Below are 57671 nucleotides of genomic sequence, written 5' to 3'. Positions count from 1 at the left end.
AATATCGTCAGCATCTGTTTGCTCCTGCTCCTCCAAAGCTTTGGATAGCTCAGAATATTGCTACCGATTCTCTGTTGGCTGAGCCGGAAATGCTTGCCGATGCGCATCTCAGGGAGATGGAGGCACAGCAGAACGAAATGTTCTTCAAACTCTATCTCATCAATGCTCTTCAGACCCAGTCGCTCAATGCCGAAATTGCCAGTGCCTCGTTCGAAAGCGAGGAGAATGTGCATGATGAGGACTATGTGAGTGGTGACCAAGAGGTTTATTAACAAGAAACAATTAAAAAGAAGAAGAATATGAAAACAACTTTTAAATTAGCATTTGTGGCTTGCCTGATGATGCTCTCTTCGGCTTGCCATGCCCAGAAGCCTATACCGGATATCGACCAGGCTTTTGATAAATTCGTACAGGATTTGGTGCAAGACGACCTCGTTACTTCTTCCACGATGAATACCTACAATATAGGTATGATGAAGGGATTTGAGTTCGCCGTTCCCGGAAAGAAGCAGAAAATGGTGGATACCTTTCATAAGGCTTTGTTGAGCAATAGTCGTCTCGCTTATATCAGTTTTACCAAGAAAGCGGGTTCTGCCAGCATTGAGACGAATCGGGTGGGATATGGCAATAACAATTCCACGACCTACTTGTTTGGTGCTCACAAGGACCGCAACTATAACCTGCAGTATATCCGTGACCGCAAGGATTCTACCATGCGATATGTTTATGCCTTGGTATGGTATCCAGGAAAGAATGATGTGGTATTGGGCAGTGTGTATAAGTTCTACTCCAAGGATCCGCAAGCCTATAAAGAGTCATCAACTTATAAGATGAAAGCAGATCAGGGTTTGGATTCTCTTGTTTTTCTGGGCAACATCAGGTATAACAAAAATCTGGTTCGCAGTTATGACTTGGATATGACTCCTCCAAAGGATGCGGCAGAGTTTATCATGCAACTCAACACGCTCCGTGCTGCCTTTAAGAATGCCAGAGACCAATACCCTTATTTGGGAAATCAGGTAACTCGACGTACCCTCCAGACGGGTGTAGCCAACAAGATAATCAAGCTCTGTAAGGGCTATGGCAAGTTGCTGAATGCCGACGAGAAGAAATTCTGCGCCACTTCGCTGAATGGGATGAAGAAGGATACAGACGATGAATATCTGCAGAGCCTTCTGGAACTGACAGCCAATTCTTTGAGGAAGTAGTAAGTTCTGGAGGTATAAACTGAGAAAAAAGTGAAACTCTCTCTCTTAAAATACCGGTTCGTGGAAACGAGGTAAGAATAAAGCCTTCTATCGTCAGATTGCCGTTGCAATCGATGATAGAAGGCTTCTTATTTAATAACTAAAAATTAATCCCATCCAGGATTCTGCTTCAAGGCACCTTGTGACAAGTCGATTTCCTTCAGAGGAATAGCCCACAGGTAATCGCGGTTAGGATTGAACTTGCGAGTCTCTATCAGAATCTTCTTTCCGTCAGGATCGATGCCATAAACAGGCTTGGTAACATCCTTCTCTGTTGTCCTGTAGCTGCGGGTGTCGAAGAGATGGATTCCCTCGAATGCCAATTCCAGACGGCGCTCCAGGCGGATGGCATCGCGCATCTGATCCTTGCTGAGACCCTCTTCCAAACCAGGAAGGTTCACACGCTTGCGAATCTGGTTCACTGCATCATAAACCTTGGCATCTGGAGCAGAAAGGTTCTCATTGCGAGCCTCGGCATAAGTGAGCAGCACCTCAGCATAGCGGATGTAGATGAAGTTGGTCCAGTCGTAATTTTGGATTCCATAGTTGTCTGGATTGATGTACTTGCGCATGCAGTATCCGGTACGGGTATGGCTGCCGTCACCCATATACTTATTGTTAAAGGTCATCGGACCGCAGGTGGTTCCTGGCCAGAAGATAGAGTAGGCCAATCGTGGATCGCGGTTCTCGAATGGCTTGGCCGGGTTGTAGAGTGGAGACTCTGCGATAGACTTGCCATCGGTACATGGATAAGCATCCACCATATCCTGGGTAGGAGACAAAGCCTCCCAACCACCGAAGTCGCATGGCGAGAAGAACAGACCAATCACGCTACCCTCATTGCCATTCTTAGGATTCTCGACATACTCGCGGTCGAAGAGAATCTCGTTGCAGGTTTCTGCTACAGGCTGGAACAGGTCGCCGTAGTTAGGGTACAGACCAAACTTGCCGGTCTGCATCACCTGTTCGGCTGCAGCTTCAGCCACATCATACTTGTGGTTGTAGAAAGCCATACGGGCTTTCAGGGCGTAGCAAGCACCGGCACTAGCCTTACCATGGTCGGCAGCAGTACGGATTTCCGGCAGGTTAGGAGCCGCCTTATCCAGGAGCTTCACAACATATTCGTAGGTCTCTTCAGCAGAACTGCGGGCTGGAAGTGGCTCGTTCAACTGCAGCGGATGATCCAGGATAGGCACGCCGCCCATATACTTCCACAGGTTGTGGTAAGCGAAAGCCTCGAGGAACTGCACCTCTGCTGTAAGCTGTGCCTTTGCCTTCTCGTTCATGGAAACTTCTCCGATGTGCTCGTAGAATATCTGGCAGCGGCGGATGGTCTCGTAAGCTGCCTGCCAGAGCTGCAGGAAGTGAGGGTTGCTCGATACGGCTGTACCGGCTGACAAGACTCCCTGCTCAGCACCTACGTGAACCGGGATGGCATTGTCTGTATAGCAGTCGGTCATGATAGTATGGTTCTCCGGCTCTATCAGATAGAGGTAGATACCTGTAGCATATTTGTTTGCATCATCCGCAGTCTTCCAGAAAGATATGTCAGACAGCTGGTCTTTTGGGTTTCTCTCCAGGAAGCTATCGTTGCAAGAACTCAATCCCAGACCGCAGGCAAGGATCAGTCCACTCAAAAAATGATATTTCAATTTCATAATCTACTCGTTTTTAAAAGGTTACATTAACTCCGAATGAATAATTTCTTGTAAGAGGATAGTAGTTGCCTGATACTGCCTCTGGATCTACGCCGTCGAAGCTGGTGATGGTAAACAGGTTGTCGATACTACTGTATATTCTCAATCGGCTAATGCCATATTTGGATGTCAGCTGCTTAGGAAGGGTATAACCCACCTGCAGGTTTCTCAACTTGGCATAAGATGCATCCTGAACCCAGAAGCTGGAAGTTACTCGGTTCTGAGAATCCTTCATTGACAAGCGTGGGTAAGCGGCATTCGGATTAGGATTGCTCTCGGTCCAGCGGTTCATGTGAATATCGGTCACCTTACCGCCATTGTAGAATGCATATCTGATTTCTGGCACTGGCATTCCCTTTACATCGGCTGCACCCTGGAGCAAGGCACTCATATCGAAGTCCTTGTACTGAACAGAGAAGTTCAGACCGAAGTTGATCTTTGGGAAGTAAGAACCCAATACCTTACGGTCGCGGCTATCTACTGAGCCGGAATTGTCCAGGTCACGATACTTCAAATCACCAGGCTTTGGAGCTCCGGTAGCCTGAGAAACATGATTCTTCACGTCGGCTTCATCCTTGAAGATGCCATCGCATACGTAGCCATAGTAAGCCCACAATGGGTCACCTACCGACTGTCCTGGAGTGTCACCACCCTTCAGGTCGAGGATCTTGGTAGATACACGGCTGAAGTTGGCGCCTACATTGTAGGTCCAGTCACCGATGCGGTTGTTATGACCCACCTGCACCTCGAAACCGGAGTTGCGAACCTTTCCGGCATTCTGCATAGGAGCACCTACACCCAGTGTATAAGGGATAGGCAACTTCAGGAGAATGTCGCGGGTTTCCTTATGGAAATAGTCGAAGCCGAAGGTCAGCTTGTTGCCAAGGAAGGTGGCATCGATACCGAAGTCGTACTGGCTGGTCTTCTCCCAGGTCAAGTCGCTGTTAGCCAGTGTGCTGGAGATGGAAATACCTGGATACAGGGTGTTGCCGAAGCTGTAGTCGTAACCATACTCGTAGGTAGTCTGGTAAGGATAGTTAGAGCTTACGGTGTCCTGGTTACCCAGGAGACCCCATGAACCGCGGAGTTTCAGGTTATCTACCCAAGAAACATTAAACCAGGATTCCTCTGAGATTCTCCATCCTACAGAGAATGATGGGAAGGCACCGAAGCGCTTGTTCTTTGGGAAACGGGAAGTTCCGTCATAGCGAAGGTTTGCCTCGAACAGGTAACGGTCATCGTATGAATAGTTCAGACGGCCGAATACGGAACGCAGAGAGTATTCTGTCTCTGTACCGTAAGTGGTCTGAGTAGTCACTTCACCGGCATTGATCTGGTCGAGTGTATTTGAGTTAGGCAGGTTCTTTCGTGAAGCCTGCAGGTAGCGCATCTGGTTGTAAATCTGAGAGTAACCCAGCAATGCGCCTACGGTATGCTTACCGAAGGTCTTGTTGTAGTCCAGGTATGCCTGGAGGTTCAGTTCCACCTTCTTGGCGTCATACTCGGTCAGCTGGTTCTGGGTTGTCTTGACAGGAGTATCAGAATCTGCTGTGTAGAAACTCTGGGTATATAAATGGGTAGGATTATCCAGCAGGTTGAATGTGGTGGCAGCAATACCACGCAACTTCAAGCCGTCGATGATGTCGAGATCCATTCCCAGGCTACCCTGGAAGTTGTTGTTGATCTGCTTGCTGGTTCCGCCGTTTCGGGCAGAAGCTACAGAGTTATGCTCGTTCTTGAACAGGGCATAGTTGCCGTTCTTGAACTGGATAGGAGTAACTGGAGTCTCGCGGAATGCGTAGTGCATCAGGTTGTCGATGCCTTCTGCTGGAGCAGTCATCACGCTGCGATATACTGCCATGTTGGTAGTAACCTTCAGGCGCTTGTTGATGTAAGCCTCCAGGTTGGCACGTACATTGAACTTGTTGTAGTTGGTATTCTCTATCAAACCGTCCTTGTCGTGGTAGTTGATAGCCAGAGAGTAGGTAATCTTGTCGCTACCGCCCTTGATGCTCAGGTGATGGTTGTGGAAGAGGCCGTTCTCGCTCAGCAAGGTACCCAACCAGTCGGAGTTGGCATAATGATCCGGGTCAGAACCATCCTTGAATTTCTTCAGGGCATCCTGACTGTAAGGCTCGTTCAATCCGTCGTTTCTGTATGCTTCGTTCATCAGGGTTGCATAGTCGTATGAATCGAGGAACTTAGGCATTCGGGTTGCACTCTGCCAACCTACGTATCCGTCATAGGAAACGATGGCTCTGCCACGTGAACCCTTCTTGGTGGTAATCAGAATCACACCGTTTGCAGCACGCACACCATAGATGGCAGAAGCCGCAGCATCCTTCAGGATAGAGATGTTCTCGATATCGTTAGGATCTACGCTGCTCATAGTAGATTCCACACCGTCGATGACAACCATTGCACTGGCGTTACCCATGGTTCCGAGACCACGGACACGCAGCAGACCGCCGTCGGCACCCGGCTGACCGCTGTTCTGGATAACGGTAACACCCGGCATCTGACCAGCCAGCATGTTGGTTACGTTGGCGCTGGTACGGTTGACCAGCTTATCTGATGAAATGGTGGCAATAGCACCTGTGAGGTTTACTTTCTTCTGAGTACCATAACCTACAACTACGATTTCTTCGATAGCTTCGGTATCTTCCTTCAGTTCGATGTTGTACTCATTGGTAGAGCCTACGGTTACGAAGATGTCTTTGAAACCGATATAGGAAATCTTGAGTTTTACACCCGGACGTGCATTCAGAGTGAAATGACCGTCCAGATCGGTGATGGCAGCATTGGTTGTACCCACTTCGAGCACGGTTGCACCAATCACAGGCACACCATGGCTATCGGTTATGGTACCCGAAATCTGCTTGCCTTTCTGCTGGGTAGCCAGTTCAGTTGCATTAGATGCATTAGATGCATTTGAAGGCATAGGAAAAGCGATTCCACCCAAAAAGATCATACACGCACACAGAGAATAGCTTCTGAGAAGCCTTATATTCTCCTTCTGTTTTTTCTTTTCGTTCTTCATATCATAAAGTTTAGAGATTTTAGAGCCCCTTTTTATTAGGACTGCAAAGTGGGGACAAATATACACAAAACTTTCCTTTTTTTGCATTTTTATGTAGAAAATGTCTTTGAATAGGTTACATTTAACGTTTGGTAACATCAAATGTCAAGGAAACCCATCGCGAATCAGCATCCGCAGTGTTGCCGCTCATTAAAACTTATATATAGGCAAAACCTTGACCTTATATCCATTTTTCTCAATTACTCTTTCCTCATTCATCGTAACAATAGTCAAATTAGAGCATTTGAGTTCCCCCGCATCATATTGGGTATGACGTGTAAGGTAAGGACGGGAAAGCAGAATATCCCGTTCCTTTTTCTGGTTATTGATAATTGTTCTCATTTCTCTTCTGATGAATTGATTAAACCGAGGCAAAGATACAAAAAATATTCAATATATCATTTGTATTGAATAAAAAAGTACTGATTTTATTCAATACGATGGATAAAATGAATAAAATCAGTACTTTTGTTCCTCATCTTTCAGTTATTTAGCATCTCTTTCCGCACTTCACGGGAAACGACAATAGCCTATATGCCATGATGAACAGGTCATTAGTATAAGACAGAGCACAGAGAGGGTGTGCCATAAGCCACATCCCACACGCCCTTTACTTTTCCCTTCGGCCGGTGACCGTTGGTTCAGGGCGTGTGGAGCTTACATGCGAAACTTGAGTAAATCATAAATTAATGTTTCTTGGGCTTCATGTTAAAATGATATGCCACATGCAATATTGCATAGCGTGGCAAGGCATTGACAAATGTCTCGGTTCTACCCTGGGCATTTACCATACGAGTGATGTTGTTCAAGTTGCCCAGGATGTCAAAGCCATCAAGCATCCACGTCAGCTTTCCCTTGAGCATAGTATAGGAAAGGCGGGCATTCCAGAGCAAATCGTCGGTATTCATAGAACTTCCTTCGTAACCACGGCGGGAATACATGGTCAGGTCGGTACCCACCTGAATATGCCAGGGCAGATTGAAAGAGGCTGTAGCTCCATAGTTGAAATCCACTGCATTGATGTGGTCGAAGTCCATTGCCTTGCCGTCAACATTTCTCCAGGCTGCGGATATCTTTACGCCCATGGTAGAAGAGCTACCTACCTTATAGTCCAGCTTCAAGGTTTCATCGAGCAACGTTGTCTGTACAGTGCTGCGGGATGCCTGATAACCCGCGCCTTCAGAGTTACCTATCAGATCTACGCTATTCACGTATTCCACACGTGTCCAGGTTCCAAATGCCAGTCGCTTCATCTTGTCAAGCGGCTGCTCGAAACTATAGGAAGCTGATGCATTCCAGTTACCATTTACATTGTCTGCACGATATTTCCTGACACCCGTATGGGCATCATAGCTATATCCCATAGCCAGGGCATTTGCACGATAGGTGTAGCCCAGGCGAAGGCTCTGGCTTCGCTGCCTGGCAATATTCATAGAGCTGAAGAGAAGATTCACGTCATAAGACATCTCATTTTTCAGGCTGCTGTTTCCCAGCTTCACATTCATAGGGTCTGTCGCATCCTGAATATTCACCATGTTCAGGAGATCAGGGAGCTTCGGGGTTGCCTTGAAGAGCAGCTGGAATCCCTTCGTGTGATTCTTTACCCAGTAGCTCAGTCGGGTAAAGGGAAAGGTAAGAAGCACCGTGTTTCTTACGATGGTTGTATCTACCTCTCCTCTCTCATAGGCAAGCTTCTGGCGGGTAGGTACGATTCCCAGTTTGGCCTGTGCACTCCAGTTGCCATGCTCAGTATCCTTATCCCATGTGATAGACGGAATCAGACTATGCGCATCCTCCGTATATTGACTTACATAACTGTTGCTTCTATCCTTCGTGCGTTCATACTCCGCCACCGATGGCAGCCATCCTATGGAAGAAGAACTCTCCTCTTCCGCCCCATCCAGCTGGTCCAGCAGATAAAGCGAAGAATGGCGTTTCTTGTCACGATGACCAAAACCGTAATACATGGACAATTCTACCGCCTGACTCAAGCGGAAGTTGTAGGCTGCCCCCAGCTGATAGAAAAAGTTCCGGTCTGGATGGTTTCTGAAGTACTGATTGCCGGAATTCTGCACCTGCTTATCATCACCATAGTGTACGGCATACTTGTTGAACAAGTCCTCCTTGCGCTTATCGTAGGAGACCTGTCCTATCAGGTTGATGTAGTCATCAGAGCCCTTGAGCTTGATCGTGCTTACCGCATTGAAACTTCCTGCCATCTGATAGCCTTTGCCCAATCCCTCCTTCTTATATCTGTTAATCAGGGATTGGCGGATCAGATTCTCCGAACCGACGGCATAAATATTATCGAGCATTTCCCGGCTGACATCATATTGCATAGAGGAGAATGTGCCGGAAATATAATTGCTGTACCTGTCGAACTTATCATATTGGAATACCGGCTTCAGGAGCAGGTTTACCTTGTTGTTAAATACGAGGTATAGCTGGTTGACGGCTGTCAGGTGAAAATTCTTCACGGTTTCTTTCTGGCGCTCATAATCGAATGTATTTCCCTTCTGCAGGAAGTTCACACGGTCGGTATTGGTAATGACTTCCTGATTGGAATGGCTCACCTGCACATTGCCATTGAGGTCAAACTTCTGGTTTCTGTCACTCACCGCATAGTCTAATCCGCCCAGCTTCTCCCTATTGTCGCCCTTCGGCATGTCAACGGGGTTCCAGTCTGAGTCGCGGCCAGGCTTTCTGTTGTCATTAAGATTGTTCACATTTCCATAGAAGGTAATGCGGGAATGGTCCGTATAGCGCATGGCAAAGAGGCGACCCAGGTAACGGTCTTTCGTACCTGCTCCGCCCTCAAGGTTAGCCAGCAAGCCGATGGAATATTCTTTCTTGAGATTGACATCCATCACATACGTCTTGTCGTCCTCACGCTTCCGGCCAAGGAATTCGCTGTTCTTGCCATACTTGTCGTATATCTTTATCTGCTTGACGGTATAGGAGGGAAGATTCTCCAGCATGACCTCCTGGTTGCCTCTGAAGAAATCCTTGCCGTTGAGCAGCAGATTCTCAACAAACTGGCCATTGTGATAGATGCGTCCGTCTTTCTTGATTTCCACGCCCGGCATCTGCCGAACCAAGGCATCAAGCATACTGCCCTCTGCCAATACAAAGGCATCGGCATTATAGACAACTGTATCTCCCTTATGATAAAACTTCACCTTACTTCCTACGACATTTACCTCCTGCAGCATCTTCGAATCAGGGCGCAACACCACAGGAGGAAGCTCCCTCAGATACTCCCTCTTCCTCAGGTCACCTATGGAAATGTTGACATACGATGTCTTATAGCCCAGATAGCTGGCACGAATGATATAGTTAGCCTTTACTCTTGGCACGTCAAACTGAAAGATGGAGGAATAACCTTCCTGATCATCCCGGGTCCAATGGTTGTTCGCCACCAAGGTTTCAATAACCGTGCTGTCTGAGGATAAGAGTTGTACGGTGACTCCAGGCACGTCATTACGTGTCTTGGAATCTACCACGCGACTTTTGATAGTCAACTTTTCCTGACCGTAACATGCCACAGACAATAACATGGCAAGAAATAAAGTAAACAGTTTTGTCATAATTTCTATTTTTTAATTGCACAATGATTCAACAAATAATTCTTCAGATTTCCTTTTATTAACGGACAAACGTTGATATTATTGTCTTCTGTATCACGTTTAATGCGATTGTATGGACAGCCACCCCCACACACCGGCAGCAAAAGACATACCTTGCACTTATCATCATCAAATGGGGTCGATGCTGCCAAATATTGGAATAACAACTATGAAGCGGATAATATCTTCTTCTAATGGAAATTGTATTTCCAGCACGATTAATATGTTTTTATCATTAGGGAAAATCTCCGTTCAAAAGTGTTGAATGTGTGTTCAAAAGCTTTGAATGTACATTCAAAAGTGTTGAACGGCGGTTCAATACTTTTGAACGAAGATTTTCCCTAATAACAATTACTTTTTCCTCTAGGCTTTTGGAGTTTTTAGATACGGAATAAGTCATCCATAGTGATAACTCGGTGCGTTATAGTAATGGAACCATATCTTACACGAAAACGAGCTTATTGTTTTGTGAAATTTACACGAAAACAAGATTATCTCGGCTGAAAAGATACTAAAAATATCGTTTCGCGCAAAATAATGAGTCGCTATTTTGCGCGAAAGGGGGTAAAAAGGTCGTTTTGCGCAAAATAATGAGTCACTATTTTGCGCGAAAGGGGGTAAAAAAGCCATTTCGCGCAGAATAGTGATAGGGAGTTGGTATTTATTAGTCGTGGAAATGTGCGGAAAAACAATGGATTTCCACGACTAATCATGCTAATTGATGTTTTTCTGTTTCTCTGCATACTCCTTCGGGAAGACGCCGAACTCCTTCTTGAAGCATTTGGAGAAATACTTCGGAGTGTTGAAGCCCACCTGGGTTGCCACATCGCTGATCAGAATGTTAGGGTTCGACTGGATGATGCGCTGAGCTTCCTTCAGGCGGATGCTGGTGATGAAGGCAATGACCGTTTGCCCTGTTGTGGCTTTCACCTTATTATATAGGGTGGATTCGCTCATCACCATATCCTTGGCAAAAGACTCGCGGTTGTAATCGCCATCTGCAAGATGTTGCATCACTACCTCTGTGGCACGGGTTATGAATGCCTGATCTGGGTTGCTCAAATGTAACGCAGTCTGTGTTTCGCTCTCCGTGCTGGTTTGGAGCGAAACTTCTGCCTGAATCTTCTCTATCATCTTCTTGCGGTTGGCAAGAAGGGCATTGATTCGGACTTCCAGCTCATCAAACTTGAAAGGCTTGGTGATGTAGGCATCTGCTCCTGCGGCATAAGCCTCGGTCTTGTCCTCTTCCTTGTTCTTGGCGGTGAGCAGGATAACTGGCAACTGCCAGAAACTCTTGTCAGACTTCAGCTGCTTGGTCAGTTCGATGCCATCCATAATCGGCATCATCACGTCGCTCACCACGAGGTCGAGTTTCTCCTTCATGATGATGTTCATCGCCTGCTTTCCGTTCTTTGCCGTAAACACATGATAGTTCTTGCTCAATACCTGCAGCATCAGGGCGAGCAGTTCCTCGTTGTCCTCCACCACCAGGATTTTGCTCGCATTCTTACGGATGAAGATGCTCTGGTGGACAGGTGCCAGCTTAGGTTTGTCTTCAGAAGCAGGTTGGGATTCCTGCTTCGTTTCCTGGCTTGCCTGTCTGATAGCTTCCTGATTTACTGCATTTGGTTTGTCAGAGTTGTCTATTTCATTTGGTGCATACGCACTCTTCCTGATAGGCAGGGTAATGGTGAAGGTAGTGCCTTTGCCTTCCTGACTTTCACATTGGATGTTGCCATGATGCAGCTTCACCAGGTCGTGGGTCAGCGACAGTCCGATACCGGTTCCCGGCATGTTCTGCTTGCGGTAGTCGCCATCGAAGAATCGGGTGTAGAGATGCTTCATCTTCTCCTTCGACATACCGATGCCATTATCGGCAATCGTGATGACCGCCTGCTCCTTGCTGAGGCTGAGCGATACATCAATCTTGCCCCCCCATTTATTATATTTAATGGCGTTGGAGAGCAGGTTGTAGATGATCTTATCCATCTTGTCGGCATCAAACCATGCCATGCCTTCAGCCTTCGGCTTCTCCAGGGATAGGATAATCTTCTGGTGTTCAGCCATCGGACGGATATTCTCGCAAGCTTCTTCTATGAACGAAATCAGGTTTCTGCGGCTCACGAGCAGATGCAGCTGTCCTGCCTGCGACTTTCTCACTTCCAGGATCTGTCGCAGGAGTCGGGTGGTGCGGTTGATGTTGTTGTCCATCACCAGATAATCTTCCTCATACTGTGGTGCCATCGCCTTGAGTTTGTAGATGGTGGCAGAGATGACGGTAAGAGGGGTGAGCAGCTCGTGGGTGATATTGGTAAGGATAACTCCCATCTGCAGGCTGTTTCTGGTTTTCACCCGCTCCTTATACCATCGTGCCGTAGCAAAGATGCCGCCAATGAGCATCAGGATATAGAACATGAAGGCTATTCTGGATGCATACCATGGCGGCAGCACCTTGATGGTGATGGTGTAGGGCAGTTCCTGCCACTGACCATAGCTGTCGGTGGCCTTCAGACGCAATCTGTAGGTTCCTGCGCTTAGGTTCTGGAAGGTGGCTTTGTGAACATCAGGCTTGCAGTATTGCCAGTCTTCATCATAACCTTCCAGCTGGTAGGCATAGACATTCTTGCTGGCATTGCCGTAAGTGAGGAGTGCAAATTCGATATCAAACTTCTTCACCTTTGCCGGTATGGTAATCTCCTGGGTATAGTGAGGCATTTCTTTCGAAATATCACTTTTGAGAACAGAGTCCAGCATGGCAAATGGCACGTCGTCTATCAGCAGGTCGGTAATGATGAGCTTGCTGTTCTTCTTGTGATGCTTCATTCCCATAAGAGGAGATGGAGTGAAGGAGAAGAAGCCTGTTCTGCCGCCGAAGAAGATTTCCTTGCCAAACTGATAACTGGCATCCGCCGAAAAATGGACTTCTCCCAAACCGTCTTCCCGGGTAAAGTAAGTGATGTTGCGCAAGTCTTCCGCATCCTGACTTTTCCAGGTAATATAAGCCAGAGACTTGTTGAGCGCTACCCAGATATTGCCGAAAGCATCGCCTTCTATGGAGAAGGTCTGGTCATCCGGAAGATGAATCTTTCGGTTTTGGTATTCAAAACGGTCTTCCACCTTATTATATAGGAAGAGTCCGCCACTGTTTGATATCGCCCAGAGTCTGCCCTGCTTGTCCTCCATGCATTTCTGGGCATCATTGATGGCAAAGAGCTGGTTTTTAGAGCAGTATTGCTTGTATTTCAGCGAACGGATGTTCTTGGGGTTTCCCGAAATGCGGATGATGCCTTCATTATCGGTAGAGACCCAGATGTTGCCCTGCCTATCCTGGCTGATATTACGGATGTCGCAGCTGCTGAAGTCGTTCTTACCTTCTTTCATGGTCAGGAAGTAGCCTGTATTGTCTGGATACACGATACTCATACCATTGCGGCTTCCTATCCACATGGTTTTATCCTTTGATTCGAAAACAGCATTGACAAAGTCTTCTTGGATGTATTTGGTATTGCTGCGATTCAGTTCGAAGGCATTCCCCTCCTTTGGTTTGACTACGACACCATAGTTGTTGACCGCAAACCAGATTTCCCCATTGCTTCTTTTGGCAATGCTGGTGATACTCGTGGTTAGCGTATAGTCGTGCAAACTGCCAAAACCTGGAATTTCACTATTATAATAGGTGGCACCGGTGTATCTGTTGTAGAGCGCTACTCCGTATGGATTGAGTCCCAGCCAGAACCATTTCCCGTCGGTAGTGAGAATTGCATTGACATAGTTGATGGTAGGGGCATTCTGAAGATTTCCCAGATGCCACTGCCTGAAGAGCGATGGTGTGGTGGTAATCTGCAGGACTCCATCATTCTGCGTGCAGAGCCAGATGTTGCCCCCCCCATCTGTGCAGATATCATTGCAGTAGATGAGTCGGCTGTTGCCTATCTGGGTATATTTCTGCCAGCTGGCCTGCGGCAGGTTTTCGTCGAGAAAGCAGATGCCTTCTCTTGTGCATGCCCAGAGAGTATGCGTAGTAGGGTCTTCTACGAATTTATAGAAGATGTCGAAATTATTGGTTGTATAGGGATATTGATGATATTGCGGATTCTTCAGATTGTCCGGATTGCTGATGCACAGCACTCCATATCCCCAGGTTCCTACCCAGAGACGATGGTTTCTGTCGAAAAAGAGCGAGTAGGCAGAATTTATGTCATTCAGCTTCGGGTAGCTGAGGAAAACGTTGCTGCCACGTTTCAGACGCATCAGTCCGGAAGACCAGGTGCCGACGAGAAGGTCGCCATTCTTGTCTTCAGCTACACATTTTACGCTGAAAGAATTGAGGCGCTGTTTCTTTCCGTTTTCATCGATGCGCCAGGCATTCCTGGAAGTATAGGTATAGAAGGATTCATTTTCCGGATTGAAATAAGATAATCCTCCATCTGTACCAACCCAGAGTGTACCATCTCTCGAAACAAAGAGATGGTAGATGATTCTCTGATCTTCGCTTGGCAGGAAATAGGTCTTGAAAACGCCAGTCTTCCGGTTTATCTTTACCAGACCGTTTCGGGTTCCCAGCCAGAGATTGTGCTCGTGGTCTTCTGCCATGGAACGGATGTCGTTGTTGGGGAGAATACCTGGAGAAAGTGCATTCGATTTATACGATTTCACTGTATAGCCATCGTATGATTTGAGTCCGGAATTGGTTCCTACCCACATCATTCCTTCGCTATCCAGCATCATACAGTAGCTTTCTGACGCTGGCGAAATGTTAAAAGATGCAATGCTGCGGTATGGAAATGTTTCCGCTTTAGCAATGATGCAGCACACAAAAGTCAGTATCAAATATATTGTTCTCATCTCGATTATTAGTATTTCTTTGTATTTTGGGTACAAAATTACTACTTTTTCCCGAATTTTTCCCTTATTTTAGCGAAATTTTCCCTAATATATGATAAAAAAGTCCGAATTTTGCAATTGTGAAGCAATAAAAGTTGCCTTGGCGAGAGCGAAGGCGGCACTTTACATTTTTTACATAAACTGTATAATATAAACTAACAAATTAAAATACAACTTAAAATGGAAAATCTTAAGCTAATAACATCGTCTAGAAGATTGATGGCTTTGGCAGCTTTGGCAACTGGCGTTGCTTTGCCTCCACAATCTATCATGGCAGCTTCTACAGCTCAGGTTGTTCAGCAGTCGGGTGTCGTTAAAGGTCAGGTTCTTGATCCTTCTGGTGAGCCGGTAATCGGTGCTACCGTAAAGGTTAAGGGTTCCAAGACGGGTACTGTTACCGATCTTGATGGTAACTTCTCGCTCAGTGCTGCTCCAGGTGCTATGGTCGAAGTGTCTTATATAGGTTATAAGACCATGACGGTAAAAGCTGGTAATGGTCCGTTGAACGTTACTTTGGAAGACGACAATCAGGCTTTGAGTGAAGTAGTTGTCGTAGGTTTCGGTACTCAGAAGAAGGTAAACCTCACTGGTGCTGTCTCTGTAATCGACAGCAAGGAGATTGCTTCCCGTCCTGTTGCCAATGCTACCCAGGCATTGCAGGGTCTGGTTCCTGGTTTGCAGATTTCCAGCTCATCTGGTTCTATGGATGCTACTCCTAATGTAAATGTACGTGGTACTACTACCATTGGTGAGGGTTCCAAGGGTACTCCATTGATCTTGATTGATGGTTCTGAGGGTGATTTGAATACCATCAACCCACAGGATATCGAAAGTGTATCTGTATTGAAGGATGCTGCTGCATCTTCTATCTATGGTTCCCGTGCACCTTTCGGTGTAATCTTGGTTACTACCAAGAAAGGTAAGTCGGGTAAGGTTACAGTCAACTATAACAACAGCTTCCGTTTCAGCGGAATGATTCGTGGCAAGCACATGATGAACTCTGTTGACTATGCAGCATGGGTAAACGATGCTCATACCAATGGTGGTAGTGGTGTGTTCTTCGATCAGGAGCGTATGGATAAGATCGTGGCTTATCACAATGCCACTCCTGTAGGTCCTGGTACCCGAAAGGATGCCAATGGTAACCTGCTCTACGGTATCGATTCCAGCAACGGCACAACATGGAATGATGGCTACGGCTATGGTGTAGATGACGTAGATTGGTATGATGCCTTGTATAAGAGCACAGCCTTCTCTCAGGAGCATAACGCAAGTGTGAGCGGCGGTAATGATAAGTTTAATTTCTATGCTTCTTTCAACTACCTGCACAATGGCGGTTTCATGAAGCTGGATAAGGATAAGAACGACCGTTACAATACGGCAGCTAAGATTGGTGCGCAGATTACCGATTGGCTGCACCTGGATTACTCTACCCGCTGGACCCGTACCGATTTCCAGCGCCCTGCTAATTTGACCAACAGTCTGTATCAGGACTTGGCACGTCAGGGTTGGCCAGTATTGCCTTTGCAGGATCGCAACGGTTATTATTATTCTGCACCTTCTCCTGCCCTCGGTCTGGCTACAGCAGGTAAGGATACCAAGGAGCGTGACATTCTGAACCAGCAGGTGAACCTGTTGATTGAGCCTATCAAGAACTGGAGAACTCATATCGACTTCACTTATCGTTCAGAGAATACTGCACGCCACTGGGACAAGAAGATGCTCTACAACCATGATGTTGCCGGCAATCCTATCGTTTACGACAAGGGTTCCAATGTTCATGAGGATGAATATAAGGAGAACTACTATAACTTCCAGGCTTATACCGAGTACAACTTCTCTCTGGCTAAGAAGCATAACTTCCACGTAATGGGTGGTTTCCAGGCAGAGCAGTTGAGAAAGACCGAATTCGGTCTGCAGCGTAATGGTATCTTGGATGAGTCTCGTCTGGAGGTGGATCTGACCAATGGCTTGAGCTACGAAGGCAAGGAAATCGTTCCTTCCGTGAATGGCGGACGCAACCAGTGGCAGACAGCCGGCTTCTTCGGCCGCTTGAACTACAACTATGACGAGAAGTATCTTTTCGAGTTCAATATCCGTCATGACGGTACATCCAAGTTCCGCAGAAACAATATGTGGAAGACCTTCCCATCCTTCTCTTTGGGTTGGAACATCGCTCACGAGAACTTCTGGAAGCCATTGGAGAATACAGTAAATACCTTGAAGCTCCGTGCATCTTACGGTTCTTTGGGTAACCAGAATATTGATAACTGGTATCAGACCTATTCTACAGTAGATTATAAATCAGTATCAGGTACCTGGCTCCAGGGGGGTAAGAAGACCAACATTACTGCAGCTCCAGGTCTGGTTTCTGCAGCCTTGGGTTGGGAAAAGGTAGAAAGCTATGATGTCGGTCTCGACTGGGGTGCTTTCAACAACCGCCTGACTGGTTCCTTCGATTACTATGTACGTAATACCAAGGACATGGTAGGTCCTGCTCCTGAGTTGCCTGCACTTTTGGGAACTGCTGTTCCTAAGACCAACAATACTGACCTCCGTACCACTGGTTGGGAGTTGCAGATTGGCTGGCGCGATCATCTGGAGAATGGCTTGAACTATGGTGTAACATTCAATGTTTCTGATGCTCAGGCTAAGGTAACCCGTTATCCAAACAACCCTACAGGTTCTTTGTCTAGCTATATCGAGAACCGCAAGGTAGGCGAAATCTGGGGTTATGAAACCATCGGAATTGCCAAGACTAATGATGAGATGAACCAGCATCTGGCTACCTTGCCAAATGGTGGACAGAGCCAGCTTGGCGACAAGTGGGCTGCTGGTGATATCATGTACAAGGACCTGGATGGCGACGGCAAGATCTCTAATGGAAGCAATACATTGGCAGACCATGGTGACTTGAAGGTTATCGGCAACAAAACTCCTCGTTATCTCTTCGGTCTTGATCTCACTGCCAGCTGGAAGGGGTTCGACTTCCGTGCATTCATGCAGGGTGTCATGAAGCGTGATTATTCTGATGCGAAAGAATTTCTGTTTGGAGCTACCGACTCTGGTGTATGGTGGGCTGCAGGTATTACCGGCGTTCAGGACTACTTCCGCGATTCAGAAACCTGGTCTGTTAAGAATGGCTACGAATCAGAGAATCTGAATGCCTATCTGCCACGTCCGCAGTACAGCGGGAAGAACATCCATACCCAGACACGCTATTTGCTCAATGCAGCTTATTTGCGTATGAAGAACCTTCAGATTGGCTATACCCTGCCACAGAGCTTGGTTTCAAAGGCAGGTTTGGGCAATGTCCGCTTCTTCGTTTCAGCAGAGAATTTGTTCACTATCACCGATCTTCCAAGTCAGTTCGACCCAGAGACCATCGATACCGATTATGGTAATGGTTATCCTCTCTCTCGCACTTTCTCTTTCGGTGTTAACGTTACATTATAATTAAAAGGAGATATTAATATGAAATTCAAACATATAGCACTTATGTCATTGGCACTTGCTGCATCCTTCTCTTCTTGTAGTGATTATCTGGAGCAGGAGCCACCATCAAGCTTACCTTCTGATGGATTCTTTACTTCAGAGGCAAAGGTGAAAGCTGCTGCCGATCAGTTCTATGGTGATGTCATGCCAGGACACGCCAACTGGAGCTATGGTCTCTATGCCGGAGATGTGAATACCGACAACCAGATCAACTGGAAAGGTGATGGCAAGTTTGCCACAGGACTTTGGAAAACAGCCAATGATAACGGCAACTGGTCTTGGAATAATATCCGCAACATCAATTACCAGCTCAATTCTATCCTCGAGGCTCAGAAGGCTGGTAAGATCTCTGGTAGTGAGGCTATCATCAACCAGTATATCGGTGAGATCTACTTTATGAGAGCATATTGCTACTTCGATATGTTGCAGAAGTGGGGCGACCTTCCTATTGTAACCGAGGCATTCCCTGACAATGAGGAAATCCTGGTGGCTGCCAACAAGCGTCAGCCTTGCAACGAGGTGGCTCGTTTCATCATGGAAGACCTGGACAAGGCTATCTCGCTGATGCAGGATGGTTTTGACAAGAACCATACCCGTATCTCTCCAGATGCAGCCCGCCTGTTCAAGAGCCGTGTAGCTCTCTACGAGGGTTCTTGGCTGACTTATTTTGCCGGCACAGCTTTCGTTCCTAACGGCGAGGGATGGCCAGGCAAGGCTAAGGAGTATAATGCCAACTATCAGTATCCTACAGGTTCTGTTGATGCTGAGGCTAAGTATTTCCTGCAGGAGAGTGCCAAGGCTGCCGAAATGGTAGCTGACAAGTATAAGGATCAGTTGATGGTTAACACCGGTACTATTCCTCAGAAGGAAGGTGATCCTCAGAACCCTTACTTCAATATCTGGGGTACTACAGATATGTCGGGTACACCTGAGGTTATCCTTTGGCGCCAGTATAGCAAGGAGTTGGGTGTAGTCAATAATGTGGAGGTTGGTGTCCAGCATGGAGACTTTGGTGTAGGTCTTACCCGCTCTATGGTAGAGGGCTATGTGATGAAGGATGGTAAGCCTATCTATAATTCAGCCTATACCTATAGCGACCAGACTATCGCTGATGTTGCTACCAATCGTGACCCTCGTCTCACCATCTTCCTGAAGGTTCCTGGACAGAAGAATGTATTCAAGAATATGTCTGCTTCAGAGGATCACTATGTCATCGACGAGCCATATCCAACCATTACCACACGTAATGCCGAGAATGACTATTCTACAGGTTATGCAATCCGTAAGGGTGGTACCTTTGATAAGGCTAATACAGGTAATGGTAACTGCTACAATGCAGCTGAAATCTTCCGTGCTACCGAGGCACTGCTGAACTACATGGAGGCTGAGTATATGTTGACCAACAGTCTTTCTGGCAAGGTTCTGGAGTATTGGAAGGATGTACGTAAGGCTGCCGGCTTCACAGGTGATGCTGTTAACCCACAGGTTACCATCGATGCTACTGAGATGAGTAAGGAAACTGCCGACTGGGGTTCTTACTCTGCAGGCAAGCAGTTGACCGATAAGATTCTCTACAATATCCGTCGTGAGCGTCGTTGCGAGTTGATTTCAGAAGGTCTTCGTGGTATGGATTTGCAGCGCTGGCGTTCATACGATCAGTTGATGACAACTCCTGCTCACATGGAGGGTATTCATCTCTGGAATACTCCAATGCAGAGCTGGTATAACAACCTGAATGCCGATGGCTCTTCTAATGCCAACGTATCAAGCTCTTCTCTGAGCGAGTACTATCGTCCATTGGAGGTGAACATGACAGCTACCAACAGCTACAAGGATGGTTTCACCTGGCACATGGCTCACTATCTGCAGCCACTTCCTATCAAGCAGTTCCTGCTTACAGCAAGTGATTATTCTTCTGTAGAGAAGAGTCCATTGTATCAGAACCCATATTGGCCAACATCAGCAGGTCAGTCAGCAGAGAAGTAGTCTTCTAGACTAAACTAGATTAAATAAGTATTCTAATCAATCAAGGCTCAGATGAAATTGTCCATTGATGGATAATCTCTTCTGAGCCTTACTCCTATTATTTTGGGGTGGAAAACTTTAGTTAATTAATAAGACGAAACAATAGTTCGTTAATAAAATAAGGGGTATGAAACAGATAATGTTTATAATGCTATTGTTGGCATCAATAGATGTGAATGCACAAGAAAATGACACTGTAAATGTTGAAAAAGATATAGTCCCGATTGATACTACACTACACTTGAGTGATGTTGTAGTCAAGGCGGCTCGTGTGATTCATAAGGTTGACAGAGATATTATCCTGCCTACTGCCAAGATTAAGGAAAACTCCTCCAATGGCTATGATCTTCTGAGAAAATTGCATTTGCCTAATCTCAAGGTGAATGAGGCACAGCAGAGCATCAGCAGTTATCTTGGTGGCGTTCAGGTTCGTATCAATGATATTAAGGCTACGGTACAGGACGTCTTGGCTTTGCAGCCGAATGAGGTTACCCGTATTGAGTACATAGATAATCCTGGAGTGCGCTATGGTGATGCAAGCCTTGCCGTTGTAATCAATTATATCGTAAAGAAAAGATATGTCGGTTACGTAGGTGGTGTCAATACAACTCAGGCTCTTTGGGAAAGATTCAATAACAGTTATGCATTCTTCAGATATAATTATAAGAAGTCTGAGTTCGGCCTGTCTTATGGATTGAACTATCGTTGGTATGATAAGAGACGAAAGGACAGCCATTCTGTATATTTGCAGCCTGATGGACTGGAGCGTACTGTAGATTATGTCGGTCAAGATGCAGAGATGACCTATAATTCTCATAACTTACAGCTTAGCTACAACTTAGCTGATCCTGGTAAGTATTCATTAAATGTGAGATTTGGGTTTGACTGGACCAATTCCCCTTACAACAAGAAACTGCAAAAGGTATTTGAAACTGGGCGACAAGATTTGTTGCTTTTTACCAATGATTTTGGGCATGATCGAAATCCTGTGTTGGATATTTATTATAGTCTGAATCTGCCTAAAAAACAAAGTCTTATCATCAATGTCGTCGGCACTCATTTAGGCTCAGATAACACTCATAGACAGAATGAATATGTATTGCTGGGGGATGTTGATGAAACGTTGAATTCCAGTCCTTTACACGACTATGGCTATGAAGCCGATGGTAGTAAGTATTCTTTGATAACAGAGGCAATTTACACCAAACTGTTGAATAAGGAGCTGTCCTTTTCTGGTGGTACTAACTATGCTGTTAGTAGAACTGATAACAAATATACAGGAAGTCAGAATGTTACTACAGTCTTGAATTCCAATAATGTGTATTTGTTTTCGCAATTGGATGGACGCTTGGGTAAAATCGCTAATTTCCAGTTAGGTGTTGGTGCAAACTATATATCAATAGAGCAAGGTAGTGTGGGGTTTCACAAGTGGACTTTTAGACCGAAGTTTACATTAGCCACTAATTCTATTAAGAATTTTAGAATTAGACTTACAGGCTCTATCAATCCACAGGTGCCTTCGTTGTCCCAGTTGAGCGAGGTGCGACAGCAGGGAAGTACAATGCAAGCAAATGATGGTAATAGTACCTTGAAGGCAACATCTACTTATTATGGTGATTTGGGCTTCACATGGAATAATAAGATAGTTGATGTTTACTGGGGCGGTAATATGAGCTACACTCCAGATGCCATTATGACAAGCATTTTGCCACAACAGCAAGCGGATGGTAGCTATTTGTATGTGTGGAAGCCTGAGAACCAGAAAAGTTTTACTTCTTATTTCGCTTATACGACTTTGGTATTCCATGTCATCCCTGATATCTTTGATATCCAAGGAGAGCTGCAATATCAGCACAAGAGAAGCCGTGGCTTGGATTATTCGCACGATTTCGAGCCTTTGCATTATGGTTTAACGGCATCTTTGAATTTGAAGAAATGGTATGTGGAGTATTATTTTGCCAATGCCTGGGAGAGTTTTTCTGGTGAAACAAGAAGCGCCGGAGAGAAAAAATCCACCCTCACGGTGTCTTATAAACATAAGAATCTTCGTCTAGGTCTAAGTTGTCTTCTTTTGGGCTATCCACAGGGATTTGACTATAAAAATAGAACAAATAGTAAGTATTATATAAGTCGAGGAGTTACTTATATCAAGAATAATGGTAATATGCTTATGTTTACACTTGGCTATACCTTTAGTCATGGTAGAAAATATAAGACAGACAGACGTATATTGAACAATAGTGATAAAGATACTGGTTTAAGATAAAATATGAACTTAAAGCCATTTCCCAAAGATCTGTCAGGAGCGACTGAATGAGATTCAATTGTAGATGGTGTAAAAGAAAGGGTCTATATGCCACGATAACAGGTGGTATATAGACCCTTTCTTTTTATAATTATCTACCTCAAAGTAACAAAAAATATGAGATTACGGCAACTTCTAGGCGAGAAATGTTACCCCCGGAAAGCGAAAGTTAAAAGCGAAATAGGTCTTTCATTGTAACCTGACAATGAATATCGTCTGCATAACCTCCTGGAGTTAGACCGTAGGTGGTAATCATCGTTATGAGGATGGATTTGTTTGTTCCTGTTTCTTTTATGAAAACAGCTTTTCTGTTTCGAATCTTCATGTCCTCCTCTTCGCTTATGGTATATGGAGCATTGGTATATTTCATTTCGCAAAGGTTGATGGTTTGGTCATTTCTATCAATCAGGAGATCTATTTGTACCCCTTTTTCAGATAAATCCTTTGGCTTGTATACCCATGAGTGAGCAGTACTGATGACCGCTGCAAATCCTAATGCTGTTTTAATCTGCTTGATATGCTGTATGCAGACACGTTCAAATGCCCTGCCTGCCCAACCGTTGTGTATGGTTGTGTCCATGTTGGCAGTCCAGTAGTGTTCGTCTTGATTCGTATTTTTTTTGATGAAGTCAAAATAGAAAAGGGTGTAATTATCCATAAGCTGATAGATGGCGTTTTTGCTTTTCCCACCTATCGGCATGAATTTTCTGATGAAACCACATTGTTCTAGTTCTTGTAGAGCATTGGAGAATGTGGTGTTGTCGGAGAGCCCAGTTGCATCTAAGATGTCTTTTCTCAACATACCCATTTTTTTGCTAGCCAATGCTGTGATAATGGAAATATGGGTCGTTGGTCTTTTAAACAAGGATGCATAGAGCGCATTGAATTCCTGGGTAAGTTCCCCTCTCTCTGAAAAGAACATTCTATCGAAATTCTGTGCTACGCTTTGTCCCCTTTTCAGAAAGCTCCAGTAATAAGGAATACCACCAAGTGCCATATAGGCTTCTAGGATCTGGCGTTCTGTATATCCCAGTTTACGCTTTTCGCAGAATGCCTGGCATTCTCTCAAACTGAATGGTTCCAGAAATATCTGGTTTGTTAAGCGATTGTGCAAACCGCCATAATTCATAATGATGTTGTTGATGATCCAAGAGGTGGCACTGCCACAAATGATAAGGATAATGTCTTTTCTTGCAGTTGCCCAACTGTTCCAAAAATGGTCTAGCGAGCGTACAAAGTTTGATTTATGTGTATCCATCCACGGCATTTCATCGATGAAGATTATCTTCTTCTTCTGGGTATCTTTCGATTTTTCGATGAATCGTTCTAATAAGTGGAACGCCTCATTCCAATTAGAAGGAAGTTCTTTTACCTTTCTCATACCAGCAGAGTATAGTGATTCCGTAAATTCACTTAGCTGCTCTTTGAGTGAGGCTCCATATATACCTGTATGTTGAAAGGCAAAGCTATAGTTGAAAGTCTCTCTTATCAGGAAAGTCTTTCCTACGCGTCGTCTGCCATATATAGCTACAAATTGCGACTCTTCTTCTTCGAGTAGCCCTTTGAGAAACTCTATTTCTTTTTCCCGTCCTACTATCATATCTTTCTGTATATTAATTGTTTATTGTGCTGCAAAGATACAAATAAATAATTTATTAGTCGTGGAAATGTGAGAAAAATCGATAGATTTCCACGGTTAATAACAGTAATTAACAGTTTTGCGGTTGTCATATACGGAAAAAGCATCCATCGTGAAACTTTTTGTGTCGCTATTCTGTGCGAAATGGGGTAAAAACATCGTTTCGCGCAGAATAGTGATGGGAAATGAGTTATTAGTCGTGGAAATCTATTGATTTTTCACACATTTCCACGACTAATAACAGAAAACTTCACATGCCCTGAAAGGGCAGAAGCTCCTGGTGCTTGGGCTTTCAGGGCGTGCTGCTTGAGACGCTTCAGCCTGTTCTTGAACCATGCGAAAGATTTATCGTAATTAATAGCTTTGTGGAGGGGAGAAAGGATGAATTGCATTTGTTTTTCCAGCATTTTACCGATTTGTATCCCTTTTGTACCGAATATTAGACCCATAAGAGGGGTTTTTTCTTTAAATTTGCAGACAAAACAAACAATTAGCGTATTCACTAACTTAATAATAACATCAGCAAATGAATAAACTATTCACATTTATAGTGTTGTGGATGATGTCCTGTCTCCCAACCCTGGCACAGGCTCCGATGGACGGAGGTGTATGGAAAGACAATACCGGCAAGCATATCAATGCGCACGGTGGCAACATCTTCAACTACAAGGGTACCTACTACTGGTATGGCGAAAGCCGTTCGCAGGATGGCAAGCCTTACAGCTCTCTCGGCGTAAGCTGCTTTACTTCGAAGGATCTCAAGAAATGGACCAACCATGGATTGGTGCTCCCTGTATCTAGCGAACCGGGCAGCGACATCGAGGGTGGTTGCATCATCGAGCGCCCTAAGGTTCTCTACAATCAGAAGACCAGAAAGTTCGTCATGTGGTTCCATCTCGAATTGAAGGGTCAGGGATATGCTGCTGCCCGCTATGGTGTAGCAACCAGCGATACTCCTTTCGGACCATTCAAGTTCATCCGCTCTGGCAGAGTGAATCCAGGTCTTTATCCTATCGGGTTTGCGAAGCCGGATACCACCGACCTCAAGCATCAGCTTCTCTTCCCTGAACTGAAAGAATGGTGGACTCCAGCCTGGCGCACTCAGATAGAACGAGGTATGTTCTGGATGAGAGACTTCCAGGGTGGACAGATGTCGAGAGATATGACCATCTTCATCGACGATGATGGCAAGGCTTACCACATCTATTCTTCAGAGGAAAACCTGACTCTCCAGATAGCACAGTTGACAGATGACTACATGCAGCACAACGGTTGCTACGTACGAGTAGCTGCCGGCGGACAGAACGAGGCTCCAACCATCTTCAAGCAGGATGGCACCTACTGGATGATTACCAGCGGATGTACCGGTTGGGCTCCAAATGCAGCCCGCATGTTCAAGGCTAAGAATATCTTCGGTCCTTGGGAGCAGTTGCCTAATCCATGCCGTGGAGAGGGTGCCGACAAGACCTTCGGTGCACAGGGTACCTATATATATAAGGTGGAAACTGCAGCACAGAAGAAGATGTTCCATGGTGCCGACTATGTATTCATGGCAGATATGTGGAATCCGAAGCATTTGAGCGACAGTCGTCACCTCTGGATACCTATTTCCTGGGAAAATGGTGCTCCAGTGTTGAAAAAATGATAAAAAACACGGTCGCTCTGCTCGTTTCTAAATTATTTTAATTACATTTGCAGCATGAAATGATAATACTGCAATCATCGTTTAACAGAATTCAACAAACTCATAAAATTGCAACTATCTATGATTCATATATATAAGAATATCATGATCACCCTTCTTCTGGCTTTGATTCCGTTCATGGGAATCAGCGCAGCGAAGAAGAAGGCACAACAGCAGAGCGACCGCCAATATTGGTGCTCACTTGCCTATAAGATGGCTCAGCCCGTGCTGGAGAATATGGCAAAGGGCGAGCTGCAGAAGAATATGCAGACGGAGTTCAGTCCAAGCTTCGACAACCGCAACAGGAAGGTGCTCTATATGGAGTGCTTCGGCAGACTGATGGCTGGCGTGGCTCCCTGGCTGACTCTTCCTGATGATGCCACAGCCGAAGGCAAGCAGCGCAAGCAGCTGCGTGAGTGGGCTTTGGCTTCCTACAAGAATGCCGTAGATCCTCAGAGTCCTGACTATCTCTGCTGGGGCATCGGCGGTCAGAACCTGGTAGATGCTGCCTATATCGCCGAGAGTTTCCTCCGGGCTTACGATACACTCTGGATGCCTTTGGATGAGGTGACCAAGCAGCGATACCTAAAGGAGTTTGCCAAGCTCCGCCACATCGATCCTCCTTATACCAACTGGCTCCTCTTCTCTTCTACCATCGAGAGCTTCATGGCAAAGGCGGGTGGCGATTTCGATGAATATCGCGTGAATTCTGCCTGCCGCAAGGTGGAGGAGTGGTATGTAGGCGATGGCTGGTACGCCGATGGTCCTTCGTTCGCATTCGATTACTACAGCAGCTATGTGTTCCATCCTATGTATCTGGAAACACTCCAGGCAATGGTGGATGCCAAGGTGAATTCCCGCCTCGACTATCAGAAGTACTACGACCGGGAGTTGAAGCGCTGCCAGAAGTACAGCATCATCCTCGAGAGATTCATCTCTCCGGAAGGAACCTTCCCGGCTTTCGGCAGAAGCATTCCTTACCGTATGGCAACCATGCAGCCGCTTGCCTTGATGGCATGGTACCAGAAGTTGCCAAAGGATTTGAGCAACGGACAGGTGCGTGCAGCCCTGACCAAGGTGCTCCATCGCATGTTCGACCAGGAGAATAACTTCAATGAGAAGGGTTATCTCTCCATCGGTTTCTGCGGAAACAGCCAGAAGAACGTAGCCGACTGGTACACCAACAACGGTTCGCTCTATATGACCACCCTTGCCTTCATGCCTCTCGGCCTGCCTGCCGATCATCCGTTCTGGACAGATGCAGCACAGCCTTGGACCCAGGTGAAGGCATGGAACAATCAGCAGTTCCCTAAGGATCATCACTGGAACGACGAGATTGTCACCAAGGACAAGTGGTAATTTTCAGTTTAGAGTTTACTATTAAAAGTTTAGAGTTAAGAGTTAATATAATGCGCAAGATATTGATGATGTTGGTAGCTGCAGCCCTGGCTTTGCCTTTGAGCGCAGCGCAGCCAGCCAAGAAAACCGCCAAGGTCAAGAAACAGAACAAAAAGGAGGTGAAGGCTTCCAGAAAGTGGGACCACGAGCAGGTGGTAGCACTCATCAAGAAGGTAAACAATTACTGGCAGGCCAACAACAAGCCTGAGGTGCGTGCCTTCTGGGACAATGCCGCTTATCATACCGGCAACATGGAGGTATATAAGATGCTGAAGGACCAGAAGATGCTGGATTACACCATCCGTTGGGCTGAGCATAACGACTGGACCGGTGCTACAGAGGCTAATCCAGCCAAGTGGAAGTACAAGCCATACGGCGAGGGTAAGGATCACGTACTCTTCGGCGACTGGCAGATCTGCTTCCAGACCTACATCGACCTCTACAATATCGAGGCAGCCAAGGGCAATGCCGCAGCTTCAGAATTCATGGTGAAGCGTGCCAAGGAGGTGATGCACTACGAGGCTTACTCTGAGCCAACAGACTACTGGTGGTGGAGCGATGCCCTCTACATGGTGATGCCTGTGATGACCAAGATGTACAAGCTTACCAGCGATGTGAAGTATCTCGACAAGCTCTACGATAACCTCCTCACCACCGACGAGATTATGCTCGACAAGGAGACCAACCTCTACTTCCGCGATGGAAAGTACATCTATCCGAAGCACAAGAGTGCCAACGGAAAGAAAGACTTCTGGGCACGTGGCGATGGATGGGTTCTTGCCGGTCTGGCAAAGGTGCTCCAGGATATGCCAAAGGACTACAAGCACTATCAGTTCTTCGTAGATAAGTTCCAGAAACTGGCCAAGGCTGTGGCTGAAATCCAGCAGCCAGAGGGTTACTGGACCCGCTCGATGATGGATCCTGAGCATGCGCCGGGACCAGAGACCAGCGGTACTGCCTTCTTCACCTATGGAATGCTCTGGGGAGTAAACAATGGTTATCTCAACAAGAAAGAATATAAGAAGGTGATAGACAGAGCCTGGACTTACCTCACGGAAACAGCCGTTCAGGAAGACGGCAAGGTGGGCTATGTTCAGCCAATCGGCGAAAGAGCCATCCCGGGCCAGACCGTAGATGCCAATTCCCAGGCAAACTTCGGTGTGGGAGCGATGCTTCTTACCGCTTGTGAATATGATAAATATCTAAACACAAAACTATAATAGTAATGAATAAAAGACTGTTCGTAACATTGAGTATGGCAGGATTGGCAATGGTGGCCTTTGGTGCAAGAAAACCGAAGGCTGCCATTAAGTCGTCTGTAAAGACGGTAGCTATCCAGCAGCCTACTTTCACAGAGTGGCACGACCTCCAAGTGAATGAAATCAATCGTTTGCCTCTGCACACAATGCACTTCGCTTACGATCCTAACGACTTCCCTGGAACAGGTGCTGAGTATCTTGACAAGAAGAAGAGTATGAACTACCTGTCGCTCGAGGGCACATGGAAGTTCAACTGGGTAGCCAATGCTGATGAGCGCCCTACAGATTTCTACAAGACTGACCTTGATGACTCTAAATGGAACAACATCCAGATGCCAGGCAACTGGGAGATGTTGGGCTATGGTCAGCCAGAGTATGTAAATGTTGGCTTCGCTTGGCGTGGCCACTTCGACCAGCAGCCACCAGCTGTTCCTACCAAGGACAACCACGTAGGTTCCTATCGCCGTGAAATCAATATCCCATCCAACTGGGATGGCAAGCGCGTCATCGCTCACTTCGGTAGTGTAACCTCCAACATCTATCTCTATGTCAACGGAAAGTTTGCCGGTTATGCAGAGGATAGCAAGGTTGCCGCAGAGTTTGATATCACTCCTTTCCTGAAGAAGGGCAAGAACCTCATCGCCTTCCAGACATTCCGCTGGTGTGACGGTTCATGGTGTGAGGATCAGGACTTCTGGCGTCTGAGCGGTCCGGCACGTGAGAACTATCTCTATGCCCGCTCCAAGGATCATCGTCTGCTCGATGTCCGTGTAGAGACAGATTTGAAGAACAACTATAAGGATGGTTACCTCAACATCACAGCCAAGGTGCAGGGCAATACCCTGGCATACTTCGGTCTTTACGACCCGGATGGCAAGGAGGTAATCGTTACAGGTACCGATAATGTAAAGAATGGTGTGGCTAAGTATCAGCTCCGTGTGAAGAATGTTCGCAAGTGGAGTGCTGAGACTCCTAACCTCTATACCCTCGTTGTATCTCCTATCCAGAATGGCGGTATGTACTTGCCATACGAGATTGTACAGGTAAAGGTAGGCTTCCGCAAGGTGGAGATCAAGAACAAGCAGTTCCTGGTCAATGGCCAGCCTGTTCTCCTGAAGGGTGCCAACCGTCATGAGATTGATCCGGACGAGGGCTACAACTTGAGTGAGCAGCGCATGATTCAGGACATCATGATGATGAAGCGCATGAACATCAATGCCGTTCGTACCTGCCACTATCCAGACGATCCTCGCTGGTATGATCTCTGCGACAAGTACGGATTGTATGTAGTGGCAGAGGCTAACCAGGAGAGCCATGGTTTCCAGTATGGCGACGATGCGGCTGCCAAGAAGCCTGAGTTTGCCAAGCAGATCATGGAGCGCAACCAGCATAATGTGTCTATGTTCTACAACCATCCTTCCATCGTAACATGGAGCATGGGTAACGAGACCGTGATGGGCGACAACTTCCTGCAGGCTTACAAGTGGATCAAGAGCCAGGACAAGACCCGCCCTGTTCAGTACGAGCAGGCTCGCCGTGGCGAGGGTACAGATATCTTCTGCCCAATGTATTACCCTGTAGCTGCTTCCGAGAAGTATGCCAAGGATCCAAACAGTCCGATGCCTCTCATCCAGTGTGAGTACAACCACACCATGGGTAACTCTGGCGGTAACCTGAGCGATTACTGGAATCTGATCCGCAAGTATCCTATCCTCCAGGGTGGTTTCGACTGGGACTTCGTAGATCAGGCATTGCACCGCAATATCGTGAAGCCTATGAGCATCCTGCCTTACAAGATGAACAATGAGGAGCTTCGCAAGATAGAATATTGCTATGGTGGTGATTACAACAAGTATGATCCTAGCGACAATAACTTCAACTGTAATGGTATCATCGGTCCAGACCGTCAGATGAACCCTCATGCTTACGAGGTGGCTTATCAGTACCAGAACATCTGGGCCAAGATGGTGAATGCCGAGACTGGCGAGGTAAGCGTACATAATGAGAACTTCTTCCGCGACCTGAGCAACTATGCACTGGCATGGAGCCTGGAAGAGGATGGCGTAGAGACTCAGAATGGTACCATCGCTGACCTCGATGTTCCTGCACAGCAGACCAAGAACTTCACCATCCCTTACGACAAGAGCAAGATCAAGGGCAAGGAAGTATTCCTCAACATCGACTTCCGTCTGAAGGAGGCTGAACCATTGCTCACAGCCGGTCAGGTGATGGCTTATGCCCAGCTGCCGGTAGTTACCAAGCAGGCTTGCTCTGGCGACTGCAGCAAGATGCTGGCTCAGGGACATGGCAAGAAGAAGATGAAGCTTGCTGCCAAGAAGAATAATGTGGTAGCTGTTACCACTCCTAACCTCACCTTCAAGATCGACCGTTCTACCGGTCTTATCTCTGAGTATGCTTACAATGGCAAGTCATTGCTCGGCGAGGGTGGTACCCTGAAGCCAAACTTCTGGCGTGCTCCTACCGACAACGATATGGGTGCAGGCCTTCAGAAGAAGTTCAAGGCTTGGAAGAACCCTCAGATGAACCTGAAGAACATCGACGTGAAGAAGGATAAGAAGACCAATTCGGTAACAATCCTCACATCATTCGATATGCCGGAGGTTCAGGGTCAGATGGATATCACCTACGTAGTATTCGCCAATACAGGTGCCGTGAAGGTAACAGAAGACTTCAAGGCTACAGAGGGTGCTAAGGTAAGCGATATGTTCCGTTTCGGTATGTTGATGCAGATGCCATACACCATGGAGAAGAGCAACTACTACGGTCGTGGTCCTATCGAGAACTACTCAGACCGCAAGGACTGCATGCGCATCGGTGTTTACACAGATGATGCCGACAACCAGTACTTCCCATACATCCGTCCGCAGGAGAGTGGTACCAAGAGCGATATCCGCTGGTGGAAGCAGACCGATGCCACAGGCTTGGGCTTGCAGGTGAAGAGCTGCACTCCATTCTATGCCAGCGCTATCCACTTCGATACCGAGGAGCTCGACGATGGCGACGACAAGGAGCAGCGTCACAGCTTCGACCTGAAGAAGTCTAAGTTCACCAACCTCTTCCTCGATTCTGCCCACATGGGTGTAGGCGGCGAGAACTCTTGGGGTGCTTGGCCTTTGGAGAAGTATCGTGTACATTATGGCAACAAGACCTTCACATTTACCCTCATTCCACAGGGTAAATAGTAGAAAAACAGCGATTTGAGCGAAAATCCAATATATTTAGACAGAAAATCCACCTCATTTGGGGTGGATTTTTTGTATCTTTGCATCGGCATTCTGATACGTTATGCGTATTATCCATAGAAATATAAACAAACCTAAAAAAGACAATAACAAAGCAATATGAGAAAAGCTAAAATTTTCGCAGCAATGCTGATGGCGATGTCTTCGCTCGGAGCTTTCGCACAGCATCAGTTTATGGTTCAGGCCAACAAGCCTGGAGTAGAAATCCAGCCTACCATGTATGGTATCTTCTTCGAGGATATCAACTTCGGTGCCGATGGCGGTCTCTATGCAGAGATGGTGGAAAACCGCTCTTTCGAGTTCCCACAGCGCCTGATGGGATGGAATACATTCGGTAACGTAACCCTCAACGACGTGAAGCCAGCCTTCGACCGCAACCCTCATTATGTAACTCTCGAGAGTGCCGGTGCGCGTGAGAAGCAGACCGGTCTGGAGAACCGCGGTTTCTTCGGTATGGGCTTGAAGAAGGATATGAAGTACGATTTCACCGTTTATGGCCGTCTTCATCTCATCGATGGCAAGCAGGGCAAGATCCGTGTGGAGCTGGTCAATTCCAAGAACGATGTCATTGCCAAGCAGGTCATCAACATCACCAACAACAAGTGGCAGAAGCTTACAGCTACCCTGACATCTCCTCAGACCGATGCCAAGGGATTGATGCGTGTATATCTGGAGAAAGGTTCTGAGAGCGTAGATCTCGACCACATCTCTCTCTTCCCAGAAGATAACTGGAATGGTCTCCGTGCCGATCTCGTACAGGATTTGGCTGACTTGAAGCCAGGCATCTTCCGTTTCCCTGGTGGATGTATCGTAGAGGGAACCGACCTCGATACCCGTTATGAGTGGAAGAACTCCGTGGGTGCTCCCGAGAACCGTCCTCTGAACGAGAACCGCTGGAGAGATACCTTCCCACATCGCCTTTTCCCTAACTACTATCAGTCTTTGGGCTTGGGCTTCTACGAGTACTTCCTTCTTTCTGAGAAGATTGGTGCAGAGCCATTGCCAATTCTCTCTGTAGGTCTGGCTTGCCAGTATCAGAACGATGATAAGGATCCTAATGCGCATGTAGCAGTCAAGGATCTCCAGAGCTATATCGACGATGCACTCGACCTCATCGAGTTCGCCAATGGTCCTGTTACTTCCAAGTGGGGTAAGCTCCGTGCCGATATGGGTCATCCGGCACCATTCAATCTGAAGCAGATTGGTATCGGTAACGAGCAGTGGGGACCTATGTACCCTGAGCGTCTGCAGAAGTTTATGGAGCAGATCCATGCCAAGTATCCTAAGATCAAGATCTGCGGTTCATCTGGTCCATTTGCTGATGGCAAGGATTTCGACTACGGTTGGGAGCAGATGCGCAAGTTGGGCGTAGATATGGTAGATGAGCATTACTACAAGAGCCCTGAGTGGTTCCGCAGCAATGCCAGCCGTTACGACAAGTACGACCGCAAGGGTCCTAAGGTATTTGCCGGTGAGTATGCAGCTCATGCCGAGCACGATCCTAACTCTTGGGAGGCTGCGCTTTCCGAGGCTGCCTTCATGACCGGCTTGGAGCGCAATGCCGATGTGGTTTATCAGGCTACCTATGCTCCTCTCTTCGCTCATGTAGAGGGATGGCAGTGGCGTCCAGACCTCATCTGGTTTGATAATCTCAGCTCTGTGCGTTCTGCCAACTACTATGTTCAGCAGCTCTACGGCGAGAACAAGGGTACCAACGTATTGAAGCTTACCGAGAACGGCAAGGCTGTAGCTGGCGAGAATGGTCTCTATGCCACAGCTTGTTTCGACAAGGCTACCAAGAGCTACATCGTGAAGATTGCCAATACCTCTAACGAGGCAAAGGAAATCAACGTTACCTTCAATGGCATCAAGAAGTTGAACCCTGGCAAGATGACTGTTCTTCATGCTGATGATATTCAGGCAGAGAACAAGATCGACAATAAAAATGTGGTTGTTCCTGTAGTATCAGATGCACAGGTTCAGGGCAATGTGTTGAACGTGAAGATGAAGCCAAACAGCTTTGTAGTATATAGATTCTAAGATAATCTATTGTATATGGATTTAAAGTTTTAGTTTTAAAGTTTATGTAGTGTATAACCATTTAAGGTAGAAAAATGGCGAATCCCTTGCAGCAGTAATGTTGCAAGGGATTTTTTGGGGAGCACCAGCATAATCCTGTGTCTATAGAAAGCTACTTTCAAATACCTGTATGGTAGAAGTTTTTCTTGAAAAGTTTTGGAGATTAGGAGATAAAGTATTATCTTTGCCCTCAGATAGTGTGTCCTGAGACAGAAGGTGAAGGGATTTGTACCCTATCCACGTCTAGGTTAATAAAGAATATAAACTAATAAACAAAAGAGTTAAGTACGAAGAGCCGTGTGATGGGAGACTGTCAAGCACGGTTCCGAGAGAAGGGAGGGTGAAATTCCCTCTACTTACTCGACATAAAATGGCAGCAATATGAAATATCCTATAGGAATACAGGACTTCGAACAAATCATAGAAGATGATTATGTTTATCTCGATAAGACGGCATTGGTCTATGACTTAGTGACTAAAGGTAAAATATACTTTCTGAGTCGTCCACGACGATTTGGAAAGTCATTGCTCGTTTCTACCTTGAAGTGTTATTTTGAAGGCAAGAAGGAGTTGTTCAAGGGGCTTGCCATCGACAAGCAGGAGAAGGAGTGGAAGCAATATCCAGTGTTCCACCTCGACTTTAATGGTAATAACTTTACTAATCCTGGTGTGTTGGAACAAACACTGATGTCTTTTGTGGAAAGACAAGAAGCAATTTATGGAAAGGATGAGTATAGTGTAACTTTGGGGGATAGATTTGTAAGTGTATTGAAGGAGGCTCATCGGAAGACTGGTCTCCGTGCTGTTGTGCTGATAGATGAATACGACAAGCCATTGCTGGATGTGCTTGATACGAATATTAAGACAACGATTGATGGTCAGGAGCGATTGCTCGAGGACTGGCATCGTGAAATCTTGAAAGGTTTCTATAGTGTCTTTAAGGCTGCCGATGCTTATTTACAGTTTGTCTTGCTCACTGGTGTCACCAAGTTTTCGCAGGTGAGCGTGTTTAGTGGTTTCAACCAGCCTAACGACATCAGTATGGATGAGCATTATGAGGCACTTTGTGGCATTACGGAAGAGGAGTTGTATTCTACTTTCGAGGAACAGATTAAAGCAATGGCTGTGAGATATAAGACCACAGAGGAAGGAATGAAGCACAAGCTGAAGAGGAAGTTTGATGGTTACCACTTCAGTCCCAATATGCTTGATATCTACAATCCTTTCAGCATCTTGAATGCCTTTGGCAAGAATAGGCTGGATGATTATTGGTTCCGCACAGGTTCGCCAACTTATCTGGTTCGTTTGTTGACGCATTTCGACGAAAATATCAACGAAATCGTCAATAAGTATTATCCTGTAAGCAGCTTTATTGACTATAAGGCAGACAAAGAGGCACCTCTGCCAATGATTTATCAGAGCGGTTATCTTACCATCAAGGATTGGGAAATGGATACTAATTCCTATCTTCTGGATTTTCCGAATGATGAAGTGAGGAGCGGTTTTCAGACGTTGGTCAAAGCAGCAAAGCGAAGGTAGGGTAGATTGCGTGGTAGAGACACAGAATTATATCTACATCTTCGAGTTCAAGCGTGATGGTTCGGCAGCGGAAGTCCTGAAGCAGATAGAGAAAATGGGCTACGCCAGGGAATATGCTGCAGATGGAAGAAAGATTTATTCAAAATACAAAAAAATATGAGAAAATTATTTTTGTTATGCTTGATAATGCTTATATCCGTCACTACTATGGCGGAAAGCTATTCTGGTAAAATAATTTCTGGCAATAAACTGCAAGGACTGGCTGATGCAACAATTCAGCTTTTCAATAACAATGTGTTTGTTGGTGGATGCAAATCTAAAACTGATGGCTCCTTTAGTGTGAATACTTCCCAAAAGGCAACAAGAATTTCTGTCAGCTATGTGGGACTTGAGTCTTATACCAGAAAGGATAGTCTCGGACTTCCTGAGAACTTGGGTGTAATTGCATTGTCTACTCATAATGTTGGCTTAAAGGAAGTTACTGTCACGGGAACTTTAAAGCAAGAGACCTATAACAAGGACATTTACCTTATCACCGACTCTATGCGCAAAGGTACGGCAAGCAGTGGACAGCTGTTGGAGAAAATACCAGGCTTTTTGCGTGATTGGGAAAATGACAAGTTGCGTGTGAATGGAGAAGAGGATATTGTACTTTTGGTAAATGATGTGGAAAAATCATCAGATTATGCTATGCGCATAAATCCTAAGCGCATCAAAAAAGTGGAAATTACCTACAATCCAACAGGAAAGTATGAGGGAAGGAGAATGTTGCTGAACCTATCTTTGTTCGATGATTATATTGGCTGGGACTTTGTGCCTTATACGAATTTGCAATATGGCAAAAACAATATGAATCAGGAAACCGTAGGTGAATCTTATACATATAGTGTGAATAAATTGTTATTTAATATAACTTCGGCTTTTTCGAATGTTGTCAATAAGGAAAGTGATTCCTTCACTCGTATGTATGCGGATAATTATGAGAGAAGTTCTCAAGAATTCGATTCTGGTAATCCAAATAAAATCGGCAAAAAACTGGGGTATGACATATCTCTTGGTGCTGAATATCAATTGGCTAAGGGGCATAGTCTTTCTTTTCAGACCAAAGGAACTTTTAATCAGTCCTTGGATTCTACCATGTACTTTATTACGGAGAAGGATAATGGGAATGTGGCCCAATATGAGCAATGGAATAGAGACAAATATTATTCCAACGACTATAATGTTGGATTGTTCTACCGTGGAAGTTTTGGAAAATTATATGTCAGCAGTGATTTGACTTACGACTATTATAATGTTAGGGAGAAAAGAACTTATTGGAGTAATTCCAACTTGAGTGAAACCCCAACGTTGGGTAATAAAAATTATGTGTTTTATGATCTGAGTATAAGTAGGCCATTATCCAAACACTTCGATTTTTATGCAGACTATAACTTAGCGTGGAGAAAATATAATGATACGGATAGAAATACAGACGAATTAAAATATTGGTCTAAGAATATTCGCCATTTTATGTTAGCGATGCTTACTTGGCATCCAGTGGGTAGCTTTTATGTTAGCGGTGGTGCTCTTTGGCTTGGTAATTCTGATGATAATAACGTCGGACATATAGCTAACTATTCCTGGAGTCCTATGGGACGTTTGTTCTACAAGCCTTGGCGTATCGTAACTATCAGGAGCAATTTCCACATTTCAGCAATGTATCCTAATTTGGATCAATTAACTGCTACGGAATACCAAATAGATTCAAAGATGATTCATGGTGGAAATCCACTGTTGAAATCTTCAAGATTGATTTACTTGGATGCGACCATGAGTATAGATAAACTGTTTAACATAATATTTGTAAACTTTTATAATAAAGACATGAATGAGTCGCTTTATTATTCATTGTTACCAACAGGTATGGTGAAAGAAAGTTATAAAAATGCAGATTGGCATCGAATGATGTTCATATTGTCAGGGGATTACAAACTTTTCAAAGATTGTAATCTTGGTGTAAACCTTTCTTATTTCCATGATGTTGCATCTGTAGAGGAAGGTATCAAGAGAAAAGGTGATATTTGGAAGATGTATATGCAAGCCAGGTATAAAATTAGCCCTTTGAAATTGAATGTGCAAGCATCTTACGATTTGAATTATGCTACAACTCCTACTTTGCAAGGTAAATATACGAAGCATCTAGGATATGCTAAAATAGTATTGAATAGATTGTTTTCAAATGGTAAACTTGAGGGGACTTTGACCGCTACGATGCCTGCCAATATTGGAAAGCGGAAGTTTGGATATGAATATCATTTGCCCTATTTTACAACTGTGACAAATTCTTCTAGAAATAGTACTTACGGTCCATACGTAGTATTGGGAGTTAAAATGTTCTTGCATGGCGGTAAGCAAGTGAGAATGAGACAAAATTCTTTCAATGTTGATGCAGAAAAATAATAAGGTAATGGATATTGATGCAAAATTAAAGGCAGTAGCCCTCAGCGATAATAAGTTGGGGCTACTGCAAGGCAAGTTGGGAGCGAGCATTTACTTCTTTGTGATGAGTAATCATAATGATAAAACTCTTCTCTTCTGAGTCTATGTTTCTATGTATATATTCTGTCATAATCGTAACTATTTGAATAACAGGCGCAAATATAGCGAAAATACTCAAATCCGAGAAATAAATCGCGTTAAAATACTCAAATCCGAGAAATAATCGGCGATAAAATACTCAAATCCGAGAAATAATATGCGTGAATGAATCTTTTTTCCACAGTTTTTTGTCGCTTAATCAGTTCTGTTTCTGATTACTTAAGCTGATTTTTTTGTTATCGGATAAGCCCGAAAAACCGACGTTTAGACGCTTCTGGCAACAAATAGGCACGGTGGTCGGGAAAGGGAGGTTGCGAATATACATTTTTTTATATATCTTTGCAATCAATAAGAATCTTTTTTGTATAACCGATAAACATGTAAGGCTTATGAGACGGAAAATTCACAGCTTAACTTTTGTGTTCATGGCATTGTTAATGATGTTGATGACGTTCGCTTCATGCAGCAAACTTCAGGATTTGCTGAATGAGGGAGATGATGATGACGACGACGATGGAGGCATTAATCCGCCGGAACTCGTAGAAGGAAGAATGGAAGACATCGCTCTTTCGGGTATCGTGAGAGATGCCAGCGGCACTCCAATCGAGGGTGTGAGCATCGTGAGCGGCTCTTCTGCTGCTACTACCAATACCGACGGATTCTTTGAATTCGACCAGATTCAGGTAGTAAGTGTCCCGAACGACCGCTCGGTAGTGAGATTCAGCAAGGCGGGCTATTTTGATGTGGTGCGCTCTATGGATGCTGACGATGGCGCAAGCTGGGAGGTAGTGATGTGCAAGAAGGAGAACAATGATTTCACCAGTATCAAGACCTATTCTTCTTCATCCGACCAGACCCTGCAGGCTGGCGAAATGAAGATTGATATGCCGCAGGATGGATACAAGGTGGATGGCACCGGAGCCGGCTATACCGGAAAGGTGAAGTCGGAGATGGTGTATCTGGATCCTAACAATGAACGATTCTCTGAGATGATGCCGGGTGGCGACCTCGCCGCTGTGCGCTCCGACAACTCCAGCGCCCAACTGGTTTCCTACGGAATGACCGACCTGAACATGTATGCCGAAAATGGCGACAAGCTGCAGCTCAAGGATGGCTGCAAGGCAAAGCTTACCTTCCCGATACCAGCCGGAATGGGTGAGAATCCGCCAGCCAGCATCCCTTTGTGGAGCTTCAATGAGAAGACTGGTCTCTGGGAGGAAGAAGGAAGTGCCGCATTGCAGGGAAATGTATATGTAGGAGAAGTGGCTCATTTTTCCTGGGTCAACCTGGATTATCCTGAAAAGCAGGGCACTGTTTATGGATATGTAAAGGATGATACCGGCAAGGTTCTGCCGGGTGTAAGATTGAGCATCGGACAGTTGCTGGCTTCTACTGTATCCAAATCGGATGGATATTATTCTCATGAAGTTCCTGCCAATACAGACTTCAGCATCACTGTGAAGGATCTGTACTATGGTGGCATCAACCAGAAGGTTTCTGTAAAGGTTCCTGCCCTCTCTCCGGGAGAAAGACGTCAGGTGGATATCACGCTGCCTCACCTGGTTCGCGTATATGGCAAGGTGATGAATGAGCGGGGCGACGGCATCCGCTCTTCGGTATGGGTACAGACGGAAAAGGCTAAGACAGAAGTTCTCCAGACCGATAAGGATGGTAACTTCAATGTGTATGTACCGAAGGATATGAAGGGTAATGCCACCGTATATGCCCGGACCTATCGGGGTGATGAGGTTTCCAAGGACATAACCATCAAGGATAAGGATGTATATGTAGAACTGACTGTAGGCGGAAGTGGAGGTGTCAATACCAATGTGATCCACATCTTCTCTGATGTTCTGGGCAATGAAGAATGGCCTGTACCAACCTACACGAGTCCGCTTAGCGGTGTGGTTATCCTGGATAATGCCATGATGCTGATACCAGAAGAAAGAGCTAACATCTTAATGTCTATTATGGTAGCTCAGTATGATAAGGAGAAGACTACCTATACGGATGGTGTAACTGCCTACGTGGCTAATCAGGCTGAGAAGCGCCAGTTCCAGACTATGCCGGGCAAGGAAATGAAGTGCACCGTACAGAGAAACGGCAATGATTTCGTGTTCTCACTGGAAGGAAATGGAGTTTTCTGGCAGGAGGCTTCTGATAATGATGCTGATGAACAGGAAACTGAAGAAAAATATGATGAAAATGCCAAGTTGGTTGGCAAGATGATGAGCTATCAGCTCCTGGCTGCAGCCAAGACACTTCGCAACATCAAGCCGGTAGATGCAGGCTTCCCTTCTTTCACTCCACAGCTGAAGGCAAAGGCTCCTTTGGCGCTGTTGATTACGGAAAGTCTCAATCTGGGCAAGGGTGGCGCCGTTTATTATAATGGTGGAAGCAGCGACTATCAGACTCTGAAGAATGCGGCAGCCAAACTGGGCCTTACCAATATGGGAGAGGACAATGAGGATGGCTGTATGTCGGTAATCTTCTATTCGGCAAAGAAGAAGATTCTGATTACGCTGGATTATGATCCTGAGGCTACTGGCATTACTGACAAGACTACCTTTGAGGATGCTGATGATGATGCTCCTATTTCCATGACTATATTGGATGGTATATCAGAAGAAACGCTCCGTGCCATGATGGAGGATGACGATGATACCCGCAGCACCCGAGTAACAGCCCGCAGGCATCTCAATCTGATATCAAAATGTAAGTTTGATGGCTTTAAGAAGAAAAAAATATTCCAAAAGCTTGCTCGTTTGCGTTAATTTGCCTATATTTGCAAGGTAAATTCGTAGAAAACTCAGAGGGTGTGTCATAAGCCTAGATAATGACTGCTGAGGACGGGCTGAAAGCCCAAAAGCTCCTAGCCCAGGGCATCGCCCTGGGTATAGTAGCAGTCAGTAAGGCGCCCTGTAAGGGCAAAAGCCTTATAAATAGCTTGGTACTTGAAAGCTTTTGCCCTTACAGGGCGGCAGGCTTGCGTCCATCTTAACCCAGGGTGTTGCCCTGGGCTAGGAGCTTCTGCCCTTTCAGGGCGTGTGGAGTATGGAGCTTCTGCCCTTTCAGGGCGTGTGGAGTATGGAGCTTCTGCCCTTTCAGGGCGTGTGGAGTATGGAGCTTCTGCCCTTTCAGGGCGTGTGGAGTATGGAGCTTCTGCCCCTTCAGGGCGTATTGACTGTGACTGATGACACTCCCTCCCTGTAGAAAATAATAGAAATGATGAAAAATGATAAGTTTTGCCTCTGGCAGGTTCTCCTGCCTCTCTTGCCTCTGCTGATGATCCTGGCTTCCTGCCGGAAATCGGCAGAGGAAACTGCTGATAACCTGCGTATCGAAAAACTGCATCAGCTCGATGAACTCCTCAATGCGCAGTCGCCGCAGGCTAAGACGGAAATAGAAAAAGGTATGAAGCTGGCGAAAGACAGCCTCACGTTTTATGAGTATTATGCCAGGAAGGGAAGATGGTTCTGCCAGTCGGCAACGCCCGATTCTACGGTAGGCTATGTGGACCGCACCCTGCGCTTCGCCCTCCGTCAGCCTGATACTCCGCGCCGCAACGGACTTCTTGCCTATACCTACAACTGCCAGGGCATCAACTATCATAATTTTCATCGCAAGGCAGACGAGGTGGTTTCGCTCTACCAGTCTGCCTATGCCTATTCCATGCGTAGCGATGTGCAGCATCAGGCGCCTAGCATCTGTGCCAACCTGGGTGATGCCTATCTCTTCAAGAATCAGTTGCCGCAGGCTGCCTCCTGGTATCGCCGTGCGCTCTTTCTGGTAGATTCCCTCCAGTTGCCTAAGGAGGAGAATGTCTCCCTCTATGTGGGTCTGGCTACCATCTACCTGAAACTCAATGATTTCGATGCATCGCTCCAGTGCTATCAGCAGACGGAAGACCATCTCCCGCAGATGTCGCTGGCTATGCAGGCGTATTATCTGAACAATTACGGCAACTACTACTATTATAAGAAAGATTATGCCCAGTCGCTCCGCAAATTCCTGCAGCTGAAGCAGTTGCTGGAGAAGCACAAGAAGGGCGACTGCTTCGACATGTATCTCTGCAAGCTGAATATGGCAGATGTGTATCTCAATCTGGACAGCATTGCCCAGTCGGAGAAATATCTTGCCGAGAGTGAGCCTTTCATGGTGGCCAACCACGATCGGGAGGCGGTATATTACTGTAATACGATTCATATCGGTCAGGAGGTGAAGAAGGGAGATATGGCGGCTGTTACCCGCATTCTGAACAGCGAGAGGCAGCAGTTCGGCGAGGATCTCAGCAATCTCGTAGCCTTCAACCTGCGCCAGATCCGCAATCAGTATCTGCAGCGATATTACCTCGCCAAGGGCGATTACCGCATGGCATTCGAGAATCTTCGCAGGGATATGCTGAAGAATGATTCGCTGGAGCACAACAGAATCAAGATGAGAGCTTCTGAAATCATGGACCGCTTTACCCAGGATACGCTGAAACTGCACCACGACCTGGTGCTTGAGCACAAGACGGCACAGCTGAACCAGACCCGATTCATCGCCCTGGCTGTAGTGCTGCTGATTCTGCTGCTGTGTATGTTCTTCGTCATCAAGAGCATGCGATCCGGCAAGCGGCTCGAAGAGAGCAGACATCGCGTACTGCAGTTGAAGCTGGAAGGGGCAAGAAACCGAATCTCCCCTCATTTCGTGTTCAATGTCCTCAACAACAAGATCCTGCATGCCGGTACGGCGGAAGCCGACGAGCTGATGGGGCTTGCCCGGTTGATACGCAGCAACCTCGACCTGTCCTGCCAGTCGAAGGTATCTCTGGCCGCAGAGATCGGTTTCGTGAAGCAGTATCTGGCGGTGGAAACTCCGCTGATGGGCGATGATTTCGATTTCTCGCTGCAGATAGATCCCGAAGTGGATGTGGAGAATACGTATATTCCGTCGATGTTTGTCCAGATTCTCGTAGAGAATGCCCTGGTTCACGGACTGAGAGGCTGGGAGGGAAGGAAGATCTTGCAGGTAAAGGTTGGTAGAAAGCAGCCGGGCTATACCGTGGTTTCCGTGCTGGATAACGGCAGGGGATTCGATATCCGCCAGAAGGGGAAGAAGCGTACCGGACTGGGCATCATCACCCAGACCCTGGCAGTGGTGAACGAGCATAATCGCCACAAGATGACCTTCTCGCTGCAGAATCGGAAGGCAGAAGACGGCAGCGTGGCAGGATGCCTGGCGCAGGTATGCATACCCGATGGCTTCGTGATGTAGCAGGACTTGCGAAACTTGAATATAAATAATATAATAAGGTGTATGAAAGTTGTAATCATAGACGACGATAAATCTTCAGGCAAGGCTTTGGCTGATTTGCTGGAAACGAAATACGATATGGAGGTGCTGGGATGCGCGCTCTGTGGGCTTGACGGCCTGGCGATGGTAAATAGGTACCAGCCCGATGTGCTCTTCCTGGATGTCCAGCTGCCCGATGTGAATGGCTTGGATTTCCTGGATAAGCTGTCGGGATTCGTGCACCGCCGCTGCCAGGTGGTGATGTACACGGCATACGATGAATATATTCTGACTGCCTTCCGCAAGCAGGCATTCGATGTGCTGCTCAAGCCTATCAATCCCCAGGAGCTGGATACCATCGTCAGACGACTGGAGAAAGAGGCTGAAAAAGAGGCAGGAAAAGAGCTTGTGGCTGAGAAAGAAGCAGACAAAGAGGCTGAGAGAGTGGTAGGGGCTGGCGTGAAGAATGCACCCGTTGCTAACGGCAAGCTGCTCTTCTATACCAACTCCGTGGATTTCAGGCTGGTGGATAAGGAGAATGTCTGCCTCTTCCAGTATAATCACGAAGTGAGATGCTGGGAGGTGGTGGTGGCGGATAACAGAAAGCCTATCAGGCTGAAACGCAGCGTGAAGAGCACCGACCTGCTTGCGCTCGCCCCTCATTTTATGCAGGTAAACCAGAAGTTCATCGTCAACATCAATTACCTTATCGAGGTGGTTGACAATGTGTGCCATTTCTATCCCCCTTTCGATGAAATCGACTATGTAAAGGTGGGCAGACTCTATAGAAAGAAACTGATAGATAGATTCTTAAGTATTTAAAAACATAATAATTATGATGAAAAATAAGTATTCGGTCATCATCATGATGATTGCCCTCTTCGGAGGACAGACAGCCCTGGCGCAGGAGAAAATCGTGCCAGAAACTCCTCCCGTTCCGCAAGACCGGCTGGACACCCTCTATTACAACAAGAGCTGGAAGGTAACCCCTAACAAGGCTTTCGCCAACTATTATCGCCTGGCACTCTATCCGGCTGATTCTACGGCAGCCAAGGAGTTCCGCACCTACTATATGAGCGGCGAACTGCAGGGCGAAGGCAGCTTTGTGGTCCTCGACAAGAAGGATGATACCAAAAGCCAGTTTGCCGGCACCTTTACCACCTATTTCAAGGATGGACAGGTAGAGCAGAAGAAGACCTATCTGGCAGGGCTGCTCTCGGGCGAATATACCTCTTATTATAATAACGGCAACGTGAAGGAGCATTTCTTCATGAACCAGGGCAAGAAGATGGGGGTAGGAGCCTCTTTCACGGAGAACGGCAGGGTATGCACCCTTACTCCCTACAAGAATGATATCCCTGAAGGCTTTTATGTGGTGGTGGATGCCGACGGCAACTACTCCAAGTATTCGCTTACCGACCACCAGCCTATCCTGGAAACCCCTTCGCCTGATGAAATCCTCACAGAGTATAAGAACGGTGTGGCATGGCCTTATTACAACAAGAACGGACTCATCGTGGGCGTGAGCAATTCGATGGTGGATGAGAACATCGGCGATTACCGCGAAATCGGCGTCTTCATCGTCAACAAGAGCATGATCAATGTGGATATCGACCCTTCTCAGATTGAAATCTACGATATGAAGGGCGGCAAGCGAAAGGATTTCGAACTGGTGGGCGCTGATGAGTATGACAAGAAAATCTTCAAGTTCAAGAAGAAGGTAGCTAAGCGTGCGGTAAAGAACAAGGCGATAGTGCAGACCGAACGCGAGAACAACGTGAATGCCAACCTGGGCGCACAGGTGTTTGATGCCGGAACCTCCAATACGCTGAAGGATTTCCAGACCCGTATCTGCCGGATGCAGCAGCTGGAAGACGGCAACCGTATGAAGTATTCCGACAAGATGCCTGAGGACCTGGGCTATCTGGAGCGCACCACCATCCATCCGGGCGAAGTGGTTTCGGGCTATCTCTATACCACCGACCGCAAGGCTGCTGATCTCTTCGTCAAGGTAAAGATCAAGGGCATCGACTATCTCTTCGAGTGGAAGGCTAGCAAGAAGAAATAACGTGTGTGAGATGTGAATGCTAACGATTAAAAAAATAATGGAAATGATGAAAAAGATTTTGATGATGGCCATTTTGTGCCTCGTATTTACAACAAGTGGTTTTGCACAGTTCAAGAGAACAGCATTCAATCATGTGGGTCTGAATGCAGGCGTGGGTACCGAAGGTATCAGCATAGGTGTGGCGGCTCCTGTTTCCAATTTCGTGGAGCTGGAGGCAGGCGTGGATATTCTGCCAAAGTTTCTCTCGATTTCTGATAAGGTGAACATAACGACAGATGCCTCTATCATCGTTCAGGGACAGTCGGTGAGGATTCCTGATTCCGAGGTGGATATTGATGCAGATTTCTCCCGCACAGCCTTTCATGCCAAGGCGAATATCTATCCTTTCGGCGGCAACAGCAAGTTCTTCGTGGCTGCCGGCTTCGCTATGGGCGGCGCCAAGCTTGCCAAGTTGAGCGGTCACAGCGATGATCTGGCGCAGTTTATCAGTAAATATCCTGAATATTCAGATGATATTCTGAAACACGTTGGTGCGGAACTCTCGGATTACAATATCAAGTTCGACAAGAATGGAGATATCAATGCCGACCTGCGCTGCAATTCCTTCCGCCCTTATCTCGGTCTGGGATTCGGCAGAGTGGTTCCCAAGAACCGTCTGGGTTTCCGCTGGGAAATCGGCTGCCAGTATATGGGCAAGCTGAAGGTCTATCAGAACGGCTCGGAGGTAGATGTCAGGAAAGCTTACAATGATTCGATGGGTGAAGATGGCGGCGACATCGCCGATATCGTGGATAAAATCCAGTTCTATCCTGTGCTCAAGTTGCAGATTGTGGGCAGAATCCTGTAATCAAAATAAGAAAAGTTTGAATTATACATAAAAAAACGGGCAAAATGGTAGCAGTTAGCCAATTATTTCGTAACTTTGCACCCGCAAACTTATAAAATAATAAAAGAAGAATGGCTAATTTGAGATTTGAGGTTGTAGCCGAGGCCTTTAAAAAGAGACCTGTTGAGGTGGAAACTCCCAAGGTGCGCCCTTCGGAGTACTTCGCCAAGTATGTATTCAACCGCCAGAAGATGTACAAGTATCTGCCATCTGATGTGTACGAGAAGCTCATCGATGTGATAGACAACGGTAATCGTCTGGACCGTTCCATCGCGGATGCCGTGGCTGCCGGCATGAAGCTCTGGGCTGAGGAAAACGGGGTAACACATTATACTCACTGGTTCCAGCCATTGACAGAAGGTACTGCCGAGAAGCACGATGCCTTCGTGGAGCACGACGGTAAGGGTGGTATGATAGAGGAGTTCTCCGGCAAGCTGCTGGTGCAGCAGGAACCGGATGCCAGCTCTTTCCCTAACGGCGGTATCCGTAACACCTTCGAGGCTCGCGGCTATTCTGCATGGGATCCTACATCGCCAGTGTTCATCATCGACGATACCCTTTGTATCCCTACCATCTTTATATCTTATACAGGTGAGGCGCTGGACTACAAGGCTCCATTGCTCCGCTCGCTCCATACCCTGAGCGAGGCGGCTACCGAGGTGTGCCACTACTTCTACCCTCAGGTAAAGAAGGTGCAGACCAATCTCGGATGGGAGCAGGAGTACTTCCTGGTAGATGAGAGCCTCTATTCGGCTCGCCCAGACCTGATGCTCACCGGACGCACCCTGATGGGCCACGATTCGGCTAAGAACCAGCAGATGGACGACCATTATTTCGGAACCATCCCAGAGCGTGTGCAGGCTTTCATGAAGGATCTTGAAATCCAGGCTCTCGAGCTCGGCATCCCTTGCAAGACCCGCCATAACGAGGTGGCTCCTAACCAGTTTGAGCTGGCACCTATCTATGAGGAGTGCAATCTTGCAGTAGATCACAACATGCTTCTGATGAGTCTGATGAAGCGTGTGGCTCACAAGCACGGTTTCCGTGTGCTCCTTCACGAGAAGCCATTCGCTGGCGTCAATGGTTCGGGCAAGCACAACAACTGGAGTCTCTGCACCGATACCGGCGTGCTGCTCCATGCGGCAGGCAAGACTCCTGAGGATAACCTCCGCTTCGTGGTCTTCATCGTAGAGACCCTGATGGGTGTATATAAGCACAACGGACTGCTGAAGGCATCCATCATGAGTGCAACCAATGCCCACCGTCTGGGAGCCAACGAGGCACCTCCAGCCATCATCTCCTCATTCCTGGGCAAGCAGCTCACCGATCTGCTCGACCATATCGAGAAGGCTGACAAGGAGGAACTCTTCGCCCTGGCTGGCAAGAAGGGCATGGAGCTGGATATCCCTGAGATTCCGGAGCTGATGATCGACAATACCGACCGCAACCGTACCTCACCATTCGCCTTCACCGGCAACCGTTTCGAGTTCCGTGCCGTAGGTTCTGAGGCAAACTGCGCATCTTCTCTCATCGTATTGAATGCAGCCGTAGCTGAGGCGCTCGAGAACTTCAAGGCTCGCGTGGATGCCTTGATAGCAAAGGGTGAGGATCAGACATCGGCTATTATAGATATTGTACGCGAGGACATCAAGACCTGCAAGCCTATCCGCTTCGACGGTAACGGCTATTCTGACGAGTGGAAGGAAGAGGCTCAGAAACGTGGATTGGACTGCGAGGCATCCTGCCCGGTAGTCTTCGACCGTTACCTGGACAAGGAGAGCATCGAGATGTTTGCCAAGACCAACGTGATGAGCGAGAGCGAGTTGAAGGCGCGCAACGAGGTGAAGTGGGAGACCTATACCAAGAAGATTCAGATTGAGGCTCGTGTGATGGGCGACCTGACCATGAACCACATCATCCCAGTGGCTACCCACTATCAGAGCCGTCTGGCAAAGAATGTAGAGGGTATGATCCACATTTTCGGTGGCGAGGAAGGCAAGAAGCTGACCGCCCGCAACGTGAAGATCATCCGTGAGATAGCCGAGCGCACCGAGTCGATAGAGCGTGGTGTAGAGGCATTGGTGGATGCCCGCAAGGTAGCCAACAAGATAGAGAGCGAGCGTGAGAAGGCTGTAGCCTATCATGATACGGTAGCTCCGAAGATGGAGGAAATCCGTTATCAGATCGACAAGCTTGAGCTGCTCGTAGCCGATGAGCTTTGGACCTTGCCGAAGTATCGTGAGCTGCTGTTCATCCGCTAAGGCTGATTCCGTATCAATTCCGTGCGTAATCCGTACAGCAGGAATGCTCTTCCGATAACTCAGCGTAATCCGATGAAGAAAAATAAAGAATTAAGGAATAAATAAAAAAAAGAGGATGTGTCATGAACTTATGACACACCCTCTTTTTTTTGAGAAGTAATTGATAAAAATCTAAGATTTCTTGTGCAGTTCTACGACATGCAGCTCGTCACGCCCAGAGAGGCGGCAATAGCGGTTAAGATAGATATTACTATCTGAAATACAGTTTTCCAGGTTTCTTTCTTCATACGCAGTTTTTTTAGTGATTAATGATTAGTGATTATTGATTAATTCCGTTAGGCGTTTCGGCGGATTTGCAATCCGCCGTTAAAAAACGTCCTAACCTATTTGGGCTTTGCGGATTTGCAATCCGCATCAGGCAAGATTTACAAACTTACGTTGTCGCCGCTGCCGTCAGTTCCGCCAGTGCCCTGACTGGTACCGCCGCCGCCCTGCGATGTTCCGCCGTTATCCTTGTTGGTATCCCCGCCAGCACCCTGGCTAGTATCACCACCGCCCGGTGTATTCTCCGTTCCACCGCCGTCATCAGCTCCCGATGTATAATCATCGTAAGCCACGATCTTGGTGAGCTTCTTCAGCTCGGCGTTGCTCCAAGATTTTGTGTTTCTCACAATCAGATGCACGCCCTGCACGCTAGCCGCCGTCACCTTCTCCTTGCTCACCTCGCCACGCGAAGTCATACCGATAGAGAACAATCCGAGGTCGGAGAAACGAACGCTCTTGCCGTCCAGAATCAGATGCTTCAGGCAGTCGAGGGTATCCATCAGCACACCGTGGATGGTGCCTCGGCTGTATGGAGAGTTGTGCTCAGAGATATGAGTCACGAAGTCCTCGAAACTCATCTCACGGTCGCTCACGGCAGTAGCATACCAGAGCTTCTTACCAGCGTTCTCACCCGTCTGAGGGGTACGCATAATCTTACGATACTTACTAGTTCCTTGTCCCATAGTCAATCAGTTTTTTAAAGGGTTAATAATTAATTTTTTGACGATGCAAAGGTACGGCTTTTTTAGGTAACCGCCAAAAAACAGGATGTGATAAGCCCCGATTTTCAGCAGCCCCAGATTCCGAATCCCGTTAATAATCCTAACTCGCTCTAAATTGGACTTTGATTGAAAATCAAGAAGTTGGGCGTTTGCCTATATTATATAGGTAACAATATGGAAACGAGCGGACTTCTGCTCGTTTCTGTATTTTGCAATATGCAAAGAACGCCTCAATTCGGGGACAAAGATACGATATTTTTCTAAATCTCGCATAGCTTACAAGGAGAAAAACTTGGAAATTAGAACTTTTTACGTTAAAATCCATATTTGACAAGCAGATTTTGAAGAAAATATTTGGAGTTTCCAATAAAAAAGAGTATTGTTTGCAGCAACAAATCCCACCACGCCTCTCAACGATGCGTACCACGGTGGGACTTCGCTTTTTATAAAGGGTATATGGATTACGACAAACAACCGATAAACGTAGATGAACAGGTTGCCTTGCTCCAGAACAGAGGGCTGGTGATAGAAGAGAGAGCCTGCGTAATAGGCAAACTGGAGAACGAATGCGTAAAGGCATTCCTCGACCACGAGGAAGAGATTCTTGCCGGCACCTTCGAGGGAGCCCTCATCGACCACATCTCGGAGCACGAGCGCAATGCCTACATCACCTGCACCCAGGTTTCGAGAAAGAAGATTTATGCCAGCAAGCCCGTTCTCAACATCGAGCTTTCGGGTTACAAGATCATGGCTACGCTGATGGAGGTATTCATCGATGCCGCCGTCAACCCGTCCCGTTTCTACTCCAAGCAGCTTCTGCGCCGGGTAAGCAACCAGTACGATATCGAGAACGAAAGTCTGGAAGAGCGAATCATGGCAGTATTGGATTACATCAGCGACATGACGGATATCTATGCCTTAGATATTTATCAGAAGATCAACGGAATAAGTCTGCCGATAGTATAGAAACAAAACAGGCGTTTCTTATATTTTTGCGTAAAAGTGTGTTAAATAAAGAAAGATAATAGGAAGAAGAATGCAATAATGGGGGGAGAATAATGTTTCATAAATAGAGGATGGGCAAAGCGCCTATCATGTATAACTCATAAAAACAACAGTTTATGAAAGCAAAGATTTACTTTTTGGCAATGGCTTTCGTCGCTCTCTTGATGGTAGGGTGTAGCGATGATGATGGTATTCAACTCACACAGGATGAAATCATTGGTGATATTAACACAGGCAAACAAGTGGGTATCAAGGGCAATAGCCTTGTCATATATACCACCCAGGGTGCCTGCGTGAATGTGCAAGGAGCCAAGGGCAAGATTTCGGCACAGTCTTCTGATGAGAAAGTAGTCACTGTAACTTGCATCCATGAGACGGGGCAGTATGGTAAGGATGAGCGTATTAGCTTGTCTGCTATCGCTGTGGGAAAGGCTATTGTTACAGTGACTGATGAAGATGGTAATGAGGCAAAACTTGCCGTGGAAGTCAAGGATGTTGAGACGTTATGGGAGACTACACAAGTATTTAGTGGTTATCAAAAATATTGTAAGGTGGAGGGTGTTTCCAAGGAAGATTCTTTGGTGATAGCATCGGATGCGATAGCAAGTAAGCCTTATGAAGCTGTTAAATTCAAGAGCCGTGGTGATGTATTTACAGTATCCCGAATCCAGTTTCTTGCTGGTGGAAAGGTGTTGGTGGATGGGTATTATACTACTACGTATAATGAAGATCACAGTATACTTTATTTCGAGGTTGGAGATGGTAAAGGCGGAACATTGGAGAATTTCTATTTGAAACCAAAAGAAGGCTCGCTTTTCTTCTGGGATTTGACAGATAAATATAAGGAAGCTTATCCGCAGGTAACAAAGGTGGAGTTAGTTTGGGCAGCTGCTAAGCATTTTTAAGTTTTCTTCATCCTCAAATCCGCAACCTATAGGTTTTAGTGGGATTTTGCTTGCAAAACGACAAAATTCATTTTATTGTACATATTTCTTACACAACAGAAATGTCGCAGACACAAAATTCCCTTACCCCATAAAGCGACTTGAGGTAATACGCTGGTTTAATCAGAAAAGCATGGCCTTTAACCAAAGTCTGTCTAGAACAGGTTGGCATAAGCATAGTTGTCTGAGTAAATGTTCAATACATGCCTACGTGACGTCTTAATCCATTTTGCTGGAAAAGAGAGCGTAGAATCTCGCTATATTGATAACCAAACATAGTGCATCTCAATCCCAAGGTGGAATCTATGGTTTGAGCTAAAAGAGCATCAAATTGCTCCATAATAGAAAAAATTCCCCAAAAGGAGTGAGTTTCTCGGATTTTATTTGTACTTTTGCCATGTCATTCAGAATTTTGTTTGTTTTTATTTTGCAACACTAAGATAAGTGAAATTTCTGACATGGCAAAATCCTGAGCAACTTTTTGTTGCTCAGGGGATTATAAAAGTTAAAATTTATAGTGTTGCGGAATTAAGGTATATGTCTCGGTTACCCATCCATAGAAGTTCACAACTCTCAGATTTCGGAGTCTATCTGAAGACCGTCATCTCTCGGACATCGGCATCTTCAGAAAGATACGCCTTTTCTCATACCGACGATTATTATTTCTTTGGCTTCATAGAGGGTGGGCAATGCTGTTTGAATATTGATTTCGAGGAATACACTTTCGGGAAAGGAAGTCTGGCTATCATTCTACCCGGGCAGGTGCATCGTATCATCGACGCTTCCAATCTTTCTGCAAAATTTCTGGTTGTCGACTCGGTATTGGTGGATAAGGAGGAAAAACGAACGCTTGAGAGATACGGTCGCCCTCAAATACAACTATCCGACATATCGGAACAGAAACTATTATTATCACTTCTTGACAGCAAACTGAGTGGCATGGAAAATCCATCTGCCAAAGCAGTCGTTCAGCGACTGACCACCGTCATTGTAGGGTTAGTCGTGGAGAACATTGTAAATGCAACGATAGCTCAATCCAAATTGCAGGGGACAGTGACCAGACACAAGGAAATAGTATGGGAATTTCGGGATTTGTTGGAAAGCAATATCCGAAGCAAACGTTCGCCATCATTCTATGCCGGGCGGCTGAACATTACCGTTGCCTACCTGAATGAAGCTGTAAATTCTGTTCTGGGGACAAGTGTGAGCCACCATATCCAAAACGAGATTATTTTGTTGGCTAAACGTCAATTGGTCTATACTACAGATTCCATCAAAGAGATTGCACATAGTTTAGGCTTTAACGATTACTCCTACTTCACACGGCTGTTTACCAAGGTTGCAGGCGTTTCTCCCACGCTCTTCAGAAGGACTTACCACGAATAGTGCTATCATTACCGTTGTCCGTCTATTGTGAAAGCTTGTATTTCACCGTACCTTTGCAGCGAAATTTATTCACTTAAAAAGAAAGGATTATAAGAATGAACAACGCTGTTAATATTTTGCGAGAAGGAAGTATGATGAAAGCCCTGACAAAGTTGGGGATACCTATTGTCATCGCAATGCTGATTATGGCAATATACAATGTGGTAGATACTTTTTGGGTTGCACGTCTTGGAACTCTTCCTGTCGCCGCTGTATCGGTTGTTTTCCCTATATCGTTGTTATTTCTTGGGATAGGACTGATGTTCGGTGTCGGAGGCGGAGTGTATATATCCCGTCTGTTGGGAGCGAAACAGGTTGTCAAGGCAAGTCAGGTTGCTTCCGTCTCAGTGATAACCTCTGTGATGTTGGCAGCTCTCATTGCCCTTGTGTGCAATGCGTTCCTGCCGGACATCCTACTTTTCATGGGAGCAAACGAGGAGATGATAAGTTTGGCAGAATCCTACGGCAGGCTTTTTATCATCAGTTGTGTCATAGGGACATTGAATGTGTCCATGTCCAATATCATTGTTTCACAAGGTGCGTCGAAGACATCTGCGTCGGCAATGATCATCGGCTCTATCGTTAATGTTGCATTAGACCCCTTGTTTATATACACTTTCAATTGGGGTGTGGAAGGTGCTGCATGGGCAACTATTCTTTCAAGAATCATCACGACAGCTATTTACATCCGTTTCCTTACGAAAGCAGAGGTAAAAGTATCTCTTGCCTTGTTCGCTCCCACGATAAGAATATACGCAGACATCATTAAGATTGGTATCTCTATGCTCTTTTTGCAACTACTCCAGACCCTTTCCATCTGTTTGTTGCAGAAAGCCGCTGTGAAATATGGGGCAGAGGCTGTTGCGGCTGTGGGTATCGTCCTGAAAATCGTCACATTGGGAACAAACGTGGTCTTCGGATTTGTAAAAGGACTCCAACCTATGGCAGGCTATAACTACGGGGCAGGCAATTTTCAAAGATTAAGGGAAGCGGTGTGCTGTTCTCTGATACTCTCAACCTCGTTTTGTGTGCTCTGGAGTATTCTTATAGTCATTTTTACCTCTCCTATCATCAGTTGTTTCGGTAAAGACGAAACAATGCAGGAAATAGCAAGAATTGCGCTTAGAGCCAATACGATTATGTTCTTCACTTTCGGATTCCAATTTGTGTATTCCACACTATATATGGCAATCGGAAGAGCAAGGCAAAGTCTTCTGCTAAACATCGGACGGCAAGGTTTGTTTTTTATCCCTATAATATTGCTGCTTCCATCGTATTGGGAACTAAATGGAGTGCTTTATGCACAGCCTATTGCCGACGTCTTTGCAACTTTAATGACACTGTTCTTTGCTGTCCGAATTCATAAGGAGATAGGTCATAAATCACATCTCACAACAGAGAATCTGCAATGTTGAACCATAAAAGATATGATCCTCAAATCCGCAACCTATAGGGTTTAGTGGGATTTTGCTTGCAAAGCGTCAAAATTCATTTTATTGTACATATTTCTTGCACAACAGAAATGTCGCAGACACAAAATCCCCTTACCCCAGTAACCTCAATTCCGTTAATTCCGATTGTTGTTTTCAATAATTCAGCAGAGTTGAAAGTTCATATCAGTAACCATATAGTTGTAAACAGATGTAATTTAAATTGGGCAATATCCCAATATCATGACATTATTCTAAATGCTACACAAGTAGATAGAATTATCAATACTATTCAACGATATTACACAATAGCTGACAAGGAAGAAATAAGACAGCACGAACATAATGTTCACGACAGGCAATATAGAGCAAAGAGTTTAATAAGGCAAGGCGTTTGCCCGCAATGTGGTGGTCAGTTAGTTTTATGCAAAGGAAGATATGGCTCTTTTTATGGGTGTTCAAACTATCCTAAATGCAAGTTTACACTAAATAAATGAGAGGGGAATGTATTAAGTTTATTTCCCTCTCATTTAGTTTAGTTAGTTTCCAAAAACTTTATTTTGAGCTTTTCATAGCACGTTTTATGCGATTTGATTCTTGCAAAAGCTTATTGGCTATACTATCTTTATAAGTAGCCATTTCAACCATTTCATGATGATGGCGAATAGAATCCTCGTAGGCAGCAACACGATTTCTTACATCATCTATAACTTTCTCATCTCGGCAAACAGAAAAATGTTTTTCGATGTAGCGAATGTTCGGGTCGTCAGATGGAAGCACCATCTTCAATGCCCTATATTTCAAGTCAGCCTCCTCCCAATCTTGGTGCGTTCGCCATTGGGTGAGGTTGCCCCAGATGGAGATAACAAGAGATAAGACCAAGCCACCAATGAAAAGAAGAACATTTTTTGAGGTTGGCTCGAAGCGATGGGTTACAACCTTCTTTTGAGGTGATTTGTTCATCACTTCAAGTTTATCTTGCAATGCCTTTGAGAAAACATCATTCCCTTGTCTCATCTGCTTGACAGCATCAACCAAGAGCTTGCTTCGCTGCTCATTTTTGCCGAGTTCAGCCTTGATAAGGTCAACAAAAACAACAATGGCATCTCTTAATTTGGATATTTTACCTCTGACTTCCTCTTCTTTGATAAACATCGCATTGATTGACTTATCCAACTTGGTTATGTCATTACTTGCAGGAACGGTTTCCGCTCCTGCGTTCTTTGTGGAGGCAGAAAGTTCATCGACTTTCTGCTCCAATCTCTCAACTGTGCCATAGATGGCTTCCAATAGTTCTTCTTTCATGTTCGATTCTAATTTTAAGCTTGTAACTTGCATCAAAGGCTGAAGCCCTTTCTGCGTTTTCTCTTTTTCTTCTTGGCGGATTCATCCTCTGGGAATGGCTCATAAGTTTGGGCATTAGACGGAGCGAACAAGCCGATGGAAGAAATACCACTCCAAGGGTCTTGGGTATGTTCTGCCGTTGGTTGAGTCTGTTCTACTTGGTGACAACTTGGTTGTCCTCCCTGCATAGATTCGGCTCTTGGCGATACACGATTATACTCTGTGCCAAGTCTTGCATCCAACTTGACAAAGCTGTATTCTCGGCTAATCTGCGTACCCTTGAAGCTATATCCATCCTTGCAGAAACGGATGCCTTGAACCTTGGTTCGCTCCTTGTCCTTATAGACAAACTCCAAGAGAACACCTCGCTTTGCAAGTTCATTCTTGAACTTCTGCCAACTACCTGCCGTTCGCAATACACTCTTAATTGCATTATGAATCTCATATTTGGCTCGCTCGGCATTGCGTAACTTGCGTGTATTAGTCTTACTCTTGTCCGTTCCATAGGTCAGTCCATACTTGGATTTTAGAGCCTTGGTCACCTGCTCATTACGCCTGTAATCATTCCTGTCTGATATGAGTTTGCCCTCGTTATTGATGCGGTTATACACAATATGGCAATGTGGATTGTCCGTGTTGTGATGCCTTACGATGATGAATTGGGTATCAGTGATGCCCATCATCTGCATGTATTCAAGGGCTATCTTAGCCATGAATTCATCCGTCAAACGTGGCTTGTCCTCGGGCTTGAAACTCAAAGCTATGTGCCCCACAGGCTTCTTAATCCTTGGATTTAGCTGTCTTTGCAGCTCAAAACTTTGTACTATCTCGGCATTCGTGCCGAGTAACACTCCATCGGATGCAAGGATTTTCGCCTCGTCCTTGCCTGTCACGTAGCGGACGCAACCACCAAATGAGCTGCCCTTCTTTAGCTTGCCTATCATGTGGTATCCTCCTTTCTGCCCATTCTGCATGGCTTCGATTTTGGATTTGCTTGGCGATACTCGCCAAGGATTGCTTTCAATCTTCTCAACAAGTCCACCACATACACATGGGTTTCGTGGAAACCTCTCTGATGCGACAACTTGGTAAGTTGGTTGAGATTGTTTGCCATACCGATGAGGTTCTTGGCAATGGCAACCGTCTCAGTGTTGTGTCCACTGACCACCTCGCCGTTCAAGGCGGACTCACGAATGTACTCCGCCAACTTGCGGTTGGCTTTTCTTGCCCTCAGTTTCAATGCCTCATAGCTTGGCTTTGAGAACTTCACCGTGATAGACTTCGACAGCTTGCGAACCCTGCCCGTAGGCGGTCTTCCGCCCTTTTTCCTATTCTGTTCCTGTATGTTTGTCATTCGATATACTGTTTACAGTTGGTACACTCACTTTCTGCGACCGTTGGGAGCAAAATTCCTTCGCCCTCATGGTGGAGCGAGGTGTTTTGGGGTTCCCAAAACATAACCTCGCTCCCTCTCAGAACACGTTAGTTGGAACTACAGCCTTTCAGCTATCCACGCCCAAGGTCGCAGACCTTAAATTCTCACAATTTGCGCCAAGCCTCGAAGTCCTCTTCATAAAGGCTTAGGTGGTGGCGCACGATGTTCTCGATGATGCCCGATACGCTCATGCGCCTCCCTCCAAGGATGCGGACGACTCGATCAAGACGGTCTCGTACATCGGAACTGACGAAGACTGGCTTGCGGTCGTCAATCCTTGGAACTTGGAGGAAGGTCTGCTGATACTCCTCCAATGTCGCCTTGCGCTGCTTGCCACTGATGCGCTTCAGCGGATTCGGTGGCGATTGAGCCTCGTTCGTTGTAGTTTCCTCTCTATAGGGAGTTGTTGCAGCAACTTTCTCTACAATTGCTCTCAACTCTGGGTTCTCTACATCATCATAGAGAGAATTACAACTACTTGGATTGGCTTTGTTGCCATACGTAGATGGATTAACAAAATCCAAATACTCTTTTTCCATCAGCTCCTTTTGCCCAGGAGTCAAGACTGCATCTTTTGTTCTTGCCATAGCTTATGCTGTTTTATTTGTTAGTATAGTGGTCACGGTTTGCACCATTGACCGATTGTCGGGTGCAAAGTAAGTGTACTGAGTGCAGCCATGCAACTGATTGGGTGTAACGTGGCAATTTAGTTGTGGCTTGCTTATTTGCATACCGAGATAGCTGTGAGAAC

General features: G+C 46.1%; 37 protein-coding genes and 3 pseudogenes (1 of these 40 running past the window's edge). 24 read left to right on the top strand and 16 right to left on the bottom strand.

What is annotated here, in order from left to right; translation table 11 throughout:
* Together CFT61_RS04385 and CFT61_RS04380 are read left to right on the top strand one after the other, a co-directional pair.
* Positions 1-272, top strand: the 3' portion of a protein-coding gene (locus tag CFT61_RS04385; RefSeq protein ID WP_089543256.1) for a hypothetical protein. Its footprint begins 490 nt before the window's first position; only the last 272 of its 762 coding nucleotides appear in the window; its start codon lies off the left edge, out of view; its stop codon occupies positions 270-272.
* Positions 273-299: 27 nt separating this feature from the next.
* A complete protein-coding gene (locus tag CFT61_RS04380) occupies positions 300-1208 on the top strand; it encodes a hypothetical protein (RefSeq protein WP_142990555.1) in 909 nt (302 codons plus the stop codon).
* Between the two features lie 146 nt (positions 1209-1354).
* Here the strand turns inward: CFT61_RS04380 and CFT61_RS04375 are convergent, their stop codons facing one another.
* From CFT61_RS04375 to CFT61_RS04350, 6 genes are all read right to left on the bottom strand, one after another.
* Positions 1355-2905, bottom strand: a complete 1551-nt coding sequence (locus CFT61_RS04375; protein ID WP_089543254.1) for a RagB/SusD family nutrient uptake outer membrane protein — start codon at positions 2903-2905, stop codon at positions 1355-1357.
* A 13-nt stretch (positions 2906-2918) separates the two neighbouring features.
* Positions 2919-5915 (bottom strand): SusC/RagA family TonB-linked outer membrane protein, encoded by a 2997-nt coding sequence (locus tag CFT61_RS04370; RefSeq protein WP_437176817.1) that lies wholly within the window; start codon positions 5913-5915, stop codon positions 2919-2921.
* Positions 5916-6173: 258 nt separating this feature from the next.
* Complete coding sequence (locus CFT61_RS04365) at positions 6174-6365, bottom strand: hypothetical protein (protein ID WP_089543252.1); 192 nt, start codon at positions 6363-6365, stop codon at positions 6174-6176.
* Between the two features lie 344 nt (positions 6366-6709).
* Positions 6710-9610, bottom strand: a complete 2901-nt coding sequence (locus tag CFT61_RS04360; protein ID WP_142990554.1) for a carboxypeptidase-like regulatory domain-containing protein — start codon at positions 9608-9610, stop codon at positions 6710-6712.
* Between the two features lie 5 nt (positions 9611-9615).
* On the bottom strand, positions 9616-9801 hold the full coding sequence (locus CFT61_RS04355; RefSeq protein ID WP_254918851.1) for an SPASM domain-containing protein: 186 nt from the start codon (positions 9799-9801) through the stop codon (positions 9616-9618).
* 562 nt (positions 9802-10363) lie between these two features.
* A complete protein-coding gene (locus CFT61_RS04350; protein WP_089543249.1) occupies positions 10364-14494 on the bottom strand; it encodes a two-component regulator propeller domain-containing protein in 4131 nt (1376 codons plus the stop codon).
* 219 nt (positions 14495-14713) lie between these two features.
* Here CFT61_RS04350 and CFT61_RS04345 point away from each other — a divergent pair, with 219 nt between their 5' ends.
* The 3 genes from CFT61_RS04345 (at position 14714) to CFT61_RS04335 (ending at position 22319) form a co-directional block, all read left to right on the top strand.
* On the top strand, positions 14714-17989 hold the full coding sequence (locus CFT61_RS04345) for a SusC/RagA family TonB-linked outer membrane protein (RefSeq protein WP_089543248.1): 3276 nt from the start codon (positions 14714-14716) through the stop codon (positions 17987-17989).
* 18 nt (positions 17990-18007) lie between these two features.
* On the top strand, positions 18008-20014 hold the full coding sequence (locus tag CFT61_RS04340) for a RagB/SusD family nutrient uptake outer membrane protein (RefSeq protein ID WP_089543247.1): 2007 nt from the start codon (positions 18008-18010) through the stop codon (positions 20012-20014).
* Between the two features lie 166 nt (positions 20015-20180).
* Positions 20181-22319 (top strand): TonB-dependent receptor, encoded by a 2139-nt coding sequence (locus tag CFT61_RS04335; RefSeq protein WP_089543246.1) that lies wholly within the window; start codon positions 20181-20183, stop codon positions 22317-22319.
* A gap of 208 nt (positions 22320-22527) precedes the next feature.
* On the opposite strand, the gene CFT61_RS04330 is transcribed toward CFT61_RS04335, so the two are convergent.
* Positions 22528-23958, bottom strand: coding sequence for an AAA family ATPase (locus CFT61_RS04330; protein ID WP_089543245.1), 1431 nt, complete (start codon positions 23956-23958; stop codon positions 22528-22530).
* Positions 23959-24215: 257 nt separating this feature from the next.
* Entirely contained in the window at positions 24216-24446 is a 231-nt protein-coding gene (locus CFT61_RS04325; RefSeq protein ID WP_089543244.1) for a hypothetical protein, read from the bottom strand.
* A 77-nt stretch (positions 24447-24523) separates the two neighbouring features.
* Here CFT61_RS04325 and CFT61_RS04320 point away from each other — a divergent pair, with 77 nt between their 5' ends.
* The 9 genes and pseudogenes from CFT61_RS04320 (at position 24524) to CFT61_RS04285 (ending at position 40573) form a co-directional block, all read left to right on the top strand.
* Positions 24524-25642 carry a glycoside hydrolase family 43 protein gene (locus CFT61_RS04320; RefSeq protein WP_089543243.1) on the top strand — a complete coding sequence of 373 codons (1119 nt, stop codon included), beginning with the start codon at positions 24524-24526 and terminating at the stop codon, positions 25640-25642.
* Between the two features lie 120 nt (positions 25643-25762).
* On the top strand, positions 25763-27040 hold the full coding sequence (locus tag CFT61_RS04315) for a DUF2264 domain-containing protein (RefSeq protein WP_176425497.1): 1278 nt from the start codon (positions 25763-25765) through the stop codon (positions 27038-27040).
* A gap of 50 nt (positions 27041-27090) precedes the next feature.
* Positions 27091-28299, top strand: coding sequence for a glycoside hydrolase family 88/105 protein (locus CFT61_RS04310; RefSeq protein ID WP_254918850.1), 1209 nt, complete (start codon positions 27091-27093; stop codon positions 28297-28299).
* Between the two features lie 5 nt (positions 28300-28304).
* A complete protein-coding gene (locus CFT61_RS04305; protein WP_089543242.1) occupies positions 28305-31541 on the top strand; it encodes a glycoside hydrolase family 2 TIM barrel-domain containing protein in 3237 nt (1078 codons plus the stop codon).
* A 159-nt stretch (positions 31542-31700) separates the two neighbouring features.
* Positions 31701-33641 (top strand): alpha-L-arabinofuranosidase C-terminal domain-containing protein, encoded by a 1941-nt coding sequence (locus CFT61_RS04300; protein WP_089543241.1) that lies wholly within the window; start codon positions 31701-31703, stop codon positions 33639-33641.
* A gap of 420 nt (positions 33642-34061) precedes the next feature.
* Positions 34062-35379 (top strand): annotated as a pseudogene (locus CFT61_RS04295) (AAA family ATPase).
* Positions 35376-37661, top strand: coding sequence for an outer membrane beta-barrel protein (locus CFT61_RS04290; RefSeq protein ID WP_089543240.1), 2286 nt, complete (start codon positions 35376-35378; stop codon positions 37659-37661). The pseudogene CFT61_RS04295 and the gene CFT61_RS04290 overlap by 4 nt, the downstream one beginning before the upstream one ends.
* Before the next feature lie 7 nt (positions 37662-37668).
* A complete protein-coding gene (locus CFT61_RS17185; protein ID WP_254918849.1) occupies positions 37669-37800 on the top strand; it encodes a hypothetical protein in 132 nt (43 codons plus the stop codon).
* Positions 37801-38188: 388 nt separating this feature from the next.
* Positions 38189-40573, top strand: a complete 2385-nt coding sequence (locus CFT61_RS04285) for a carboxypeptidase-like regulatory domain-containing protein (RefSeq protein WP_142990553.1) — start codon at positions 38189-38191, stop codon at positions 40571-40573.
* Positions 40574-40796: 223 nt separating this feature from the next.
* On the opposite strand, the gene CFT61_RS16845 is transcribed toward CFT61_RS04285, so the two are convergent.
* On the bottom strand, positions 40797-41153 hold the full coding sequence (locus tag CFT61_RS16845; RefSeq protein ID WP_176425496.1) for a hypothetical protein: 357 nt from the start codon (positions 41151-41153) through the stop codon (positions 40797-40799).
* A gap of 60 nt (positions 41154-41213) precedes the next feature.
* Between CFT61_RS16845 and CFT61_RS04280 the strand changes: the two genes are divergently transcribed.
* The 5 genes from CFT61_RS04280 to CFT61_RS04260 all read left to right on the top strand — a co-directional run bounded on the left by CFT61_RS04280 (position 41214) and on the right by CFT61_RS04260 (position 48291).
* Positions 41214-43058: a histidine kinase gene (locus tag CFT61_RS04280; protein ID WP_176425495.1), complete on the top strand. Its 1845-nt coding sequence runs from the start codon at positions 41214-41216 to the stop codon at positions 43056-43058.
* Positions 43059-43100: 42 nt separating this feature from the next.
* Positions 43101-43898: a LytR/AlgR family response regulator transcription factor gene (locus CFT61_RS04275; protein ID WP_089543237.1), complete on the top strand. Its 798-nt coding sequence runs from the start codon at positions 43101-43103 to the stop codon at positions 43896-43898.
* Between the two features lie 13 nt (positions 43899-43911).
* Positions 43912-45144: a toxin-antitoxin system YwqK family antitoxin gene (locus CFT61_RS04270; RefSeq protein ID WP_089543236.1), complete on the top strand. Its 1233-nt coding sequence runs from the start codon at positions 43912-43914 to the stop codon at positions 45142-45144.
* A 43-nt stretch (positions 45145-45187) separates the two neighbouring features.
* Complete coding sequence (locus CFT61_RS04265; RefSeq protein ID WP_254918848.1) at positions 45188-45991, top strand: hypothetical protein; 804 nt, start codon at positions 45188-45190, stop codon at positions 45989-45991.
* A gap of 110 nt (positions 45992-46101) precedes the next feature.
* Entirely contained in the window at positions 46102-48291 is a 2190-nt protein-coding gene (locus tag CFT61_RS04260; RefSeq protein ID WP_089543235.1) for a glutamine synthetase III family protein, read from the top strand.
* 191 nt (positions 48292-48482) lie between these two features.
* Here CFT61_RS04260 and CFT61_RS16840 read toward each other — a convergent pair whose 3' ends face one another.
* Together CFT61_RS16840 and CFT61_RS04255 are read right to left on the bottom strand one after the other, a co-directional pair.
* Entirely contained in the window at positions 48483-48578 is a 96-nt protein-coding gene (locus tag CFT61_RS16840; protein ID WP_153091799.1) for a smalltalk protein, read from the bottom strand.
* Positions 48579-48716: 138 nt separating this feature from the next.
* Positions 48717-49298: an HU family DNA-binding protein gene (locus CFT61_RS04255; RefSeq protein ID WP_089543234.1), complete on the bottom strand. Its 582-nt coding sequence runs from the start codon at positions 49296-49298 to the stop codon at positions 48717-48719.
* A gap of 561 nt (positions 49299-49859) precedes the next feature.
* Here CFT61_RS04255 and CFT61_RS04250 point away from each other — a divergent pair.
* Both CFT61_RS04250 and CFT61_RS04245 read left to right on the top strand, forming a co-directional pair.
* A pseudogene (locus CFT61_RS04250) lies at positions 49860-50303 on the top strand (dehydrogenase); the annotation flags it as partial.
* Positions 50304-50458: 155 nt separating this feature from the next.
* On the top strand, positions 50459-51247 hold the full coding sequence (locus tag CFT61_RS04245; RefSeq protein WP_089543233.1) for a hypothetical protein: 789 nt from the start codon (positions 50459-50461) through the stop codon (positions 51245-51247).
* A gap of 277 nt (positions 51248-51524) precedes the next feature.
* On the opposite strand, the pseudogene CFT61_RS16505 reads toward CFT61_RS04245, so the two are convergent.
* Positions 51525-51685: pseudogene (locus CFT61_RS16505) on the bottom strand (IS1380 family transposase); the annotation flags it as partial.
* Positions 51686-51823: 138 nt separating this feature from the next.
* Between CFT61_RS16505 and CFT61_RS04240 the strand changes: the two are divergent.
* From CFT61_RS04240 to CFT61_RS04230, 3 genes are all read left to right on the top strand, one after another.
* On the top strand, positions 51824-52672 hold the full coding sequence (locus tag CFT61_RS04240) for an AraC family transcriptional regulator (protein WP_089543328.1): 849 nt from the start codon (positions 51824-51826) through the stop codon (positions 52670-52672).
* A gap of 95 nt (positions 52673-52767) precedes the next feature.
* Positions 52768-54126 carry an MATE family efflux transporter gene (locus CFT61_RS04235; protein WP_089543232.1) on the top strand — a complete coding sequence of 453 codons (1359 nt, stop codon included), beginning with the start codon at positions 52768-52770 and terminating at the stop codon, positions 54124-54126.
* Between the two features lie 107 nt (positions 54127-54233).
* Positions 54234-54638 (top strand): topoisomerase DNA-binding C4 zinc finger domain-containing protein, encoded by a 405-nt coding sequence (locus CFT61_RS04230; protein WP_089543231.1) that lies wholly within the window; start codon positions 54234-54236, stop codon positions 54636-54638.
* Positions 54639-54696: 58 nt separating this feature from the next.
* Here CFT61_RS04230 and CFT61_RS04225 read toward each other — a convergent pair whose 3' ends face one another.
* The 4 genes from CFT61_RS04225 to CFT61_RS04210 form a co-directional block, all read right to left on the bottom strand.
* Complete coding sequence (locus tag CFT61_RS04225; RefSeq protein WP_176425494.1) at positions 54697-55446, bottom strand: hypothetical protein; 750 nt, start codon at positions 55444-55446, stop codon at positions 54697-54699.
* Between the two features lie 32 nt (positions 55447-55478).
* Positions 55479-56429, bottom strand: a complete 951-nt coding sequence (locus CFT61_RS04220; RefSeq protein WP_089543229.1) for a relaxase/mobilization nuclease domain-containing protein — start codon at positions 56427-56429, stop codon at positions 55479-55481.
* The gene (locus CFT61_RS04215) at positions 56426-56839 is read right to left on the bottom strand and encodes a plasmid mobilization protein (RefSeq protein ID WP_089543228.1); all 414 of its coding nucleotides are present in this window, start codon (positions 56837-56839) and stop codon (positions 56426-56428) included. Before CFT61_RS04215 ends, CFT61_RS04220 begins: the two co-directional genes overlap by 4 nt.
* Positions 56840-57024: 185 nt before the next feature.
* Complete coding sequence (locus CFT61_RS04210; protein ID WP_089543227.1) at positions 57025-57507, bottom strand: DUF3408 domain-containing protein; 483 nt, start codon at positions 57505-57507, stop codon at positions 57025-57027.
* Between the last annotated feature and the right edge of the window lie 164 nt (positions 57508-57671).

Origin of the sequence: Segatella copri (assembly GCF_002224675.1) — a bacterium.
GTDB lineage: Bacteria > Bacteroidota > Bacteroidia > Bacteroidales > Bacteroidaceae > Prevotella > Prevotella copri_U.
This window is presented reverse-complemented; position numbering and strand designations above follow the sequence as displayed.

Bases quoted from the DNA above. Each gene is read 5' to 3' on its own strand.
- CFT61_RS04380 (WP_142990555.1), top strand. From the start codon at position 300: ATGAAAACAACTTTTAAATTAGCATTTGTGGCTTGCCTGATGATGCTC.
- CFT61_RS04375 (WP_089543254.1), bottom strand. From the start codon at position 2,905: ATGAAATTGAAATATCATTTTTTGAGTGGACTGATCCTTGCCTGCGGT.
- CFT61_RS04370 (WP_437176817.1), bottom strand. From the start codon at position 5,915: ATGATCTTTTTGGGTGGAATCGCTTTTCCTATGCCTTCAAATGCATCT.
- CFT61_RS04365 (WP_089543252.1), bottom strand. From the start codon at position 6,365: ATGAGAACAATTATCAATAACCAGAAAAAGGAACGGGATATTCTGCTT.
- CFT61_RS04360 (WP_142990554.1), bottom strand. From the start codon at position 9,610: ATGACAAAACTGTTTACTTTATTTCTTGCCATGTTATTGTCTGTGGCA.
- CFT61_RS04350 (WP_089543249.1), bottom strand. From the start codon at position 14,494: ATGAGAACAATATATTTGATACTGACTTTTGTGTGCTGCATCATTGCT.
- CFT61_RS04345 (WP_089543248.1), top strand. From the start codon at position 14,714: ATGGAAAATCTTAAGCTAATAACATCGTCTAGAAGATTGATGGCTTTG.
- CFT61_RS04340 (WP_089543247.1), top strand. From the start codon at position 18,008: ATGAAATTCAAACATATAGCACTTATGTCATTGGCACTTGCTGCATCC.
- CFT61_RS04335 (WP_089543246.1), top strand. From the start codon at position 20,181: ATGAAACAGATAATGTTTATAATGCTATTGTTGGCATCAATAGATGTG.
- CFT61_RS04330 (WP_089543245.1), bottom strand. From the start codon at position 23,958: ATGATAGTAGGACGGGAAAAAGAAATAGAGTTTCTCAAAGGGCTACTC.
- CFT61_RS04325 (WP_089543244.1), bottom strand. From the start codon at position 24,446: ATGGGTCTAATATTCGGTACAAAAGGGATACAAATCGGTAAAATGCTG.
- CFT61_RS04320 (WP_089543243.1), top strand. From the start codon at position 24,524: ATGAATAAACTATTCACATTTATAGTGTTGTGGATGATGTCCTGTCTC.
- CFT61_RS04315 (WP_176425497.1), top strand. From the start codon at position 25,763: ATGATTCATATATATAAGAATATCATGATCACCCTTCTTCTGGCTTTG.
- CFT61_RS04310 (WP_254918850.1), top strand. From the start codon at position 27,091: ATGCGCAAGATATTGATGATGTTGGTAGCTGCAGCCCTGGCTTTGCCT.
- CFT61_RS04305 (WP_089543242.1), top strand. From the start codon at position 28,305: ATGAATAAAAGACTGTTCGTAACATTGAGTATGGCAGGATTGGCAATG.
- CFT61_RS04300 (WP_089543241.1), top strand. From the start codon at position 31,701: ATGAGAAAAGCTAAAATTTTCGCAGCAATGCTGATGGCGATGTCTTCG.
- CFT61_RS04290 (WP_089543240.1), top strand. From the start codon at position 35,376: ATGAGAAAATTATTTTTGTTATGCTTGATAATGCTTATATCCGTCACT.
- CFT61_RS17185 (WP_254918849.1), top strand. From the start codon at position 37,669: ATGGATATTGATGCAAAATTAAAGGCAGTAGCCCTCAGCGATAATAAG.
- CFT61_RS04285 (WP_142990553.1), top strand. From the start codon at position 38,189: ATGAGACGGAAAATTCACAGCTTAACTTTTGTGTTCATGGCATTGTTA.
- CFT61_RS16845 (WP_176425496.1), bottom strand. From the start codon at position 41,153: ATGCAGTTTTTCGATACGCAGGTTATCAGCAGTTTCCTCTGCCGATTT.
- CFT61_RS04280 (WP_176425495.1), top strand. From the start codon at position 41,214: ATGAAGCTGGCGAAAGACAGCCTCACGTTTTATGAGTATTATGCCAGG.
- CFT61_RS04275 (WP_089543237.1), top strand. From the start codon at position 43,101: ATGAAAGTTGTAATCATAGACGACGATAAATCTTCAGGCAAGGCTTTG.
- CFT61_RS04270 (WP_089543236.1), top strand. From the start codon at position 43,912: ATGATGAAAAATAAGTATTCGGTCATCATCATGATGATTGCCCTCTTC.
- CFT61_RS04265 (WP_254918848.1), top strand. From the start codon at position 45,188: ATGATGAAAAAGATTTTGATGATGGCCATTTTGTGCCTCGTATTTACA.
- CFT61_RS04260 (WP_089543235.1), top strand. From the start codon at position 46,102: ATGGCTAATTTGAGATTTGAGGTTGTAGCCGAGGCCTTTAAAAAGAGA.
- CFT61_RS16840 (WP_153091799.1), bottom strand. From the start codon at position 48,578: ATGAAGAAAGAAACCTGGAAAACTGTATTTCAGATAGTAATATCTATC.
- CFT61_RS04255 (WP_089543234.1), bottom strand. From the start codon at position 49,298: ATGGGACAAGGAACTAGTAAGTATCGTAAGATTATGCGTACCCCTCAG.
- CFT61_RS04245 (WP_089543233.1), top strand. From the start codon at position 50,459: ATGAAAGCAAAGATTTACTTTTTGGCAATGGCTTTCGTCGCTCTCTTG.
- CFT61_RS04240 (WP_089543328.1), top strand. From the start codon at position 51,824: ATGTCTCGGTTACCCATCCATAGAAGTTCACAACTCTCAGATTTCGGA.
- CFT61_RS04235 (WP_089543232.1), top strand. From the start codon at position 52,768: ATGAACAACGCTGTTAATATTTTGCGAGAAGGAAGTATGATGAAAGCC.
- CFT61_RS04230 (WP_089543231.1), top strand. From the start codon at position 54,234: ATGTCGCAGACACAAAATCCCCTTACCCCAGTAACCTCAATTCCGTTA.
- CFT61_RS04225 (WP_176425494.1), bottom strand. From the start codon at position 55,446: ATGAAAGAAGAACTATTGGAAGCCATCTATGGCACAGTTGAGAGATTG.
- CFT61_RS04220 (WP_089543229.1), bottom strand. From the start codon at position 56,429: ATGATAGGCAAGCTAAAGAAGGGCAGCTCATTTGGTGGTTGCGTCCGC.
- CFT61_RS04215 (WP_089543228.1), bottom strand. From the start codon at position 56,839: ATGACAAACATACAGGAACAGAATAGGAAAAAGGGCGGAAGACCGCCT.
- CFT61_RS04210 (WP_089543227.1), bottom strand. From the start codon at position 57,507: ATGGCAAGAACAAAAGATGCAGTCTTGACTCCTGGGCAAAAGGAGCTG.